Annotated in this window: 52 protein-coding genes, 2 tRNA genes and 1 pseudogene (1 of these 55 running past the window's edge); 16 read left to right on the top strand and 39 right to left on the bottom strand. The window is 66.4% G+C overall.

Annotated elements, in window-relative coordinates; translation table 11 throughout:
- A protein-coding gene (locus AC4ELH_RS23260) for an NAD(+) synthase (RefSeq protein WP_498886951.1) crosses the window boundary here: on the bottom strand, positions 1-687 show its 5' portion. The gene continues 1,365 nt to the left of window position 1, outside the view; only the first 687 of its 2,052 coding nucleotides appear in the window; the start codon lies at positions 685-687; its stop codon lies beyond the left edge, outside the window.
- A 57-nt stretch (positions 688-744) separates the two neighbouring features.
- Between AC4ELH_RS23260 and AC4ELH_RS23255 the strand changes: the two genes are divergently transcribed.
- Both AC4ELH_RS23255 and AC4ELH_RS23250 read left to right on the top strand, forming a co-directional pair.
- A complete protein-coding gene (locus AC4ELH_RS23255; protein WP_064882498.1) occupies positions 745-1,284 on the top strand; it encodes a cysteine hydrolase family protein in 540 nt (179 codons plus the stop codon).
- Positions 1,285-1,306: 22 nt separating this feature from the next.
- Complete coding sequence (locus AC4ELH_RS23250; protein WP_448448854.1) at positions 1,307-2,146, top strand: NAD-dependent protein deacetylase; 840 nt, start codon at positions 1,307-1,309, stop codon at positions 2,144-2,146.
- On the opposite strand, the gene AC4ELH_RS23245 is transcribed toward AC4ELH_RS23250, so the two are convergent.
- Positions 2,118-3,401: a cytochrome P450 gene (locus AC4ELH_RS23245; RefSeq protein WP_448448852.1), complete on the bottom strand. Its 1,284-nt coding sequence runs from the start codon at positions 3,399-3,401 to the stop codon at positions 2,118-2,120. The two genes, AC4ELH_RS23250 and AC4ELH_RS23245, sit on opposite strands and share 29 nt — an antisense overlap.
- A gap of 66 nt (positions 3,402-3,467) precedes the next feature.
- On the opposite strand from AC4ELH_RS23245, the gene AC4ELH_RS23240 reads away from it, so the two are divergent.
- Complete coding sequence (locus tag AC4ELH_RS23240) at positions 3,468-4,103, top strand: TetR/AcrR family transcriptional regulator (RefSeq protein WP_064882507.1); 636 nt, start codon at positions 3,468-3,470, stop codon at positions 4,101-4,103.
- 48 nt (positions 4,104-4,151) lie between these two features.
- On the opposite strand, the gene proB is transcribed toward AC4ELH_RS23240, so the two are convergent.
- From proB to AC4ELH_RS23175, 13 genes are all read right to left on the bottom strand, one after another.
- Positions 4,152-5,273 (bottom strand): glutamate 5-kinase, encoded by a 1,122-nt coding sequence (proB, locus tag AC4ELH_RS23235; protein ID WP_064960358.1) that lies wholly within the window; start codon positions 5,271-5,273, stop codon positions 4,152-4,154.
- On the bottom strand, positions 5,270-6,718 hold the full coding sequence (gene obgE / locus AC4ELH_RS23230) for a GTPase ObgE (RefSeq protein ID WP_448448850.1): 1,449 nt from the start codon (positions 6,716-6,718) through the stop codon (positions 5,270-5,272). The genes proB and obgE overlap by 4 nt, the downstream gene beginning before the upstream one ends.
- Positions 6,719-6,808: 90 nt before the next feature.
- On the bottom strand, positions 6,809-7,075 hold the full coding sequence (rpmA, locus tag AC4ELH_RS23225; protein WP_003879727.1) for a 50S ribosomal protein L27: 267 nt from the start codon (positions 7,073-7,075) through the stop codon (positions 6,809-6,811).
- A 15-nt stretch (positions 7,076-7,090) separates the two neighbouring features.
- On the bottom strand, positions 7,091-7,402 hold the full coding sequence (rplU, locus tag AC4ELH_RS23220; protein ID WP_029367319.1) for a 50S ribosomal protein L21: 312 nt from the start codon (positions 7,400-7,402) through the stop codon (positions 7,091-7,093).
- A 164-nt stretch (positions 7,403-7,566) separates the two neighbouring features.
- Positions 7,567-10,629, bottom strand: a complete 3,063-nt coding sequence (gene rne / locus AC4ELH_RS23215; protein WP_448448849.1) for a ribonuclease E — start codon at positions 10,627-10,629, stop codon at positions 7,567-7,569.
- A 289-nt stretch (positions 10,630-10,918) separates the two neighbouring features.
- On the bottom strand, positions 10,919-11,341 hold the full coding sequence (gene ndk, locus AC4ELH_RS23210) for a nucleoside-diphosphate kinase (protein ID WP_055115579.1): 423 nt from the start codon (positions 11,339-11,341) through the stop codon (positions 10,919-10,921).
- 85 nt (positions 11,342-11,426) lie between these two features.
- Positions 11,427-11,861 carry a DUF4233 domain-containing protein gene (locus tag AC4ELH_RS23205; RefSeq protein WP_064882516.1) on the bottom strand — a complete coding sequence of 145 codons (435 nt, stop codon included), beginning with the start codon at positions 11,859-11,861 and terminating at the stop codon, positions 11,427-11,429.
- Positions 11,858-13,264, bottom strand: a complete 1,407-nt coding sequence (folC, locus tag AC4ELH_RS23200; protein ID WP_448448847.1) for a bifunctional tetrahydrofolate synthase/dihydrofolate synthase — start codon at positions 13,262-13,264, stop codon at positions 11,858-11,860. Before folC ends, AC4ELH_RS23205 begins: the two co-directional genes overlap by 4 nt.
- A complete protein-coding gene (locus AC4ELH_RS23195; protein WP_498886944.1) occupies positions 13,261-15,915 on the bottom strand; it encodes a valine--tRNA ligase in 2,655 nt (884 codons plus the stop codon). The genes folC and AC4ELH_RS23195 overlap by 4 nt, the downstream gene beginning before the upstream one ends.
- Positions 15,916-16,013: 98 nt before the next feature.
- On the bottom strand, positions 16,014-16,625 hold the full coding sequence (locus AC4ELH_RS23190) for a DUF937 domain-containing protein (RefSeq protein ID WP_064882522.1): 612 nt from the start codon (positions 16,623-16,625) through the stop codon (positions 16,014-16,016).
- A 115-nt stretch (positions 16,626-16,740) separates the two neighbouring features.
- A complete protein-coding gene (locus tag AC4ELH_RS23185) occupies positions 16,741-17,991 on the bottom strand; it encodes a saccharopine dehydrogenase family protein (RefSeq protein ID WP_498886942.1) in 1,251 nt (416 codons plus the stop codon).
- A gap of 10 nt (positions 17,992-18,001) precedes the next feature.
- Positions 18,002-19,969 carry a S9 family peptidase gene (locus AC4ELH_RS23180; protein WP_498886940.1) on the bottom strand — a complete coding sequence of 656 codons (1,968 nt, stop codon included), beginning with the start codon at positions 19,967-19,969 and terminating at the stop codon, positions 18,002-18,004.
- A 72-nt stretch (positions 19,970-20,041) separates the two neighbouring features.
- The gene (locus tag AC4ELH_RS23175) at positions 20,042-20,653 is read right to left on the bottom strand and encodes a hypothetical protein (protein WP_498886938.1); all 612 of its coding nucleotides are present in this window, start codon (positions 20,651-20,653) and stop codon (positions 20,042-20,044) included.
- A 135-nt stretch (positions 20,654-20,788) separates the two neighbouring features.
- Here AC4ELH_RS23175 and AC4ELH_RS23170 point away from each other — a divergent pair, with 135 nt between their 5' ends.
- Positions 20,789-21,937, top strand: a complete 1,149-nt coding sequence (locus AC4ELH_RS23170) for an FAD-dependent oxidoreductase (RefSeq protein ID WP_498886936.1) — start codon at positions 20,789-20,791, stop codon at positions 21,935-21,937.
- A gap of 2 nt (positions 21,938-21,939) precedes the next feature.
- On the opposite strand, the gene AC4ELH_RS23165 is transcribed toward AC4ELH_RS23170, so the two are convergent.
- The 6 genes and pseudogenes from AC4ELH_RS23165 to AC4ELH_RS23140 form a co-directional block, all read right to left on the bottom strand.
- Positions 21,940-22,422, bottom strand: a complete 483-nt coding sequence (locus AC4ELH_RS23165) for a transglycosylase family protein (protein WP_498886935.1) — start codon at positions 22,420-22,422, stop codon at positions 21,940-21,942.
- Positions 22,423-22,654: 232 nt separating this feature from the next.
- A pseudogene (locus AC4ELH_RS23160) lies at positions 22,655-22,888 on the bottom strand (transglycosylase family protein); the annotation flags it as partial.
- A 1,139-nt stretch (positions 22,889-24,027) separates the two neighbouring features.
- Positions 24,028-24,597 (bottom strand): molybdenum cofactor guanylyltransferase, encoded by a 570-nt coding sequence (gene mobA / locus AC4ELH_RS23155; protein ID WP_498887058.1) that lies wholly within the window; start codon positions 24,595-24,597, stop codon positions 24,028-24,030.
- Positions 24,598-24,634: 37 nt separating this feature from the next.
- On the bottom strand, positions 24,635-25,714 hold the full coding sequence (locus AC4ELH_RS23150; RefSeq protein ID WP_055115600.1) for a 2-oxoacid:ferredoxin oxidoreductase subunit beta: 1,080 nt from the start codon (positions 25,712-25,714) through the stop codon (positions 24,635-24,637).
- Positions 25,711-27,663 (bottom strand): 2-oxoacid:acceptor oxidoreductase subunit alpha, encoded by a 1,953-nt coding sequence (locus AC4ELH_RS23145; RefSeq protein WP_064957411.1) that lies wholly within the window; start codon positions 27,661-27,663, stop codon positions 25,711-25,713. Before AC4ELH_RS23145 ends, AC4ELH_RS23150 begins: the two co-directional genes overlap by 4 nt.
- A gap of 340 nt (positions 27,664-28,003) precedes the next feature.
- Entirely contained in the window at positions 28,004-28,819 is an 816-nt protein-coding gene (locus AC4ELH_RS23140; RefSeq protein WP_498887056.1) for a PfkB family carbohydrate kinase, read from the bottom strand.
- Between the two features lie 256 nt (positions 28,820-29,075).
- Here AC4ELH_RS23140 and AC4ELH_RS23135 point away from each other — a divergent pair, with 256 nt between their 5' ends.
- Positions 29,076-29,261 (top strand): hypothetical protein, encoded by a 186-nt coding sequence (locus AC4ELH_RS23135; RefSeq protein ID WP_082941903.1) that lies wholly within the window; start codon positions 29,076-29,078, stop codon positions 29,259-29,261.
- A gap of 29 nt (positions 29,262-29,290) precedes the next feature.
- Here the strand turns inward: AC4ELH_RS23135 and AC4ELH_RS23130 are convergent, their stop codons facing one another.
- Positions 29,291-30,244, bottom strand: coding sequence for a LysR family transcriptional regulator (locus tag AC4ELH_RS23130; RefSeq protein ID WP_064957413.1), 954 nt, complete (start codon positions 30,242-30,244; stop codon positions 29,291-29,293).
- A gap of 116 nt (positions 30,245-30,360) precedes the next feature.
- On the opposite strand from AC4ELH_RS23130, the gene AC4ELH_RS23125 reads away from it, so the two are divergent.
- Positions 30,361-32,652 carry an FdhF/YdeP family oxidoreductase gene (locus AC4ELH_RS23125; RefSeq protein WP_498886931.1) on the top strand — a complete coding sequence of 764 codons (2,292 nt, stop codon included), beginning with the start codon at positions 30,361-30,363 and terminating at the stop codon, positions 32,650-32,652.
- Entirely contained in the window at positions 32,652-33,476 is an 825-nt protein-coding gene (fdhD, locus tag AC4ELH_RS23120) for a formate dehydrogenase accessory sulfurtransferase FdhD (protein ID WP_498886929.1), read from the top strand. The genes AC4ELH_RS23125 and fdhD overlap by 1 nt, the downstream gene beginning before the upstream one ends.
- A 50-nt stretch (positions 33,477-33,526) precedes the next feature.
- On the opposite strand, the gene clpX is transcribed toward fdhD, so the two are convergent.
- The 5 genes from clpX to AC4ELH_RS23095 form a co-directional block, all read right to left on the bottom strand.
- The gene (clpX, locus tag AC4ELH_RS23115) at positions 33,527-34,807 is read right to left on the bottom strand and encodes an ATP-dependent Clp protease ATP-binding subunit ClpX (protein ID WP_055115613.1); all 1,281 of its coding nucleotides are present in this window, start codon (positions 34,805-34,807) and stop codon (positions 33,527-33,529) included.
- A 418-nt stretch (positions 34,808-35,225) separates the two neighbouring features.
- Positions 35,226-35,858, bottom strand: a complete 633-nt coding sequence (gene clpP2 / locus AC4ELH_RS23110) for an ATP-dependent CLP protease proteolytic subunit ClpP2 (protein WP_174554207.1) — start codon at positions 35,856-35,858, stop codon at positions 35,226-35,228.
- Between the two features lie 20 nt (positions 35,859-35,878).
- Positions 35,879-36,481, bottom strand: coding sequence for an ATP-dependent Clp protease proteolytic subunit (locus AC4ELH_RS23105; protein ID WP_019345228.1), 603 nt, complete (start codon positions 36,479-36,481; stop codon positions 35,879-35,881).
- A gap of 106 nt (positions 36,482-36,587) precedes the next feature.
- Positions 36,588-37,976 carry a trigger factor gene (gene tig, locus AC4ELH_RS23100; protein ID WP_498886927.1) on the bottom strand — a complete coding sequence of 463 codons (1,389 nt, stop codon included), beginning with the start codon at positions 37,974-37,976 and terminating at the stop codon, positions 36,588-36,590.
- Between the two features lie 41 nt (positions 37,977-38,017).
- Positions 38,018-38,091: transfer RNA gene (locus tag AC4ELH_RS23095), tRNA-Pro, on the bottom strand.
- A gap of 126 nt (positions 38,092-38,217) precedes the next feature.
- Between AC4ELH_RS23095 and AC4ELH_RS23090 the strand changes: the two genes are divergently transcribed.
- A tRNA-Gly gene (locus AC4ELH_RS23090) sits at positions 38,218-38,291 on the top strand.
- Positions 38,292-38,447: 156 nt separating this feature from the next.
- Complete coding sequence (locus AC4ELH_RS23085) at positions 38,448-39,179, top strand: hypothetical protein (RefSeq protein WP_498886925.1); 732 nt, start codon at positions 38,448-38,450, stop codon at positions 39,177-39,179.
- 20 nt (positions 39,180-39,199) lie between these two features.
- Here the strand turns inward: AC4ELH_RS23085 and AC4ELH_RS23080 are convergent, their stop codons facing one another.
- The 4 genes from AC4ELH_RS23080 to AC4ELH_RS23065 all read right to left on the bottom strand — a co-directional run bounded on the left by AC4ELH_RS23080 (position 39,200) and on the right by AC4ELH_RS23065 (position 42,275).
- A complete protein-coding gene (locus tag AC4ELH_RS23080) occupies positions 39,200-40,027 on the bottom strand; it encodes a hypothetical protein (RefSeq protein WP_498886923.1) in 828 nt (275 codons plus the stop codon).
- 602 nt (positions 40,028-40,629) lie between these two features.
- Positions 40,630-40,806 carry a hypothetical protein gene (locus tag AC4ELH_RS23075; RefSeq protein ID WP_498886921.1) on the bottom strand — a complete coding sequence of 59 codons (177 nt, stop codon included), beginning with the start codon at positions 40,804-40,806 and terminating at the stop codon, positions 40,630-40,632.
- 799 nt (positions 40,807-41,605) lie between these two features.
- Complete coding sequence (locus AC4ELH_RS23070) at positions 41,606-42,148, bottom strand: MBOE_33420 family protein (protein WP_498886920.1); 543 nt, start codon at positions 42,146-42,148, stop codon at positions 41,606-41,608.
- On the bottom strand, positions 42,129-42,275 hold the full coding sequence (locus AC4ELH_RS23065; protein ID WP_088304406.1) for a hypothetical protein: 147 nt from the start codon (positions 42,273-42,275) through the stop codon (positions 42,129-42,131). The genes AC4ELH_RS23070 and AC4ELH_RS23065 overlap by 20 nt, the downstream gene beginning before the upstream one ends.
- A gap of 192 nt (positions 42,276-42,467) precedes the next feature.
- Between AC4ELH_RS23065 and AC4ELH_RS23060 the strand changes: the two genes are divergently transcribed.
- The 4 genes from AC4ELH_RS23060 (at position 42,468) to AC4ELH_RS23045 (ending at position 45,873) form a co-directional block, all read left to right on the top strand.
- Positions 42,468-42,749, top strand: coding sequence for a GlsB/YeaQ/YmgE family stress response membrane protein (locus AC4ELH_RS23060; RefSeq protein ID WP_039380771.1), 282 nt, complete (start codon positions 42,468-42,470; stop codon positions 42,747-42,749).
- Between the two features lie 146 nt (positions 42,750-42,895).
- A complete protein-coding gene (locus AC4ELH_RS23055; protein ID WP_498886917.1) occupies positions 42,896-43,513 on the top strand; it encodes a maleylpyruvate isomerase family mycothiol-dependent enzyme in 618 nt (205 codons plus the stop codon).
- A gap of 299 nt (positions 43,514-43,812) precedes the next feature.
- A complete protein-coding gene (locus AC4ELH_RS23050; protein WP_498886915.1) occupies positions 43,813-44,994 on the top strand; it encodes a serine hydrolase domain-containing protein in 1,182 nt (393 codons plus the stop codon).
- A 51-nt stretch (positions 44,995-45,045) separates the two neighbouring features.
- Positions 45,046-45,873 (top strand): hypothetical protein, encoded by an 828-nt coding sequence (locus AC4ELH_RS23045; RefSeq protein ID WP_055115627.1) that lies wholly within the window; start codon positions 45,046-45,048, stop codon positions 45,871-45,873.
- Between the two features lie 24 nt (positions 45,874-45,897).
- Here the strand turns inward: AC4ELH_RS23045 and AC4ELH_RS23040 are convergent, their stop codons facing one another.
- The 4 genes from AC4ELH_RS23040 to AC4ELH_RS23025 are packed head-to-tail and all read right to left on the bottom strand — an operon-like array spanning position 45,898 to position 49,465.
- Entirely contained in the window at positions 45,898-47,574 is a 1,677-nt protein-coding gene (locus AC4ELH_RS23040; RefSeq protein ID WP_498886913.1) for a cation:proton antiporter, read from the bottom strand.
- A 37-nt stretch (positions 47,575-47,611) separates the two neighbouring features.
- Positions 47,612-48,406 (bottom strand): Fpg/Nei family DNA glycosylase, encoded by a 795-nt coding sequence (locus AC4ELH_RS23035; RefSeq protein WP_498886911.1) that lies wholly within the window; start codon positions 48,404-48,406, stop codon positions 47,612-47,614.
- 3 nt (positions 48,407-48,409) lie between these two features.
- On the bottom strand, positions 48,410-48,889 hold the full coding sequence (locus tag AC4ELH_RS23030; protein WP_055115633.1) for a ribose-5-phosphate isomerase: 480 nt from the start codon (positions 48,887-48,889) through the stop codon (positions 48,410-48,412).
- 21 nt (positions 48,890-48,910) lie between these two features.
- On the bottom strand, positions 48,911-49,465 hold the full coding sequence (locus AC4ELH_RS23025) for a TetR/AcrR family transcriptional regulator (RefSeq protein WP_498886909.1): 555 nt from the start codon (positions 49,463-49,465) through the stop codon (positions 48,911-48,913).
- A gap of 84 nt (positions 49,466-49,549) precedes the next feature.
- Here AC4ELH_RS23025 and AC4ELH_RS23020 point away from each other — a divergent pair, with 84 nt between their 5' ends.
- On the top strand, positions 49,550-50,476 hold the full coding sequence (locus AC4ELH_RS23020) for an aldo/keto reductase (RefSeq protein WP_064885547.1): 927 nt from the start codon (positions 49,550-49,552) through the stop codon (positions 50,474-50,476).
- Here AC4ELH_RS23020 and AC4ELH_RS23015 read toward each other — a convergent pair.
- The 4 genes from AC4ELH_RS23015 to AC4ELH_RS23000 form a co-directional block, all read right to left on the bottom strand.
- Positions 50,429-51,388: an isopenicillin N synthase family dioxygenase gene (locus AC4ELH_RS23015; RefSeq protein ID WP_448449050.1), complete on the bottom strand. Its 960-nt coding sequence runs from the start codon at positions 51,386-51,388 to the stop codon at positions 50,429-50,431. The two genes, AC4ELH_RS23020 and AC4ELH_RS23015, sit on opposite strands and share 48 nt — an antisense overlap.
- On the bottom strand, positions 51,385-51,825 hold the full coding sequence (locus tag AC4ELH_RS23010; protein ID WP_448449051.1) for a nucleoside deaminase: 441 nt from the start codon (positions 51,823-51,825) through the stop codon (positions 51,385-51,387). Before AC4ELH_RS23010 ends, AC4ELH_RS23015 begins: the two co-directional genes overlap by 4 nt.
- Positions 51,822-53,219, bottom strand: a complete 1,398-nt coding sequence (locus AC4ELH_RS23005) for a purine-cytosine permease family protein (protein WP_448449052.1) — start codon at positions 53,217-53,219, stop codon at positions 51,822-51,824. The genes AC4ELH_RS23010 and AC4ELH_RS23005 overlap by 4 nt, the downstream gene beginning before the upstream one ends.
- A gap of 67 nt (positions 53,220-53,286) precedes the next feature.
- Positions 53,287-53,916: a mycothiol-dependent nitroreductase Rv2466c family protein gene (locus tag AC4ELH_RS23000; protein ID WP_064885539.1), complete on the bottom strand. Its 630-nt coding sequence runs from the start codon at positions 53,914-53,916 to the stop codon at positions 53,287-53,289.
- 281 nt (positions 53,917-54,197) lie between these two features.
- Here AC4ELH_RS23000 and AC4ELH_RS22995 point away from each other — a divergent pair, with 281 nt between their 5' ends.
- Together AC4ELH_RS22995 and pepN are read left to right on the top strand one after the other, a co-directional pair.
- Positions 54,198-54,602, top strand: a complete 405-nt coding sequence (locus AC4ELH_RS22995) for a DUF732 domain-containing protein (RefSeq protein WP_064885537.1) — start codon at positions 54,198-54,200, stop codon at positions 54,600-54,602.
- A gap of 38 nt (positions 54,603-54,640) precedes the next feature.
- Positions 54,641-57,232, top strand: coding sequence for an aminopeptidase N (pepN, locus tag AC4ELH_RS22990; protein WP_498886905.1), 2,592 nt, complete (start codon positions 54,641-54,643; stop codon positions 57,230-57,232).
- The last annotated feature ends 79 nt before the right edge of the window (positions 57,233-57,311 follow it).

The raw sequence follows: 57,311 nt of genomic DNA, 5'->3' as shown, positions 1-57,311 counted from the left end.
CACATAGGCGGCCAGACACCGCGACGACGCCGAACGCGCCAGCAGCGCACGATCTTCGGCGCGGCCGACGGTGATCGGACTGCCCGAGAGATTCGCCAACACCGTCGCGCCGGCGAGCGCCGCCTGTGCGCTGGGCGGCACTGGGACGAACATGTCCTCACAGATCTCGACGTGCAGGACCAGCCCCGGTACGTCGGAGGCCACGAACAGCAGGTCCGGGCCGAACGGCACCTCGGCGCCGGCCACCCGGATGGTGCCGCGGATATCGGCCCCGGATGCCATCTGCCTGCGCTCGTAGAACTCCCGGTACGTCGGCAGATAGGACTTGGGTGCCACACCGAGCACCGCACCGCGGTGGATGACGACGGCGGTGTTGTAAATCCGGTGCCGGTACCGAAGTGGTGCGCCGACCACCAGCACCGGTGCCAGCACCACCGATGCCGCGACGATTTCGATGAGTGCCTGCTCCACCGACTCCAGCAGGGCATCCTGCATCAGGATGTCGTCGATCGAATAACCCGACAGGGTCAGCTCGGGGAACACCGCGACGGCTACCCCGTCGTCGTGGCAGGCCTGCGCCAACCGGAGCACCGATTCTGCGTTCGCCGGAGGATCCGCCAACGCCGTGTGGTGAGTGCAGGCGGCAACCCGCGCGAAACCGTGGTGATAGGCGCTGTAGAAGTCCATCGGGCCCATTGTCACCCGAAAAGTGTCAAGATCGGGCCACTGGGTACCAAATGACGCATGAGCGATACCGCCGTAGTCGTTGTAGACATGCTCAACAGCTATCAGCACGAGGATGCCGAACTGCTCGCACCCAACGTGGCGCCGATCATCGATCCGCTGGTCGGGCTGATCAAGAGCGCTCGCGACCGCGACGACATCGATCTGATCTACGTCAACGACAACTACGGCGATTTCACCGCCCAGTTCAGTGACATCGTCGAAGCCGCGCTGGCCGGTGAGCACCCGGATCTGGTCCGGCCGATCGTCCCGGCGGACGACTGCCTGGTGCTGACCAAGGTGCGCCACAGCGTGTTCTATGCGACCGCGCTGGACTACCTGTTGGGCCGGTTGGGCACCCGCCGACTGATCCTGGCCGGCCAGGTTACCGAGCAGTGCATCCTCTACAGCGCTCTGGACGCCTATGTGCGACATTTCGACGTGGTGATCCCGTCCGACGCGGTCGCGGGCATCGACGCCGGCCTGGGCGAGGCGGCGCTGCAGATGATGCGGCGCAACATGAGCGCCGAGATCGTCTCCGCCGCCAAATGCCTGGACTGACGGGCGGCCTATCCTGGCGAGGGTGGATGCTCCCGAACTCGTCGCCCTCCTGGAGGGACGCCGCGTCGCGGTGCTGACGGGAGCCGGGATGTCGACCGATTCGGGCATCCCCGACTACCGCGGCCCCGATTCCCCGCCCAGCAACCCGATGACGATCCGACAGTTCACCTCTGATCCGGAGTTCCGTCAGCGGTACTGGGCCCGCAATCATGTCGGCTGGCGCCACATGGACGAGACACTGCCGAATGCCGGGCATCGCGCCTTGGCCGCGCTGGAAGACGCCGGGGTGGTGAGTGGACTGATCACCCAGAACGTCGATCTGCTGCACAGCAAGGCCGGAAGCCGGTCGGTGGTCAACCTGCACGGCACCTATGCACAGGTGATCTGCCTGGACTGCGGCGCGACGATGGGGCGCGACGAGCTGGCCGACGCACTGGAGACGGCCAATCCCGGCTTCATCGAACGCGCCGAGGCGGTCGGCGGCATCGCAGTGGCACCCGACGCCGACGCCGTGGTCAGCGACACCGATTCGTTCACCATCGTGGACTGCCCGGGCTGTGCGGGCATGCTCAAACCCGACATCGTCTACTTCGGCGAGAGTGTCCCGAAAGATCGCGTCGAGCAGGCGTATTCGATGGTCGAGGACGCCGAGGCACTGTTGGTCGCGGGCTCCTCGCTGACGGTGTACTCCGGCTATCGATTCGTCCGGCACGCGGCCGCGCACGACATCCCGGTGGGGATCATCAACCGCGGCCCCACCCGCGGCGACGACCTGGCCACAGTCAAGGTCGAAGCGGGCTGTTCGGAGATGTTGACCCTGTTGGCCGGCGAGCTCAGAACGTGCACGGCATCGACCGGATAGCGTGCACGAAGTTGCCCGCCAGATAGGCCGGCTCACCCGCGGCGATGTCGGGCAGCTGGTGCAGCAGCTCGCCGAAGATCGCCCGCAACTGTGTCCGGGCAACGTGTGCGCCCAGGCAGAAGTGACGGCCGCCGCCCCCGAATCCCAGGTGCGGGTTGGGCTTACGGCTCAGATCGAAGACCTCGGGCCGGTCGAACACTTCGGAATCCTGGTTGCCCGAGGCGTAGAACATCACCACCTTCTCCCCCGCCAGGATCTGCTGCCCACCGAGTTCGATGTCGACGGCCGCGGTGCGGCGGAACGTCATCACCGGGGTCGCCCACCGCACGAACTCCTCGACCGCTCCGCCGATCCGGTCGTCGAAATCGGCCATGAGCCAGGCCCGTTGGTCGGGATGGTCGGTCAGCGCCTTGAGCGCGTGGCTGGTGGTCTGGCGGGTGGTGTCGTTGCCAGCCACCGCCAGTAGGACGAAGAACGCCGCAACCTCGGCGTCGGTGAGCCGGTCCCCGTCGACCTCGGCGTGAACCAGTGCGCTGATCAGATCGTTGCCCGGGTTCTCCCGACGTTCCGCGGCAAGTGCGTTCGCCACCTGATGCAGGTACATCTGGTTCTGCATCAGCACCTCGAGCGGGTGGCGCCCGGCCAGGTAGACCGGGTCGGCCCAGGACACCAGCGCGTCGGCGGCATGCGCCACCCGCTGACGCTCGGACTCGGGGATGCCGACCATGTCCGACAACGTGCGGATCGGTAGTTCCTTGGCGCACTGATCGACGAAGTCCACCCCGCTGCCGACTTCTTCGAGCTCGGCCACGATCTGACGGGCGTTGTCCTTGATCGAGTCTTCGATGCGGGCCACCTGCCGTGGCGTGAATGCGGCGTGGACCAGTTTGCGGATCAGCGTGTGCCGTGGCGCGTCCATCGCCAGGAAGGACTGTGACGCCTCGAGCAACTCCTCCGGAACGGACTCGAACAACACCCCTTTGCCCGACAGGAATGTCTCGCTGTCACGGCTCACCGCCACGATGTCCGCGTGCCGGGTGACCGCCCAGAACCCGCGATCGTCGGGATCCGGCATGAGCGCGTCCTCGACGGGCGGATGCCAACTGACCGGGCGGGAGGCACGTAGCTCGGCGAAGGCGACCTCGCGATCAGCGGCCGTGGTGGCCCAGAACACCCGTGAGGACAGGTCGATCGGGTCGTAGGGGCGGGCCGCAGCAGGCCAGGAAGCAGCAGATGTGATGGGCGACACAGTCATGGTGGTGACGATAAGTCTAGACACTATGTCTAGTCAAGGTGTGTCGCGTTCCGATACGCTGGGCCCATGCCATCGGTAACGCGAAAACCGCAGGCCAAAAGGGAGGAACGGCGCGAGCGGATCGAACGCCAACTGCTCGACGCCACCGACCGGCTGATGGCCGACGGCACCAGCTTCACCGAACTCAGCGTGGACAGACTGGCCACCGAGGCCGGGATCTCCCGGGCCAGCTTCTACATCTACTTCGAGGACAAGGGTCATCTGCTGCGCCGGCTGGCCAGCCAGGTGTTCGGCGATCTCACCCGCGCTGCCGAGCGGTGGTGGGGCGTCGCCGGTCGCCGCAACCCCGCCGACGTCCACGCCGCCATGTCCGGCATCGTCGCCAGCTATCGGAGCCATCAGCCGGTGCTGATCGCGCTCAACGAGATGTCGGGTTATGACCCACTGGTCGGGCAGACCTACCGTGAACTGCTGACCGGGATCGCCGACCAGCTCACGAAAGTGATCGAGGACGGGCAGTCCGACGGGACCATCCGGCCGCAACTGCCTGCCGCCGTCACCGCGAGCACGCTGACCTGGATGGTGGAACGGACCTGCCACCAGAATCTGCCGTCACACCCGGCCTCCTACGACGCCGAGCTGGCCGACACGCTCACCGAGATCATCTGGGGCGCCCTGTATCTGGAGTCCCCGCCCCGGTGATTTCGGTGCATCTGGCGCCGGGCGGCTCCGGTGCATGCTCCCAAATCGCTAGAGAGCGACCAGATCGTCGGCGTGCACCGCGGGCCGGCGCAGTTCGGCCGGCAGATCAGGCGTCGAGCGGCCGATGATCGCGGCCAGCTCCGACGCCTCGTAGGCGACCACGCCACGCGCGACCGTCTTGCCGTCCAACGCCCGGAGATCCACCACATCGCCGCCGTGGAAGTGACCGGAGACCTCGGTGATCCCGGCAGGCAGCAATGAACGCCGCTGCTTGACGACCGCCCGCACCGCACCGTCGTCGAGGGTCAACACTCCGTGCGACTCCGCCGTGTGGCGAACCCAGAACCGCCGCGCCGACATCCGCTCTGGCCGCGGCGCGAACACCGTGCCCACCGAGGCGTCGCTCAGTGCCGCGGCCGCATCCGCGGCGGCGGCAAGCAGCACCGGCACCCCGGCATCGGCCGCCAGCAGGGCCGACGACAGCTTCGATGCCATGCCGCCGGTGCCCAGGTTGCTACCGCCGCCGGCGACCACCCCGTCGAGGTCCCCCTGCGCCCCGACCTCGGGAATGAAGCGCGCGTTCCCTTTTCGGGGATCAGAGTCGTACAGGCCGTCGATGTCAGACAGCAGGATCAGCGCGTCGGCGCCGACCAACTGGGCCACCAGCGCCGAAAGCCGATCATTGTCGCCGAACCTGATCTCGTTGGTGGCCACGGTGTCGTTCTCGTTGACGATCGCGACCGCGTGCAGCGCGCGCAACCGGTCCAGCGTGCGCTGAGCGTTGTTGTGCTGCACCCGCATCGCGATGTCATGGGCGGTCAGCAGTACCTGCCCGACCGTGCGGCTGTAGACGGCGAAGGCCGAACTCCAGGCGTTGACCAGGGCCACCTGTCCGACGCTGGCGGCCGCCTGCTTGGTGGCCAGATCGGTGGGGCGCTTGGACAGCCCGAGCGGCTCGATACCGGCGGCGATGGCACCCGACGACACGATCACCAGGTCGGAACCGGCCCGCATCCGACCCTCGATGGCCTCGACCAGAACCGCGAGGCGGCCCGCATCGAAGACACCGGAGGGGGTGGTCAGCGCAGTGGTGCCGACCTTGACGACGACACTGCGAGCGGTCCGAATCGCTTCCCGGTGTACCGAGGGCGCCGAGCCTGCGCTCGTCACTCGTCTTCACTCCCGGGCTGGCGCCGTTCACGACGCGCGGCCTTGCGCTCGGCGGCGCCGATGCGGTCGGTCTGCTCGAGCCGGATGTCTGTGCCACGTCCGGTGAGCGGCATGTCGACGCCGGCAGGAGTCTGCGGTTCCCAGTCGAAGGTCATATCGCCGATGGTCACGGCGCAGCCGGGCTTGGCGCCCTTCTTCCACAAGGCGTCCTCGACACCCAACCGCGCCAACCGGTCACCGAGGTAACCGACGGCCTCGTCATTGTCGAAGTTGGTCTGGGCGATCCAGCGCTCGGGCCGGGTACCTCGCACGATGAACCCGCCGTACCCGTCGGTCTCGACGGTGAAGCCGCTGTCGTCAACGGCGATCGGGCGGATCACCGGACGCCTCGGCACCACCTCGGGTTGCGCATCGCGATAGGCCTTCACCATCTCCCACAACGCAAAGATCAACGGCCGCAAGCCATCACGGCTGACCGTCGAGATCTCATACACCGGCCAGCCGAACTGCGACTGCACTTCTTCACGCACGAAGTCGGCAAGCTCGCGGGCGTCGGGAACGTCGATCTTGTTGAACACCACCGCACGTGGCCGCGACGCCAGGTCACCCAACGCGGAATCGCCCTGCAGGGTCGGGGTGTACGCCGCGAGTTCCGCCTCCAGCGCCTCGATATCGGAGATCGGGTCACGCCCGGGCTCCATGGTGGCGCAATCCACGACATGCACGAGCACCGCGCAGCGCTCAAGGTGCCGAAGGAATTCCAGGCCCAGACCACGCCCCTCGGACGCACCGGGGATCAAGCCGGGAACGTCGGCGACGGTGAAGGTGTTTTCGCCGGCCGACACCACACCCAGGTTGGGCACCAGTGTGGTGAACGGGTAGTCGGCGATCTTGGGCTTGGCCGCCGAGATGGTCGACACCAGAGAGGATTTACCCGCCGACGGGAAACCGATCAGACCGACATCGGCGACGGTTTTCAGCTCGAGCGTGAGATCCCGGGTCTGGCCCTTCTCACCGAGCAGGGCGAAGCCGGGCGCCTTGCGGGCCCGGGAAGCGAGTGCGGCGTTACCGAGCCCCCCGCGACCACCGGCCGCCGCCTCGAACCGGGTACCGGCACCGACCAGGTCCGCCAGCATGCGGCCGCTCTCGTCCAGCACCACGGTGCCGTCCGGCACGCGCACGATCAGATCGTCGCCGGCCGCGCCGTCACGATTGCTGCCCGCGCCCTGCTTACCCGAGGGCGCGACGACATGCGGATGGAAATGAAAGTCGAGCAGGGTGTGAACCTGCGGATCGACGACGAGCACGATGCTGCCACCGTGACCACCGTTACCGCCGTCAGGGCCACCGAGGGGTTTGAATTTCTCGCGGTGCACCGACGCGCAGCCGTGGCCGCCGTTGCCTGCACTCGCATGGATGACGACGCGGTCGACAAACCGTGGCATCAGACATCCTCTCCGTCGAATGTGAAGCTATCGCGAAAGTCCTATCGAGAACTCGCAGCTGCTTCACATTCGCGGAGAATCCTCTGAGTCTCAGGCCTCCGGGCGCGGCACGGGAACGATGTTCACGTGCTTGCGACCGCGCTTGGAACCGAACTCCACGGAGCCGGGGGCCAGCGCGAACAGCGTGTCATCGCCACCACGACCGACGTTGACGCCGGGGTGGAAGTGAGTGCCGCGCTGACGGACGAGGATCTCGCCTGCCTTGACGACCTGACCACCGAAACGCTTCACGCCGAGCCGCTGTGCTGCGGACTCGCGACCGTTACGAGAGCTGGAAGCGCCCTTTTTGTGTGCCATTAGTTCGCTCCCTCGTTACTTGATGCCGGTGACCTTGAGCACGGTCAACTGCTGACGGTGCCCCTGGCGCTTGTGGTAGCCGGTCTTGTTCTTGAACTTGTGGATACGGATCTTGGGACCCTTGGTGTGCTCGAGCACCTCGCCGGTGACGGCAACCTTGGCCAGGTCATCGGCCTTGCTGGTGACCTTGGCACCGTCGACCACGAGGGCCACGGGCAGCGACACCGACGCGCCGGGCTCGGCGTCGAGCTTCTCAACCTTCACCACGTCACCGGCGGCAACCTTGTACTGCTTGCCACCGGTCTTGACGATTGCGTATGTCGCCATCGTGTCCTCTGCTCTGCTGCTCTCTGCGGGCGCGCGCTACCGGTCGGTGCGTGCGCGGGTCTTGGGTGGCGGGATATCCCGCCGTCACCAGCCTGTGGTCACACAGGCACTGGAGACAACTGGTCAAGGGTACTTGACCAGCGGGTAGAGGGTCAAACCGCCCTCTACTCGTGGGTCGGCGGCCCCGCGGGCCTGGCTGCGGCACGTCGACGAGTGCGGCCGCGGGAAGGCTGCACCTCCGCAATCACCGGAGCCGGCGCCTGGTAGACGTCTTCTTCGGGCTCGTCTTCGTCTTCCTCATCATCCGAGTCGTCATCGTCTTCTTCGTCATCCGAGTCGTCGTCTGAGTCCTCGTCGTCCGAGTCGTCGTCGATGTCGTCCAGGTCGTCATCCTCGTCGTCATCGTCGAGGTCGTCGTCGAGGTCGATCTCGTCCTCGGCGTCATCCTCATCGGAGTCTTCGGAGTCTTCGGACTCGTCGGCCTCGTCGGAGTCGTCGGCCTCGTCCGGTTCGTCGGCGTCCTGCGTATCGAACTCGCCGCCGGTCGATTCATCGGCCTGCTCGGGCGTCGTCTGCTCGTCGCCCTCGGCCTCGTGAACCTCGCCGTCGGTCTGCTCGTGCTCGTCGAAGGCTTCGTGGGCCCCATGACCCTCGTCATCTTCGTCGTGGCGGCCGTTGGCTGCGGCCATGGCCTTGAACATCGGATGTTCGCCGGCGGGATGATCGGGCACCTTGACGACCGGCACCTCTTCGGGCTCCGGGCGGGCATTGCCCCGCTTGCCCCGCTTGCTGCGACGGCTACCGCCGGTGGTTTCGGCCTTGCGTCCGGCGTTCGACGACGAGGCGGTGTCGACCGGGTCACCGTGCAACACGATGCCGCGACCCGCGCAGTGCGTGCAGGTGGTCGAGAAAGCTTCGACGAGACCCGTTCCCAACCGCTTTCGGGTCAGCTGGACGAGGCCCAGTGAGGTCACCTCGGACACCTGATGGCGGGTGCGGTCCCGGCCCAGCGCCTCGGTCAGCCTGCGCAACACCAGATCCCGGTTCGACTCGAGCACCATGTCGATGAAGTCGATCACCACGATGCCGCCGATGTCCCGCAACCGCAGTTGCCGCACGATCTCCTCGGCCGCTTCCAGGTTGTTGCGGGTGACGGTCTGCTCGAGATTGCCGCCCGCGCCGGTGAACTTGCCGGTGTTGACGTCGACGACGGTCATCGCCTCGGTGCGGTCGATCACCAGGGTGCCACCCGAGGGCAGCCACACCTTGCGGTCCAGCGCCTTCGCCAGCTGCTCGTCGATGCGGTGCACGGCGAACACGTCGGGAGCCTCGGCGCCGCCGGCGGGTTCGTACTTCGTGAGCCGGCCCACCAGATCGGGAGCGACGGTGTTCACGTAGGAGTTGATCGTGTCCCAGGCCTCGTCGCCCGAGACGATCAGACCCGAGAAGTCCTCGTTGAACAGGTCGCGGATGACCTTGACCAGCACGTCGGGTTCTTCGTAGAGGGCGACGGCCGCTCCCGCCTTCTTCGCGGTGACCTCGGCGGCCTTGGCCTCGATCTCGGTCCAGCGCTGTTGCAGTCGCTCGACGTCGGAGCGGATGTCCTCTTCTTTGACGCCCTCCGAGGCGGTCCGGATGATCACACCGGCATCGGCGGGCACGACCTCCTTGAGGATCTCCTTGAGCCGCTGACGTTCGGTGTCGGGCAGCTTGCGGCTGATCCCGGTCGACGACGCACCCGGCACGTAGACCAGGTAGCGGCCGGCCAGCGACACCTGCGTGGTGAGCCGGGCACCCTTGTGCCCCACCGGATCCTTGCTGACCTGGACGACGACATAATCACCCGGCTTGAGGGCCTGCTCGATCTTGCGGTTCGACCCGCCGAGGCCGGCGGCCTCCCAGTTCACCTCACCGGCATAGAGCACACCGTTGCGGCCGCGGCCGATATCGACGAAGGCGGCCTCCATCGAGGGCAGCACGTTCTGCACGATGCCGAGGTAGATGTTGCCGACCAGGCTGGCGGACGCCGCGGACGTAACGAAATGCTCGACGACGACGCCGTCTTCCAGCACGGCGATCTGGGTGTAGCGGGCGCCCTCGTGCGGCGGCTCGGTGCGGATCTTGTCGCGCACGATCATGGTGCGTTCGACGGCCTCGCGCCGGGCCAGGAACTCGGCCTCGCTCAGGATCGGGGGCCGACGGCGGCCGGCGTCGCGGCCATCGCGGCGGCGCTGACGCTTGGCCTCCAGACGGGTCGATCCGCTGATCCCCTGGATCTCCGAATCGTCGCTGCTCTTGCCGGACCGCTCGGCGCGGGGCGCGCGCTCGTGCACAACGGTGTTCGGCGGGTCATCCGGAGAGCTCGCGTCATCGTTGTCGCCAGAACCGGACTTGCGCCGGCGGCGGCGACGACGGCGTCGGCTGCTGCCGTCACCACCTGCGGTGTCCTCGTCGTTGTTCTCGTCCGACTCATCGGAGTCGTCTTCGGAATCCTGATCGGACTCGCCTTGATCGTCGGCGGTGTCGGTATCGGAATCCGGGCCCGAGTCGGTGTCGTCTGCCTGCTCACCACGCCCACGCCCACGCCCGCGACGGCCGCGGCGCCGCCGGCGAGCGGCCGGACGATCGGCCTGCTCGTCATCGGTATCGACGTCGGCGTCGGCATCCGTGTCGGTGTCGGCGTCGGTGTCGTCTTCGTCGTCGTCATCCTCTTGGACACGCACCGGGACGAACGCCACGGGCTGCGGGGCGACGAACAGCGGCAGGTAATCGGCCCGCTCGGTGTGAGCTTCGCGAGCCGGGGGGATGTTGGCGGTCTCCAGGATCAGCCGCGACTCGGGCTCGTCACCCACGAGGACGGGGTCGGCCTCGGCGGCTTCGCCCTCGGGAGCATCGACCGCAGCGACCCCCGGCGCGTCGACAGGAGCCGCGACCGACTCGGCCACCATGACACTGACTGCTTCGACCTGGACCGGTTCTGCCTGCTCAACCGGCTCCGGGTCGGTCGACCCGAGGGCCAGCGCGTCACGGACCCGCTCGGCGTCGGCCTTTTCGACCGTGGAGTGCGCACTGCGCTGACGCCCATCGAACTCGGCCAGGGCGTCGAGGACGCGCCGGCTTGTCGTTCCGAGCACCCGCGCCAGGGAGTGGACTCTCAGCCGCTCGGGCAGTCCCTCCTGCTGCGGAGTCTGGGTTGATAGGTCGTCATTCTGGGCATCTTCGGCCACGAATTCTCCTCAAGCCCCCGGGCGCGTCGTAACGACGCGGCCACGCGAGGGCTTCCGCTATTGGCCCGGGACACTTTCCCCGGGCTTGTTGTGGTCTCGCTCCGGGCGGTTCGCTACCGAACCCACCCGGTGCCTGGCTGAATGATGGCTGGACGGCCCGCGCCGCACCGGATTGCGGTGGTCGCGCTCGTCGAAGTCTTCATTCGGGTGTTCAACCTCGGTTGAGGCTGAACACCCGAAGCCAGTATCCCACATCACTGACGCGGTACAGACCAGACTGCGAGAAGGTTTATCCGGCGGAGGCTTCGCCAGGGAACCACAGGGCGATCTCACGGGCCGCCGACTCCGGCGAATCCGATCCGTGCACGAGGTTGTCCTGGGTCACAAGCGCCAGGTCACCGCGGATGGTGCCGGGCACAGCCTTCTCCACCGGGTCGGTGCCACCGGCGATCTGGCGGAACGCCGCGATGGCACGCGGGCCCTCCACGATGGCGGCGACGACGGGCCCGGAGGTGATGAACTCCAGCAGCGAGTCGAAGAACGGCTTGCCGTCATGCTCGGCGTAGTGCTGCTTGGCCAGCTCGACGCTGACGTTCTTCAGTTCCAGCGCGGCGAGGGTCAGGCCCTTGCGCTCGATCCGGGAGAGGATCTCTCCGACCAGGTGGCGCTGCACGCCGTCGGGCTTGATCAGGACAAGGGTCTGCTCAGTCACGAGCAGAGAGCGTACCGGTCGGTAACCGCGCTGCGCCATTTCGGGCCCTCGGCCGAGCCCGGACTGCGGCGCAGCTACGACGCGGCTATTCGCTGGGCGGCTGCTGGCCGGGCAGCAGACCGCGATCCTGTCTGCGTTTGACCTCGCGCCGCAGGTACACGATCAACAGCCAGACCACGGCGAAGATCACGCCGATGAAGCCGATCGCCCCATGGATCAGCGCCCCGGCGATCACCACAAGCTGGATGCCCAGGTTCGCCCAGATGGCCCACGGCCGGCCCTGGATCCCGGACATCAGGATCAACACGACGGCCAGCCCGACCACGAAGCCGCCCGAGGCCCAGGTCAGCCCCGCCGCGCTGGTGCCCACCACCGGCAGTGCCAGCAATACGACGATGGCTTCCAGGATCAGCGTCCCCGCCATCACCCCACGGAAGCTCTTCCAGGGGTCGGGCGGTGCCGGTGTGTCGCCGGGCGTCGGATCGCTCGGGGTCTGATTGCCCTGGGTCTGATCGTTCATTGCGGGTCCCGTCCGAACAGGGTCCGGGCCGCGCCGGCGGTCACCACCGAACCGGTGATCACCATGCCGGCCCCGGACAGGCCTTCGTCTGCACCGGCCTCTTCCACCAGCGCGGTCGCCGTCTCGATGGCGTCCGGCAGCGTCGTGGCGGTGATCACGCGATCCTGGCCGAAGCGCTCCTCGGCCAGCAGCGCCAGCGACTCGACGTCCATCGCCCGCGGGGACCCGTTGTGGGTGACCACGATCTGATCGAAGACGGGCTCCAGCGCGGTCAGGATGCCACCGACGTCCTTGTCTCCCATCACCGACACCACCCCGACCAGGTAGCGGAAGTCGAACTCCTGCTGCAGGGTCTGCGCCAGCGCTGCCGCACCGGCCGGATTGTGCGCCGCGTCAATGAAAACCGTTGGCGCACTTCGCATTCGTTCCATCCGGCCCGGGCTCTGGACCGCCGCGAAACCGGCCCGGATCGCGTCGACGTCGAGCTGACGGTCGGCACCCGCACCGAAGAACGCCTCGACCGCGGCCAATGCCAGGACGGCGTTGTGCGCCTGATGTTCACCGTGCAGCGGCAGGAAGATATCGGAGTACACCCCGCTCAGACCCTGCAGCTCCAGCACCTGTCCGCCGATGGCGATCTGCCGGCTGAGCACAGCGAATTCCGAGTCTTCACGGGCCACGGCCGCGTCGGCGCGCACTGCCTCTTCCAGCAGCACCTCCATGGCCTCTGGAACCTGCTTCGCGATGACGGCCACCGTGTCGGTCGGCACCAGATCGTCGGGCTGCCGGGTGATGATGCCGGCCTTCTCCCCCGCGATCGCGGCGATCGTGTCACCGAGATAGTCGGTGTGGTCGATACCGATCGGCGTGATCACCGCGACGGGGGCATTGACGACGTTGGTGGCGTCCCAGCGCCCACCCATCCCGACCTCGATGACCCCGACATCGATGGGCACGTCGGCGAAGGCGGCGAACGCCATCGCGGTCAGAACCTCGAACTTGCTCATCTTGGGGCCGCCCGCCGCTTCGGACTGCTGGTCCACCAGCTGCACGAACGGTTCGACCTCTCGATAGGTCTCGACGTAACGGGCCGGGGTGATGGGCTTTCCGTCGATCGAGATGCGCTCTACGGCGGACTGCAGGTGCGGACTGGTGGTGCGCCCGGTACGCCGGTGCAGCGCGGTCAGCAGCGCGTCGATGATGCGGGCCACCGACGTCTTGCCGTTGGTCCCTGCGACGTGAATCGACGGGTAGGCACGCTGCGGTGAGCCCAGGAGCTCCAGCAGCGCCGCGATCCGGGCCGTGCTGGGGTCGAGTTTGGTCTCGGGCCACCGCTGGTCGAGGAGGTGCTCGACCTGCAGCAGCGCGGCGACCTCGTCCGGCGAAGGGACCGGATCGGTCATTGGGACAGCCCGGCCAGGCGTGCCGTGATCCGCTCGACCTCTTCGGAGGCCAGCTGCTGGCGGCCGCGGATCTTGTCGACGACGTTCTCGGGAGCCTTGCCGAGGAAGGCCTCGTTGCCGAGTTTGGCCGTGGTTGTCGCGAGTTCCTTCTGGGCGGCGGCCAGGTCCTTCTCCAACCGGCGCCGCTCGGCCGCCACATCGACGGTGCCCGAGGTGTCCACCTCGACGAGCACCGTGGCCTGCGCCAGACGCACCTCGACCGAAGCCGACGGGGTGAACCCGTCACCGGCGTCGGTCAGCCACGCCAGCGCGGTGACTGCGGGCAGCTGCTCGGTCAAGCCGGCCTCGGTGATCGCCGAGAGCCGGGCCGGAACCCGCTGCCGGTCGGCCAGACCCTGGTCGCTGCGGAAGCGTCGCACCTCGGTGATCAGCTTCTGCATGTCGGCAATGTGTTGAGCGGCAACCTGATCCAGCGCGATACCGGAGGCCTGCGGCCACTGCGCGATGACGATGGACTCACCATCGGTGAGCGTCTTCCACAACGTCTCGGTGACGAACGGCATCACTGGGTGCAGCAGCTTGAGCAGAGCGTCCAGCACGGCGGCCAGAACCGCCGTTGTATGAGCGACACCCTCCCCGAGTTGCACCTTGGCCAGTTCCACGTACCAGTCGCAGAACTCGTCCCAGGCGAAGTGGTACAGCGACTCGCAGGCGCGGTTGAACTCGTAGCTGTCGAGTGCGGCATCCACCTCGGCGCGAACCTCTTCGAGGCGGCCGAGGATCCAGCGGTCGGCGTCGGTCAGGTCGGCGAGCGCCGGCAGTTCAGCGGGCGCCGCCCCGTTCATCAGCGCGAACCGGGTCGCGTTGAACAGCTTGGTGGCGAAGTTGCGGGAGGCCCTGGCGTGGTCCTCACCGATGGACAGGTCGCCGCCGGGGCTGGCGCCGCGGGCCAGGGTGAACCGCAGGGCGTCGGCACCGAATTTCTCCACCCAGTCCAGCGGGTCGATGCCGTTGCCACGCGACTTGCTCATCTTGCGCCCGAACTCGTCACGGATGAGGCCGTGCAGGAAGACGTTTTCGAACGGCACCTGCGGACCGCGGGCGCCATCGAACGTGATGGCCGGATCGTCGCCGACGAACGTGCCGAACATCATCATCCGCGCCACCCAGAAGAACAGGATGTCGTAGCCGGTGACCAGCACCGAGGTCGGATAGAACTTGGCCAGATCCGGAGTGTGCTCGGGCCAGCCCATCGTGGAGAACGGCCACAGCGCCGAGGAGAACCACGTGTCGAGCACGTCGCGGTCCTGCTCCCAGCCCTCCGGCGGGGTCTCGTCGGGGCCGACGCACACCGTCTCGCCGTTGGGTCCGTGCCAGATCGGGATCCGGTGGCCCCACCACAACTGCCGCGAGATGCACCAGTCGTGCATGTTGTCCACCCAGGCGAACCACCGCGGCTCCAGGCTCGGCGGGTGAATCACGGTGTCGCCGTTGCGCACCGCATCGCCGGCCGCCTTGGCCAGGCCGTCCACCTTGACCCACCACTGCAGGGACAGCCGCGGCTCGATGGGCTCACCGCTGCGCTCGGAGTGCCCGACGCTGTGCAGGTAGGGCCGCTTCTCGGCGACGATCCGGCCCTGCTCGGCCAGCGCCTCGCGGATCTTGACCCGGGCCTCGAACCGGTCCATGCCGTCGAATTGCGTTCCGGTGTCGGCGATCCGGCCCTTGGCGTCCATGATGGTCGGCATCGGAAGCTGATGACGCAGCCCGATCTCGAAGTCGTTCGGGTCGTGCGCGGGAGTGACTTTGACTGCGCCGGTACCGAATTCGGGGTCGACGTGGGTGTCGGCCACGATGTTCATCTCGTGGTCGACGAACGGGTGCGGCAGAGTCTTGCCGACCAGATGGCGGTAACGCTCGTCATCGGGATGCACCGCGATCGCGGTGTCACCGAGCATGGTCTCCACACGGGTGGTGGCGACGATGATGTGGGGCTCGTCGTCGTTCATCGAGCCGTAGCGGAACGAGACCAACTCGCCCTCGACGTCCTCGTATTTGACCTCGAGGTCGCTGATCGCGGTCTCCAGCACCGGTGACCAGTTGACCAAGCGCTCAGCTTGGTAGATCAGCCCGGCATCGAAGAGCCGCTTGAAGATGGTCCGCACCGCGCGCGACAGGCCCTCGTCCATGGTGAAGCGGTCGCGGCTCCAGTCCACGCCGTCACCGAGGCGACGCATCTGCCCGCCGATGGTGCCGCCCGACTCACGCTTCCAGTCCCAGACCTTCTCGACGAACAGCTCGCGGCCGAAGTCTTCCTTGGTCTTGCCGTCGACAGCGAGCTGCTTCTCCACCACGGTCTGGGTGGCGATGCCGGCATGGTCCATGCCGGGCAGCCACAGCACCTCGAAGCCCTGCATCCGCTTGCGGCGCGTGAGCGCGTCCATCAGCGTGTGGTCGAGCGCGTGGCCCATGTGCAGGCTGCCGGTCACGTTGGGCGGCGGCAGCACGATCGAGTACGGCGGCTTTTCGCTGGCCGGATCGGCGGTGAAGTATCCGGCGTCCACCCAGCCCTGGTACAGGTCGGCTTCTACCGCAGCCGGATCCCAGGATTTGGGGAGGGCATCGGCACGGTTGTCAGGGGTGGGAGTCACCGAGCCATTCTAAGAAGGACGTGCACCGAAACGCGAAAGCCCCCGATGCCCGGTGCGTTCGCTGGGCGTCGGAGGCTCTCGAGCTGGTGCGGGTGGGCCTACTTCTTGCCGCCGAGCAGGCCGCCGAGGATCTCGCCGATGGCGTTGTTCTGGCCGCCACCGCCGCCCAGAACACTGCCCAGGATGCTGCCGAGCGGGTTGTTGTTGCCGCCGCCGGTCGCGCCACCGAGGATGCTGCCGAGGATGTCCCCGAGCCCGCCGCCGGAAGCCTGCGGCTGGGGCGCGGACTGCGCGGGCGCGTTCTGCTGCGAGAACTGCTTGCCGATGTAGGCCAGCACGATGGGCGCCAGGATCGGCAGCAGCTTCTTGATCAGATCACCGCCGCCGGCGCCGGTACCCGCGAGCGCCGAGGCGACCTGGTTGCTGTCGTTGCCGCCGAAGATCTTCGACACGATCTGGTTGCCCTCGTTGGCGTCGACTTGATCGACGCTCACTCCGCCGTCGAGCAGGCCACTGGCACCCTGCGCCGTGACCGCAGACTCGAGGTCGCTCGAATCGATGTTGTCAGCCTGCACGTTCTCGGCCACACCACCGACGAGCGCGGGCACCAGCGTCTTGATGGCGGCGTTCACCTCGCCTTCATCTGCGCCGAGCTTGCTTGCGATATCCGCCACGGGGATCTGCGCGAACAGATCGTCGAGACCGGCCATTTTTCTATCCCACCTTCGTTGCTGGCGTACTGGAAGTCCTCGCAACCGACACTAGTCGAATCTGATCTTGCCCCACAGGTGTTCGACGCAGGCCGATCCGTTGTGTTGTGACGGCTCAGCCCAGCTTGGTGGTCTCCAGCGACACTCCGGCCGCTGGTAGCCGGGTCAGCAGCACATCCCCCATCGCTGCCACCGGTGTCAGCACACCCCGGCGTTCCGACAGTGCGTCCCGGTCGGTAGCCAGGGCCAGTCCGCATTCGCCGAGCAGCACCGCCGTCGACTTGTATCCGGGATCGCCTTGCTGGGTCATGCTCGTCATGTACCGGGCACCCGACGTCGTCGTCGTATACGTCTCGACGCGGTAGTGACCCTGCTCGCGCGCCCGCTCGCTCGGGCCGGTTCCCGGCTTCGGTGTGAGCCGCGCGACCAGTCCGCTGGGCAGCCGGTTGAAATAGCGGCCTCCCACACCGAGGGTGAAGGCATTGGCTCCGGTGACCGCGGCGGCGGCCACCGGCGCGGCGAGCGAACGCCCAAGGCTCATCTGCTCGGCGTACTCGAACCGGCGCCCGTAGGCATAGTCCAGCAATGCGTTGCTACGCCGCACGATTCGCGTGTTCGGTGCCGCCATGGCAAAAGCGCCCGTCCAATAGCCGGCGAGCTCGGGAGCAATCTCACCGCCGCGGCGCCACCGCACGTCGGGCTGAGCTCCGAGTTCGGGCTCCGCACCGCGGTCGGGGCTCAGCGTGTACGGATCGTTCATCAGCGCCCTGGCCTCCGGATCCGACGACAGTGTGTCGAGCAGTTCCAGCATCGAGGCCACAGTGCCGCCCGACACGCCGCCGGCGAAACTGCGCACCACCAGGTTCGTGTCGCCGAGATCGCCCGCACCGTCCGCCGATGCCCGCTGATACAGCGCGTACACCGTGAGATCCGATGGCACCGAATCGAATCCGCACGAATGGACGATCCGCGCACCGGTGTCGACGGCCTGCTTGTGGTGCAGGTCGATGCTGTCTCGGATGAATGTCGTCTCACCGGTCAGGTCGGCGTAGTCGGTGCCGGCCGCCGCGCACGCCGCGACCAACGGCATGCCGTAGCGCGCGTAGGGACCCACCGTCGTCACCACCACCTGGGTGCGCGCGGCCATCGCATCGAGCGAGGCCTGTGAGGTGGCGTCGGCAGTGACCAACGGCCACGATTGCGCGCCCGGCCCCAGACCGTCACGGACCGCGCGCAACCGTTCCTCGGAACGGCCGGCCAAGGCGATCCGGGCCGATCCCCCGGCCCGGGCCAGGTACTCGGCGGTCAGTTTTCCGGCGAACCCTGTGGCGCCGTACAGCACCAGATCAAACTCACGCTGCGTCACGCTCCCGACGCTACCCGAGCAGTTCGGGCAACTGCACCGGTTGACCGCGTAGGTGATCACCGAGGAATGCGGTCACCACCTGGTACCAGATCTTGGCGTGCTGGGGCGACAGCACCCAGTGGTTCTCACTCGGGTAGTACAGGAACCGGTGGGGGCTTTCGCCATTCTCGTCGGCGGGCAACCCCGACTGGGTGAGCAACTCGTACCACAGCCGCAACGCCTCGCCGATCGGCACGCGATAGTCCTTGTCGCCGTGGATGACCAGCATCGGGGTGGTGATGTCGCCGACGAACCGGTGCGGTGAATTGCGCTGGGCCATCTCGGGTGTCATCTCACGAGCCCACCAGTAGGCGCCGTCGGTGGTGGGCCCGAACTGGTCCAGCGCCCACAGGCTGGCATGCGTGACGATCGCGTCGAACCGATCGGTGTGGCCGGCGATCCAGTTGGCCATATAGCCGCCGAACGATCCCCCCATCGCCGCCGTGCGCGTGGCGTCGACGCGCGGGTGTGCGCACGCGGCATCCGTCGCGGCCATCAGGTCCGTGTACGGGTCGGCACCCCAGGCGCCCCACCCGCGTGCGATGAAGTCCTGTCCGTAGCCGGTGGACAGCCCCGGATCGGGCATCAGCACGGCGTATCCCAGGGCGGTGAGCAGCCACGGGTTCCACCGCCAGTGCCAGCTGCTCCAGCTGCCCAACGGTCCGCCGTGGATCCACAACACCAGCGGGGCCGGTTGGTCGCCTGCGGGCAGTGTGAGCCAGGAGCGGATCGGCGTGCCGTCGGCGGCGGTCGCGGTCACCTCGGTCAGAGTGCCGGGCAGTTCGGGTGCGTCGAGGCACGGGATTTCGGTGACGGTGCCGTCCGGATCGATGCGGACCGGATGTGCCGGCACGGCATAGGAGCTGCGCAACGCATAGATCACGCCGCCGAGCGCGGGACGAACATCGGAGTAGGTGAAATCGTCGTGGGTCAACCGGGTGACCGCACCGGAGATGGGGTCGACGGAGAAGATCGGGCCACGGCCGCCGTCGTCGGCCGTCACGATGAGCGACGACGAGTCCGGTGTCCAGGCCACCGAGGACGGCCAGCGGTCCCAGTCGCCGGTCAACTCCACCGGATGTTCACCGAACCGCATGCAACACAACGTGATCCGCGGTGGCGTGGTGGGAGTGGAATGGGTTTCCCTGGTGAAGGCCACCGCGCTGCCATCCGGCGCGATCGCGGGGCGTTCCAGGTCGGCACCGGGTTCCTCGGCGATGGTGGTGCGTTCTCCGGTGACCCGGTCGATGCGCACCAGGGCCACGCGCAGGGCGGTGCCAGGGCCCGGCGTCTGCCACGACGTCACCACGAATCCGCCGTCGGCACTCAGGTCGAATGTAGTCTCACGCAACGCCGCGCCCGGCTCGGAGGTCAGATCCCGTGGCCCCTCGGCATCGAGAAGGTGCGGTTGGTCCGGACCCAGATCATGGTCCCAGTGCCGGACGGGGTAGCCGGTGTGCAGGATCGCTGAGACCTTGGTGTCCTTGCGCGCCTCGCGCTTTGCCTTGTCGTCGTCGACTCCGGCCGACGACGGCAGCAGCGGCGCGGTCACCACGGTGGAGTCGGCGGCCCGGGCACTCAACGCGCCGACGACACCGCCGGGCACCGTCAGCACCTCGATTGCCTCACCGCCGGCCGCGGGCAGGCGCCACAGGGCTGCGGGCGGCTTGTCGTCATCCTCACCCGCGCGCACTGCGAGGAACAGTAGGTCTCCGTCGGCGGTGAACACCGGCGTGGACTCCCCCTTTGCCCCGTGGGTCAACCGACGCGCCGGTTGAGTTCCGCTCGGGTCCAATTCCCATATAGCGCTGAGGAATTCGGTTTTCTTCTCGTTGAGGGTACTGACCGTCGTGACCAGCCGCGAGCCGTCAGGCGACACCGCCAGACCTGATACCCGGGGAAGCGCGAAGTAGTCGTCGAGATCGTCGAACGCCGTCATGCTCCCCACCGTAATGGTGCGGCCCGCACCGGAGTCCGGTACGGGCCGCAGGGCAAGGTTGTTTCCGGTGGGTCAGACCACTTCGGTGATCTTGCCGGTGACGTCGGCTCGCACCTGCTTGCTGCTGCGCTCGCCCTGGACGTTGATGAACATGACCACGTTCTCGTCGAACGGGATGTTGCGCTTGATACTCACCGTCTGGACCTTGCCGTCGGCAATCCCGCTCGCCGCCACGGCGCCGTCGATCGCCGCGGCGATCGCACTGCTCGGCACGTCGGAGGTGACGAACAGATTCTGCTGCAACGCCTCGGTGTCGTCGTCGTAGTCGATGGGACGCGACGGCGCGACCGCGCCGGACGTGTAACTCCACTCATTGAGCTCGGTCGGGGCCTTGGGATCGACTGCCTCGACCTTGATGACGCCCGGCGTGATCACGACATCGACCACCTGCATCGGGTTCGCGCCGACCTTTTCGCCGATCGCCGCCAAGGCGTTGTCGATACCCTCGGCGGTGAACAGATTGCCCGAGACCGCTTCGGTGATCTTCTCGGTGCCCGACGAGACAACCTTCTCGGCTGCGCCGGCGGCCGCATCCCGGAGCTCGGTCGCCTTCGAGCAACCGCTCAATGCGGATGCGGCAATCAGGGTGGCGCCAAGCGCGATACCGAAGCGGGTGAGTTTCATCGGGTCCTCTCACTGTGTTCTGGCCCGGCACTTCGGGCGCGAAAACCTGTACAAATACTGTGCAGACGCTGGAAGGCTACCGATCCCGACTCCGGCCACGGCGAGCCACCTCATACCACCCGTTAGATTCGACCGATGGCACAGTCCGTCCTGGTCGTCGGTGCCGGTATCACCGGCCTGGCCACCGCCGTCGCATTGCAGCAGCAGGGATTCGACGTATCAGTGGCAGAGGCCCGCCGGGACGTCACCCCCGGCGCGGGAATCAGCCTGTGGCCCAACGCGCTGGCCGCACTCGATGAGATCGGTCTCGGCGATCAGGTGCGCGGCGCAGGGGGCCGAGTGACCACGGGAGCGCTGCGGCGGGCGGGCGGCGCCTGGTTGCGCCGCCCGCACGCGCAGCGGTTCACCCGGGCGCTGGGCGAACCGCTGGTGGTGATCAGGCGCGCCACCCTGACCGAAATTCTCACAGGCGCACTCGCGCCTGGCACGGTCCAGTACGGGCTCACCGCCGACAAAGTGGAGATCGGCGCCTCGAACGTGCGGGTCACCTTCACCGACGGCACGGTGCGCGAGGCGGCCGGCCTGGTCGGCGCCGACGGCGTCGACTCGGTGGTGGCCCGCCATCTGAACGGACCGCTGCCCCGCCGCTACACCGGCTACACCGCGTGGCGCGCCGTGGCCGCCTGCCCACTGGATCCCGATCTGTCGGGCGAGACTCTGGGTGCCGGCTCACAGGTCGGACACGTGCCGCTCGGCGACGACCACACATATTGGTTCGCCACCCAGCGCGCGCCGCGCGGCCAGACCACAGCCGATGGCGAGCTGGCCCACCTGAAGCGACACTTCGCGGCGTGGTCGGAGCCAATTCCGACCCTGCTGGCCGCGACCGATCCGAATGATGTGCTCCGGAACGACCTCTACGACCGTGCCCCCGCGCGCATCTGGTCCCGCGGCCGCGCGGTGATCGCCGGGGATGCGGCCCATCCAATGCGGCCACATCTGGGCCAGGGCGGCTGCCAGGGGCTGGAGGATGCGGCCACCCTCGCCGGCCTCGCTGCCGGCGAGGCCGATCTGGGCAGCGCGTTCTCCCGGTTCGCGACGATGCGGCGTAGGCGGGTGATGACGATCGTGCGGGAGGCCGAGCTGGTCGGGCGGTTGGTGAACTTGCGCCCGCCGCTGCTCAGCGCCGCGGCCACCCGGGCGTCGGTACTGGTGCCGGAATTCGTGTTGACCCGGCATCTGGCCTCGATCGCCGGCCGCACGGCGTTCACCCCGGTGCGTTGAGCTCAGTGCGGCACTCCGAACGCCCCGAGCGGGTCGAGAAAGGTGGTGCAGAACCGGCGTAGGTCGAAAATGCCCAGCACTGCGCCGGGACGCACGGTCTGGCAGCCGGTCGGCGCGGTGGGTGCGGTGGGCGTCGCCCAACCGACGGGCGCTCCGCCACGGGGCCCGCACTTGGGCCAGGCGCCGATCCCTTGGGTGGCCAGGACGTTCTCGGCGACCCGGATCTGCTCCTCCCGGGAGGCTGAGGCAGGTGAACCGGTGCCGCCGTGCGCGGCCCAGGTGGTGGGTTTGAACTGCAATCCGCCGTAGGCGCCGTTACCTGTGTCGATGGACCACTTGCCGCCCGACTCACATTCGGCGATGGCGTCCCAGTTCACCGTGTCCGCATCGGCGGTCGCAGTGCCTGCGAACAGAGGCATCAGCATGGCGCCCGCCAACGCTGCCGTAATCCAGAAAGTCCTGGTCAACGCACTTCGTATGGTCATCTCACGGCCCTTCCCCGACCTTTGACACCAGGACCGCTGCAGATGCTGATCACGTTCGTGCAACTGTGCGGTCACCAATGGGTTCGTGTGACCAAGGTCACGCGTTACAGGGGTGGCTCAAGTTTTTTCAGAGGTTGTCGATACTGGAGTAACCGGAGGGCTTTCTGATGAAACAGAAGCGGTGCCGGGCTACTGCCCGGCACCGCTCCTTATCAAGTTGTCGTAGCGCGTACTAGCCGCGCTTGCCGCACACCGGCCACGCACCGATGCCCTGGCTGCGCAGCACGTTCTCGGCCACCCGGATCTGCTCCGAGCGCGAAGCCTGGTGCGGCGAACCGGAACCACCGTTGGCGCGCCAGGTGCCCATGTTGAACTGCAGGCCGCCGTAGTAGCCGTTACCGGTGTTGATCGCCCAGTTGCCACCCGACTCGCAGGCGGCGACGGCGTCCCAGTTGACGCTGTCCGCATTGGCGGTACCGGCACCCAGTGCCATGGGAGCGACAGCGAGCGCTCCGGCGATGATGCCCAGCCCAAACGTCTTGCGGATGTTCTTCACTTCATTCCTCTCGCCAAGCGCGCACCATCAACACCCGCGCCAGGCGGGTGCGGCAGCCTGAATCCAGGCCGGAAGGGTTGGTTCGCGCCGTCTCGGTCAGGCACGAAAGGGAGGGCCACAGTGCCCGGCCCGGGATCAGACCCAGGCCCCCGCGTCGGGCGTAATCGCCACCGCGGCCCCACTCACACGCAGGTTCTTGGTGTTGAAATTATTTGCTCCGTGTCGGAGACGCTTTGGACCGTACAAAGGTCTCGAAGAGAAGTCATCTCGATGTAGACACGATCGCGGAATTATCACGGACAGATAACGAGACGCTGAACGAATCGTTTGTGCAGGTCAGCGAGGGATGGCCGCCGTTACCGTTTCGTGATTGAAGCCAACGAAAGGTGAGGCAGATCACGCATTTTTTGTGAACTGGCCCACTTGATTCGGGTGCGACACCGCGAGCAAACAACGCCTGAGACAACAAATGCGCTGGTAGATGCCATCGACGAGTGTCACTCAGTGCCGGACCAACCGATTCTGTTCGCTGCGCAGACACAACTCTCGCGGTCCGGTCGGTGATCCGATCACGTTGGTACACAAGGGATATCGCGCCGGAAAGTCAGCGCGGCCGGACTGAACCACAACGCGACCGGCGCCCACCCAGCAGGTAACTGACTGGTCAAAACTCTTGAACTACAGCCACTTTCGTCGGTATCAGCACAATCGTCAGTCCGTCCGGCCAACTACGCGGAACGACCCAGGGACGCCCAGCTCCGACAAACAGAGCGGTCAGGGGCGTTTTGGCACAAACTTAGACAGACTGAACACAGTCCGGAGCGAATAACTGGATAAGTTCCCGCGCCAAGTAGAAAGATGAGTTCCATTGAACACCAGTAACTTTGACGCAGGCTCGACGTTCGCCCGATGATGACGTTTCCTGAATTGATCCAGCTTCCGAGCGCTCGAATACGGTGAAATTACCGGACAATTATCTCGAATCGGTAAATTACGTCGAGTTACGGCGCGAATTCACAATTTGCTGAGCCGTAACCGACCCATTAGTTTCAGGCTCCGGCCAGATCGGCCGCGGTGTTGACGTTGGTGAGTGCTCGCTGCGGGGGCATCACGATCCGCTGCGTGTCGACGGACTCAGCCAGCGCCCGCATGCTGCGCCGGCCGTCGCGCACCAGGGCGGCGATCTGCGAGGTGAGCGCGCTGCGGTAAACCCCCGCCAGGTAGTGGGCCCTGCCGTCCCAGGGCAGCACGATGTCGGCGGGCACCCGCTCGGCGGAGGCCGCCAGGACGTCGATCAGGTCGGACGTCAGATACGGCATGTCCACCGCGCAGACGAACGCGCGGTCCAAACCGGCCTCGGCGACGGCCCGCAACCCGCGACCCGTCGCCACCAGCGGCCCGACGCCGCGCACCTCGTCACGCAACACCTCGGCGCTCAATTCGGGCAGCGGCTGACCGGGCGCGGCGATGACAAACACCGGTGAGCACCGTTTACTCACGGCGGCGACCACGTGCTCGACCATCGTCGAGCCGTCGAACGGCACCGTCGCCTTGTCGCGCCCCATACGGCGCGAAGCCCCGCCCGCCAGAACTACCGCGGCGAGCGGGGCTGTGCTCAGTTCGTTTCGGTCGACGAGGTCAGTGCGATCAGCGCGTTCAGTCCACGGTCCAGGTGTCTTTGCCACGCAGCAAGGATTGCAGAGCTGCGGTGTCATGGGGCTTGGATTCGATGGCCGTGTTGACCTGCTGACGCGCGGCGTCGTCGTAGGTGGGTCGGCTGACCTTCCGGAAGATGCCCATCACCATGTGATCGAGGTTCTGCTCACTCAAGCGCGACAGCGCGAAAGCGTAGGCGGGATCGTCGATCTCGGCGTTGTGGACCACGATGTCCTCGGCTGCGACCTCGGCCGTCTTGGCGACCTCCAGGCCGTACCCGGACTTGACCACGCAGTACTCGCCATCGGTACCGAACTTGATCGGCTCACCGTGGCTGACGTTGATCAGCCGCTCCTCGGCGCCTTCCTTGCGCAGCGCGTCGAAGGATCCGTCGTTGAAGATCGGGCAGTCCTGCATGATCTCCACCAGCGCGGCACCACGGTGCTCGGCCGCGCCACGCAGCACCTCGGACAGGCCCTTGCGGTCGGAGTCAAGGGCGCGGCCGACGAACGTGGCCTCGGCGCCGAGTGCCAGCGACACCGGGTTGAACGGGTAGTCCAGGGAGCCCATCGGAGTGGACTTGGTGACCTTGCCGACCTCGGAGGTCGGCGAGTACTGGCCCTTGGTCAGGCCGTAGATCCGGTTGTTGAACAGCAGGATCGTGATGTTGATGTTGCGACGCAACGCGTGGATCAGATGGTTACCACCGATCGACAGCGAGTCACCGTCGCCGGTGACGACCCACACCGACAGGTCCGGGCGAGCCAGCGCCAGGCCGGTCGCGATGGTCGGGGCGCGCCCGTGGATCGAGTGGAAGCCGTAGGTCTCCAGGTAATACGGGAATCGGCTGGAGCAGCCGATGCCACTGATGAACGCGATGTTCTCGCGCTTGAGGCCCAACTCCGGCAGGAAGTTGCGGATGGTGTTGAGGATGACGTAGTCACCGCACCCGGGGCACCAGCGGACCTCCTGGTCACTGGTGAAGTCCTTGCCCTTCTGCGGCTGGTCGGTGGTGGGCACCAGGGCATTCTTGGTCAGAGCATCTGTCAGCCCCAGGTCTGCGCCGATCAGGTCAGTCATGCGTTCGCTCCCACAGCATTCGACTCAGTTGGTTCCTCGATGGTGGCTGCCGCCAGCCTCGCGAACTTGGCCTTGTCCGCTTCCTTCTCACCGAGCGTGCCGTCCAGCGCCGCATCGATGATGCCCTCGACCTCGTCGGCGAGGAAGGCCATGCCCTCCACCTTGGTCACCGACTGGACGTCGACCAGGTACTTGCCGCGCAGCAGTAGCGCCAGCTGACCGAGGTTCATCTCCGGCACCACCACCTTCGGGTAGCGGCGCAGCACCTCCCCGAGGTTGGCCGGGAAGGGATTGAGGTGGCGCAGATGGGCCTGGGCCACCTTGATGCCCTTGCGCCGGGCACGCCGGCACGCCTCGCCGACGGGGCCGTAGCTGCTCCCCCAGCCCAGCATCAGCAGTTCTGCGTCGCCGGTGGGGTCGTCGACCTCCAGATCGGGCACCGTGATGCCGGCGATCTTCTCCTGGCGCAACCGCACCATGAGGTCGTGGTTCTTGGGCTCGTAGGAGATGTTGCCCGAACCGTTGGCGGCCTCAAGGCCACCGATCCGGTGCTCCAGACCCGGGGTACCGGGCACCGCGAACTGGCGGGCCAGGGTCTCGGGGTCGCGGGCGTAGGGCGCGAACGGCTCGCCGGACTTGGCGAAGTTGTGCTCGATCGCCGGGTAGGTGCTGATGTCCGGGATCTGCCAGGGCTCAGAGCCGTTGGCGATCGCACCGTCGGACAGGATGATGACCGGGGTGTGGTAGTCGATCGCGATCCGCGAGGCCTCCACGGCGATGTCGAAGCAGTCCGACGGCGACTTCGGCGCCAGGACCGCGACCGGCGACTCGCCGTTGCGGCCGAACAGCGCCTGCAGCAGGTCAGCCTGCTCGGTCTTGGTCGGCAGTCCCGTCGACGGGCCACCGCGCTGCACGTCCACGATGAGCAACGGCAGTTCGGTCATCACGGCCAGGCCGATCGCCTCGGACTTGAGCGAGACGCCCGGGCCCGAGGTGCTGGTGACACCCAATGCGCCGCCGTAGGAGGCGCCGATGGCGGCGCCGATACCGGCGATCTCGTCCTCCGCTTGGAAGGTCAAGACGTTGAAGTTCTTGTGCTTGGACAGCTCATGGAGGATGTCCGACGCCGGGGTGATCGGGTAGGTGCCCAGCACCACCTGGATCTGGGCCAGGTGTCCGGCGGCCACGATGCCGTAGGCCAGCGCGGTGTTGCCCGAGATCTGGCGGTATTCACCGGACTTGAGCTTCGCCGGCGACACCTCGTAGGTGGTGGCGAACGCTTCGGTGGTCTCGCCGTAGTTCCAGCCGGCCTTCAGCGCCAGGACGTTGGCCTCGGCCACGTCGGGCTTGCGGGAGAACTTCTCGCGGATGAACCCCTCGCTGTGCTCGAGCTCGCGACCGTACATCCACGACAGCAGACCGAGGGCGAACATGTTCTTGGCGCGCTGGCCGTCCTTCTTGGTGGCGCCGATCGCCTCGACCGCACCCAGGGTCAGCGTCGTCATCGCGACGGACGTCACCACGTAGTCCGACAACGTGTCATCCTCTAGCGGATTGCTGTCGTACCCGACCTTGGCGAGGTTGCGCTTGGTGAATTCATCGGAGTTGGCGATGATCAGGCCGCCGCGGGGCAGATCCGAGACGTTGGCCTTGAGCGCGGCGGGGTTCATCGCCACGAGCACGTCCGGGCGGTCACCGGCGGTGAGGATGTCGTAGTCGGCGATCTGGATCTGGAACGACGACACACCGGGCAGGGTGCCCTGTGGCGCGCGGATCTCGGCCGGGTAATTCGGCTGGGTCGCCAAGTCGTTGCCGAACAGTGCAGCTTCAGAAGTGAAGCGGTCACCGGTCAGCTGCATACCGTCGCCGGAATCGCCGGCGAAGCGGATGACGACCTTCTCGAGCTTCTGCCGCGGCGCGGCGCCATTGCCGTTGCCGTTCTCACCCACGGCTACCGCCTTTCACACTGCTTTGACCACGTCTTTCCGGGCCGCTGTCTCGTAACCTGCCGCCGGATCGAACGTCCACCGAATTTTGATGTCACTACCAGTACCGATTATTGCACTGCTCTTAGGCTGCGCTTCACCCCGTCGCGCCCCGACACGCGGGCGAGATCCCAACGAAGATGCTGTTCACTGACGTGAACAAGCCCCATTTGAGACAAAACTGTGGTTTTCGTCACGTTTAGGAGAATGTCATTCTCTAAGGAAAAGGCTACTGGCCGGTAGCTCTCCGCTAGCACCGGCAAGCACGAACTTGACACCTGTCGAGTCTAACCCCTGCGGACACCTACCCACGATCGGCGTGCACCCGCTTGTCCAACTCCCCGGCCACGAGCGCGCTCGCCGCCTCCGCGGCACGACCCGGGTCGTGCCCCACCGCGCGGTGCGCGACATAACAGGCGGTGAACATGTCCCCCGCCCCCGTGGTCTGGACGTCCAGCACCCGCCAGGCTGCCGGCACCCTTTGCACCGCACCGTCCATATAGATGTCACACCCCTCGGAGCCGTAGGTCACCAGGATCTCCGCGACACCGAGTCGTTGTGCGGCCGACTCGTCGAACACCCCGTCGGCAACGATCACCGCCTCGTCCTCGGCGAGTTTGAGGATGTCGACGTTCACGAGCAGGTCTGCGGCAAAGTGACGATCCTCGACCAGCGGCCCCAATCGGTCGGCCCGCACCAGACCCTGCCCGTCATAGGCGATGCGATGGCCGCGTGCCGCCAGGGCAGCGAGCGTCTCGGCTGGGAAATCGGTGCGCAGCAAGGGAGCCAGGTGCACCCACGTCGTCGCCGGATCCGCCAGGTCGATGTCCGCGGCTGTCCACACCGGTCCGATCGACTGCACGCCCATGCGCCGGTGGTCGGTGTCGTCGTAGTCGAGGCTGAACGAACTCGTCTCCGCGGAAGGCAGGATCTGCACCAGCGACCCGAACCGCGCGCGAAGCCCGTCGAACAGGACGTGGTCACGTTCCGCGCCCATCGCGATGATCCGGCCGGGTCCGCCCGCGGCCTGCAGGGCCACTCCGGCGAACGAGGCACATCCTCCGGGGCTGGGCGGCGCCCCGTTGATGATGTCGATCGCGAGGTTGCCGAGCACGGTCACCCCGGGGGCTAGCTCTCGTGGCATGGATGAAGTCTCCCGGTCAGAGCAGTCGCCCCGCTCTTCGGGCCCGCCCGATCCCTGACCCGAGATCGAAATGTGACCCAGGTCTCACCCACTGAAATGGAATGCCCCGCGGCGGATACGCATTGGAGAACACATAGGCAACCGATGTGACGATGAAGGGTATTGCGAGATGCGCGTGGATTCGAGAACCAAACTTCTCCTCTGTACCGCCGGATTTGCAGCAGTAGCAGCCATGGCCGTAGTCGGCCTCGAAACGGCCCAGATCGACACCGCACCCGAAATGTCCGTGCCCGCAGCCGAACCGACCATGCACTTCGGCGAGACCGTCACCCAATCCGTGGCGCCATCCGCACCCGACACACCTGCCGCCACGCCGCCGGTCAAGGCTCAACCGGCCCCCACCGCCGAGCCCGGCTGAGCCGGTAGGGGCACCCGCGTAACCGCCGTCTACCCAGGCCCGGCGCTTGTCTGCCCCGTCTCGTCCCACCAGCGGTCGATGCGGGCACCGAGATCGAGAACGGCAGCGACCTCGACGAGCGCGGCAGCCACGATCGACGCGGGCGCACGGTCGAGCACCACGAGTCCGATCGCTGGGCGCGGACCGTGCTGCACCATCGGCCGCGCCGCAAAACCCGGCGGCACTCCCAACTGCGGCAACCATGCGGTGGAGGCGATGGTCGCGCGCGGCGAGTTCGTCAGGTGCGCATACAGCGCATCGACCGAATCCGCCTCCACCACAGGCCGATACCGCACCCCCTCGGCGGCCATGTTGGCATCGAGGATGCGGCGGTTGCGCATCGTGGTGGTCAGTACGCAGAGCTGCAGACCAGCCGCGTCCGCCCACGCGATCTCCGGCCGACTCATCAACGCATGATCGGCCGGCGCCACCAGGACATAGCGCTCCCGGTACATCTCCACCGACCGCGTACCGGGCGGGGCTTCGTCGTCGAGATAGGTCAGGCCGGCGTCGATCTCGAAATCGGCCAGCCGCCGGGCGATCTCGCGGGATGACAGGGCCTCGATGCGCACCGACGCCGCCGGGTTGCGGCGCAGAAACTCCGTGGTGATGAACGGACCCGTCGGCACCGCCGTCGGTATCGCACCGATCCGGGCCGTGACGGTCAACCGTCCGCGCATCCGGTCGATGTCGGCGAGCATGTCATCGCGTTCCGCGACGATCCGCTGGGCCCACGTCACGACCCGCTGCCCCTCTTCGGTGAACCCTTCGAACCGCTGCCCCCGCTGCACGATGACGATGCCCAGCTCGCGCTCGAGTCGCTGGATCGCCACCGACAGCGTCGGTTGACTCACGTGGCACCGGGCGGCCGCCCGGCCGAAGTGCCGCTCGGTCGCGAGCGCCAGCAGGTAGTCGAGCTGCTGTAGCAGCACATCGCTCGCCATGACTCCCCGCCTTCGTCGCAGTTCGATAGAAAGCATCTATCACTGCATGTGAAATATCGAATATGGACGGCCGCCAAGCGGCGGGTCCAGTGCTTTTCGGGGACTAGATTGGGTTCATGACCAGCGCCAGAGACATCGATGCCGACTATGACGAGCACAACGTCATCAGCACCGGCGCCAAAGACGAGGCCGCCGGCGTCAAGGCAGTCCTGGTCAGCATGCAACGCGGGTTCGAGCAGATGGGCCCGCTGCGCACGGCCGCCGCGTTGACCAAGCTCAATCAGCGCCACGGGTTCGACTGCCCTGGCTGTGCATGGCCCGAGGAGCACGGTGGCCGCAAGCTGGCCGAGTTCTGCGAGAACGGCGCGAAGGCAGTCGCCGAGGAAGCCACCAAGCGTGTGGTGACGCCGGAGTTCTTCGCCCGGCACACCATCGCCGAACTCGAGACCAAACCCGAGTACTGGCTGTCCCAGCAGGGCCGCCTGGCCCAGCCGATGGTCCTCGCACCCGGCGAGTCGCACTACCGGCCCATCGAGTGGGACGACGCCTACCGGTTGATCGCCGAACACCTCAATGCGCTGGCCTCTCCGGACGAGGCGCTGTTCTACACGTCCGGGCGCACCAGTAACGAAGCGGCGTTCCTCTATCAGCTGATGGTCCGCAGCTTCGGCACCAACAACCTGCCGGACTGCTCGAACATGTGTCACGAATCCTCGGGCACCGCACTGACCGAGTCGATCGGCATCGGCAAGGGCTCGGTCACGGTCGAGGACGTCACCGAGGCCGACCTGATCCTGATCGCCGGGCAGAATCCCGGCACCAACCACCCCCGCATGCTGTCGGTGTTGGAGAAGGCAAAAGCCAACGGCGCCAAGATCGTTGCGATCAATCCTCTGCCCGAGGCCGGTCTGATCCGGTTCAAGGACCCGCAGAAGGTGCACGGTGTGGTCGGGCACGGAATCCCGATCGCCGACGAGTTCGTCCAGATCCGCCTCGGTGGGGACATGGCCCTGTTCGCCGGACTGGGCAGGCTGCTGCTGGAAGCCGAGGAGGCCGCCCCGGGCACGGTGTTGGACCGGGACTTCATCGAGGCGCATTGCGCAGGCTTCGACGACTATGCCCGCCAGACCCGCGCGGTCGACCTCGCCACCGTGACCGAAGCCAGCGGTATCGACGAGACGCAACTGCGCCGCGTCGCCGACATGCTGATCGGCTCCCAGCGCACGGTGATCTGCTGGGCGATGGGCCTGACCCAGCACCGCCACGCCGTCGCCACCATCGGCGAGGCCACCAACCTGCTGTTCATGCGGGGCATGATCGGCAAACCAGGTGCCGGAGTGTGCCCGGTGCGAGGGCACTCCAACGTGCAGGGCGACCGCACCATGGGTATCTGGGAGAAGATGCCCGAGAAGTTTCTGGTCGCGCTCGACAACAGGTTCGGCATCGCCAGTCCCCGCAAGCACGGTTATGACACCGTCGATGCGATCCGCGCGATGCGCGACGGCCGCGCCAAGGTGTTCATCGGGATGGGTGGCAACTTCGTCTCGGCCACGCCCGACACCGAAGTCACCGAGGCCGGCCTCCGCAGTTGCGCTCTGACCGTTCAGATTTCGACAAAGCTGAACCGCAGTCACCTGGTCCACGGTCGCACCGCGCTCATCCTGCCCACGCTGGGCCGCACCGACAAGGACTTCCAGGCCGGCGGCAAACAGATGGTGTCCGTCGAGGATTCGATGTCGATGGTGCACCTGTCCCGCGGCAGCCTGACCCCGCCGGGCGAGCACTTGCGCAGCGAGGTCGCGATCGTCTGTCAGCTGGCTCGCGAACTGCTGGGTCCGGAGCATCCGGTGCCGTGGGAGCAGTTCAACGGCGACTACGACCGCATCCGTGACGCCATCGCCGATGTGGTGCCCGGCTGCGCAGACTACAACCGCAAGGTCCGTCAGCCCGACGGATTCCAGTTGCCCCACCCGCCCCGCGACTCCCGCGAATTCCGCACCACCACAGGTAAAGCCAACTTCTCGGTGCAGCCTCTGGAATGGGTGAGGGTACCGAAGGGCCGCCTGGTCCTGCAGACGCTGCGCAGTCACGACCAGTACAACACCACCATCTACGGCCTGGACGACCGTTACCGCGGAGTGAAGGGCGGCCGCCGGGTGGTGTTCGTCAACCCCGCCGACCTCCAGACCATGGGCTTGGCCGCCGGCGACCGGGTCGATCTCGTCTCGGAATTCGACGGGCAGGAGCGTCGCGCGAAGGACTTCCTGATCGTCGAGTACTCCACCCCGCAGGGCAACGCCGCCGCCTACTACCCGGAGACCAATCCACTGGTCCCCCTTGATCACACGGCCGAGAAATCGAACACGCCGGTGTCGAAGGCCGTCGTCATCCGGTTGGAGAAGGTCTAGTGGGACGGGTGACCGCCCGGCGCCGCGCCCACCACGTCACCGGCGCGACTGCCGAAGCCCGCCCGGAAACGCTTGTGGTCGAGGAACCGCTGGAGATCCGCGTCGACGGCACTCCCATCACCGTGACGATGCGGACGCCCGGGGCCGATGTCGAATTGGCCCAAGGGTTTCTGCTGACCGAGGGGTTGATCCGACAGCGCGAGGATCTGGTGTCGGTGCGCTACTGCCGGGGAGCCGATGAGGACGGGGTCAACACCTACAACGTGTTGGACGCGACCCTGGCCCCGGATGTGCCCAAGCCCGAGGTCGACGTGACCCGCAACTTCTACACCACCTCGTCATGCGGGGTGTGCGGCAAGGCCTCGCTGGAGGCCGTGCGGCTGAGCAGTAGGCACTGCCCCGGTGATGACCCGTCCACAGTCCCTGCTCCGGCGCTCTCGGCGATGCCGGCGAAACTGCGCGAGGCCCAGAAGGTGTTCGCCAGCACCGGCGGCCTGCACGCGGCGGCGCTGTTCACCGTCGACGGCACCATGCTCGTCGTCCGTGAGGACATCGGCAGACACAACGCCGTCGACAAGGTCGTCGGTTGGGCACTGGAGCACAACCGCGTTCCGTCAAGCGGCACAGTGCTTCTGGTGAGCGGCCGCGCCTCGTTCGAGCTCACCCAGAAGGCGGTGATGGCGGGCATCCCGATCCTGGCCGCCGTCTCGGCGCCGTCCTCGCTCGCTGTCGATCTGGCCAGCCAATCGGGTCTGACCCTGGTGGCTTTCCTGCGGGGCGATTCGATGAACGTCTACACCCGCCCCGATCGCGTCACCCGCTGACCTGCCGAATGCAAAAAGCCCCGCCGTAGCGGGGCTTTTGCTCGTGCAGGTCAGGCGGTCTTGTCGCGCCGCTCCGAACGCGAGGGCTTACGCGGCACGATGGTCGGCAGCACGTTGTCCTGCACGGTCTCCTTCGTGACGACCACCTTGGCGACGTCGTCGCGGCTCGGGATGTCGTACATCACCGGCAGCAGGACTTCCTCCATGATGGCGCGCAGGCCGCGGGCACCGGTGCCGCGGTGGATGGCCTGATCGGCGATGGCCTCCAACGCCTCGTCGGTGAACTCCAGCTCCACACCGTCCATCTCGAACAAGCGGACGTACTGCTTGACCAGCGCGTTCTTGGGCTCCGAGAGGATCTTGACCAGGGATTCCTTGTCCAGGTTGGTCACCGAGGCGACGACCGGCAGACGGCCGATGAACTCGGGGATCAGACCGAACTTGATCAGGTCCTCCGGCATGACCTCGGCGAAGTGGTCCTGGGTGTCGATCTCGGCCTTGGACCGCACCTCGGCACCGAAGCCCAGGCCGCGCTTGCCGACGCGGTCGGACACGATCTTCTCCAGGCCGGCGAACGCCCCCGCAACGATGAACAGCACGTTGGTGGTGTCGATCTGGATGAATTCCTGGTGCGGATGCTTGCGCCCACCCTGCGGCGGAACCGAGGCCTGGGTGCCCTCCAGGATCTTCAGCAGGGCCTGCTGCACGCCTTCCCCGGAGACATCGCGGGTGATCGACGGGTTCTCGCTCTTACGGGCGATCTTGTCGACCTCGTCGATGTAGATGATGCCGGTCTCGGCGCGCTTGACGTCGTAGTCGGCGGCCTGAATCAGCTTGAGCAGAATGTTCTCGACGTCCTCGCCCACATATCCGGCTTCGGTCAGCGCGGTGGCGTCGGCGATGGCGAACGGCACGTTGAGCATCTTGGCCAGGGTCTGGGCAAGGTAGGTCTTACCGCAGCCGGTGGGGCCCAGCATCAGGATGTTGGACTTGGTCAGCTCGACGGGCTCGGAGCGGGAATCGCGGGACTTCTCCTGCGCCTGGATCCGCTTGTAGTGGTTGTAGACGGCCACGGCCAGCGTGCGCTTCGCCGTGTCCTGACCGATGACGTAGCCCTCGAGGAAATCCCGGATCTCAGCCGGTTTGGGCAGCTCGTCGAGCTTGACGTCGTCAGCGTCGGCGAGTTCCTCCTCGATGATCTCGTTGCACAGGTCTATGCACTCGTCGCAGATGTACACGCCAGGACCAGCAATGAGCTTTTTGACTTGCTTTTGGCTCTTGCCGCAGAACGAGCACTTCAGCAGGTCACCGCCGTCTCCGATGCGCGCCATATGGGGAGGTCCTACTTCCTGTTCGCAGGTCGGTCGTTACGCCACTTGCTCGGTTACCTCGGGCGTTAACCCGACGCTACCCGTTCGTTCTGTCACGGTGCGACCGATAAGGCCGAATCGCTCCAGTGGTATTTGTTCGTGTGCAGGAGAACATATCTCTCCCGGCGGCTCGTCACCCGTCGGCGCGCTGACCGTGTCCCTGGCGTGTCGTCGGGGAACGCTGACGAATAGCCGCGCGCCGCGGCCCTGGCCCGGCATTTATCGTGGTCGACGATACCGCGCGCCTCTCGGGCACCGGGGTAACCACAGGTCAGCACAGTTCCCACCGCCGCCCTGACGACGCACGCCCCGCACCGGAGTGACCGGGCAGGGCGTGTGTCATCGGGCTGGAAGTTGCCACCGAAAGTGCGGGTGGCGCTTAGGCCTGCGCGGACAGCTTGCGGTACTCCAGGACCGTGTCGATGATCCCGTATTCCTTGGCATCGGCCGCGGTGAGGATCTTGTCTCGGTCGGTGTCCTTGCGGATGACCTCGGGGTCCTTGCCGGTGTGGCGGGCCAGCGTGGTCTCCATGAGGGTGCGCATCCGCTCGATCTCGGCGGCCTGGATCTCCAGGTCCGAGAACTGACCCTGGATCACTCCGGACAGCGAAGGCTGGTGGATCAGCACCCGGGCGTTGGGCAGGGCCAGACGCTTACCCGGGGTACCGGCGGCCAGCAGCACCGCGGCGGCCGAGGCGGCCTGACCGAGGCACACCGTCTGGATGTCGGCGCGCACGTACTGCATGGTGTCGTAGATCGCCATCAGCGACGTGAACGAGCCACCGGGCGAGTTGATGTACATGGTGATGTCACGGTCGGGATCCAGCGACTCCAGCACTAGCAGCTGGGCCATGATGTCGTTGGCCGACGCGTCGTCCACCTGCACGCCGAGGAAGATGATGCGCTCCTCGAACAGCTTGTTGTACGGGTTCGATTCCTTGACGCCGAAGCTGCTGTGCTCGATGAACGACGGCAGGATGTAGCGAGCCTGGGGCTGCACGCGGGGGTCCAATGACGGATGAATGCGATCGGTCACTTGTCCAGTCCTGCCGTCGGGCCCGAACCATTGAGGTTGGCGCTGGTGATGATGTGGTCGACGAAGCCGTACTCCAGAGCCTCTTGCGCGGTGAACCAGCGGTCGCGGTCGGAGTCGGCCTCGATCTGCTCGACCGACTTGCCGGTGAACTCCGCGTTGAGCCGGAACATTTCCTTCTTGATGACGTGGAACTGCTCGGCCTGGATGGCGATGTCCGCGGCACTACCGGTGACGCCACCGAGCGGCTGGTGCATCAGGACCCGGGCGTGCGGCAAAGCATGACGCTTGCCCTTGGTGCCCGCGGCGAGCAGGAATTCACCCATCGAGGCGGCCATGCCCATCGCGTAGGTGGCGACATCGCAGGGCGCCAGCACCATCGTGTCGTAGATGGCCATACCGGCGCTGATCGAGCCGCCCGGCGAGTTGATGTAGAGGTGGATGTCCTTGGTCGGATCCTCCGCCGACAGCAACAGGATCTGCGCGCACAGCTTGTTGGCGATGTCGTCATCCACTTGGGAGCCCAGGAAGATGATGCGCTCGGCAAGCAAGCGCTCATAGACGGAGTCGACGAGGCTGAACCCGCTCCCGTTCGAACGCATGTCAGTCACGACTGGATACCTGCTTTCTCTCACGCGTTGGTACTGACGACACTAACGAAACTGGGGCGTGACGCACTCCCGTACGGGGGCGCGTTCGCTCACAGCGTCATTCAGCGGCGTCAGCATCCTTGTCGGCGGCCTCGTCGTCCTGCTCGCCCTCGGCCTCGGCAGCCTCGGCCGGGCCGAAGAACTCGGTGGTGTCGATCACGGTGCCGTCGGTGTCGGTCACGGTGGCGGCGTGCACCACAGCGGCGATGGTCAGGCCGCGACGCACGTCGGCGAACATGGCCGGCAGCTGGTTGTTCTGCTGCAGGATCTGGATCAGCTGCTGGGGCTCGATGCCGTACTGACGCGACATCAGCACCAGACGCTCGGTGAGGTCGTTCTGGCCGACCTGGATGTCGAGTTTGTCGGCGACGGCGTCCATCAAAAGCTGTGTCTTGACGGCCTTTTCGGCGTTCGTCTTGTTCTCGGCGTCGAATTCCTCACGGCTGCTGCCCTGTTCGGTCAGCTGCTCGGCGAACTTGTCCTCGTCGTGGTCGAGACCGTGGATCGCGTTGTGCAGCGCGTCGTCGATCTGGGCCTGAACGATCTTCTCCGGCAACGGAACCTCGGTCTGCTCCAGCAGTGCCTCGATCGCCTTGTCGCGGATCTGCTCGGCCTGCTGCACGCTCTTGACCCGCTTGACCTGGTCGGTGAGGCTCTCCTTGAGCTCGCCGATGGTGTCGAATTCGCTTGCCAGCTGGGCGAAGTCGTCGTCGGCCTCGGGCAGCTCACGCTCCTTGACCGACTTCACGGTCACCGTCACGTCGGCGTCCTGGCCGGCGTACTCACCGGCGGCCAGCTTGGTGGTGAAGACCTTGGACTCGCCGACCTTCAGACCGGTGATCGCATCGTCGAGGCCCTCGATCAGCTGACCGGAACCGACCTCGTGCGACAGGCCCTCGGTGGCGGCCTCGGGCACCTCGGTGCCGTCGACGGTCGCCGACAGGTCGATCGAGACGAAGTCGCCTTCCTGCGCACCGCGCTCGACGCCGGTCAGCGTGCCGAAACGGGCCCGCAGCGACTGCAGCTCGGCGTCGACCTCGTCGTCCTCGACCTTGATCGGGTCGACGGTGATCTTGAGTGCGTCGAACTCGGGCAGGGTGATCTCGGGACGCACGTCGACCTCGGCGGTGAACGCCAGTTCCTGGCCGTCCTCCAGCTTGGTCACCTCGATCTCGGGCTGACCCAGCGGCTTGACGTCGGAGGCCGTGACGGCCTCGCTGTAGCGACTCGGCAGCGCGTCGTTGACGACCTGCTCCAGCACCGCGCCGCGGCCGACACGGGCCTCCAGCAACTTGCGCGGAGCCTTGCCCGGACGGAATCCGGGCAGGCGGACCTGCTGGGCCAGCGCCTTGAACGCGCGATCGAAATCGGGCTCAAGCTCGGTGAAGGGCACCTCCACATTGATGCGCACCCGGGTGGGGCTCAACTGCTCGACCGTGCTCTTCACTGTTCCTGCTCCTAAATAGTTCTTTCGTACTGGCGGGTGAGTCGGGGTGACAGGATTTGAACCTGCGGCCTTCCGCTCCCAAAGCGGATGCGCTACCAAGCTGCGCTACACCCCGTGGTGGTGGTCCACCCGCCGCGGCAAAACCCACGAACGGACCACGCGAGATACTACGTGCTCACGGCACAGAGCATTCAATTGGCTTTGATCGGGGGCACCCCGGTACAGTGCTGATGCTGCACATGCGGGCGTAGCTCAATGGTAGAGCCCTAGTCTTCCAAACTAGCTACGCGGGTTCGATTCCCGTCGCCCGCTCCACGCTTTACCAGCACGAAGGCCGTCGAACAGGGTTTCGACGGCCTTTCTTGTATCGCGCCTGTACCGCGCATGACAGCCATTCCGACGTGGCGTGCGTGTCTGTCGCAGCGCAGTGCAATACTCCACGCGGGCTACGAGTCGGAGGGTTCTGCGGGGATGTTGGAGTGGCTAAAGGATGGCCTGACCATCGCCGATTCGGGCTTCGCCGTGCTGGGCGGCCTGATCGTTGCTGCGGGGTACAGCATTAAGCCTCTCCGACGACGGTGGCAACGTAGACCCTCGCAGCTCCAGAAACAGCAGGCCGAAAAACTCGACCAGCTTGGCCTTGGTCGGCCGCTAGAAACGATTGAAGCTGTGCTTGGGTCACCCCACCTGCTAAACCGCTGGGGGACGCCAGGCGATGAGAGCGAAGAACGGATCTACCGGCTACCAGGCGCGTGGGTGGCCCTACAGGCCCCCGGGGGCGCAGTGGCGGCTTACTCAATCACCATCACCGACGAAGAGCTGTTCTACGACACCGGGAAAATCACGCGTGGGATCGTTCCTGTCTGTTTGGGGCGCAGCGTGTTCGCTGATGCACGAGCAGAAGGTGCCTCTGATGCTCTTGAGGTCTACGCGCGCTTCATCACGTTCCATCGGTACTACGACTACGGATCGACTGCGGCTGGCGGGCAATTCATCTGGCTGGGCTTCAACCCGGGTGGCGCCGGAGACTTCGACGGAGCATCCGTCGGGGACTGGCAGCAGTACACGACTTCCAAAGACAGAGCTGTGACCTGTGACCTGTCACGAATCACGGTGAACACAATCGCAATCTGCGGCTGGGATCTGCACGCCAGGATGCTAGACCAGGGGTTTTATGGCCCGCACCCCGACTTCATGCGCTGAAAACTCAGTATGTCCACTCATCATCGCCGCTGAACCACCCAGCCCTCGCGGTGCCACTGCACGATCGTCGCCGCGAGCGTGACGACTGCCCGCGCCTCCTGCTGGGTGGGCGGACGATTCTTCGCGTTGCCTTGGTGTCTGTCGATGTTGGGCCAGATGCCATCGAGCATGCCAACGAGTGGCGCCACAGCATTGTCGTCATCCTTGCCAGGCAAGACAATCTTCCATACGTGGCCTTGGTTACGGAGCTCGCCGATGACGCCACCGAGATTCGCCTTGTCCTTCTTCGGTATGACGAGCGGGATGAACAGCGCCTCCATTGCCTTGATCGCATGATCCCAGGCATCGGATGGGTTGCCGTTGCGGCCAAAAGCGTTTCCCCACGCCTCTTTCAATTCAGCCGTGGCTTCATCAGTGACTGGAGTGGCGGAGTCGAACGTCGCTTGGGCTTCGGCACTCACGACCGAAGTCAGAGAAACGTGGTCATCAGCCACCTTCCATACCGATGCGCCAGCACTCAGGTAGTTATCGAGTTCCTTCCACCGGTTCGAAGCTTCGCCCCAAACATCGAGGGCGTCGTCTACCAAATCCAAGGCGAAGTCTTGGTTGCTGGCAGCCAGGCCAACTAGGCGGTCCATAATCGTCTCGCCGTACGTTCCACCGGTAGTCACCCGCAGCCGTGTCCGAAGTTCGTGCAGTTTTCCATACGCGAAGCCACCAGGACTGCGATAGCCTGCCAGCCCCTGAAACCAGTAGACGACGCTGTTGAAGAGGTGTTCCGGCATGCCTTCGTACGGCCCGTCGGGGTCTGACTTGCCGATGCGTTGCGACAATCTAGGTCGAGTCACGTCACAAGACTATGAACGCACACCGACAAAACGCCGCTTAGCCGTGCAGCGGCACAACGTTTTCCCCCGCAAGTCGGAGCAGATGCCATCGCGTCCAGACCACCCGTTGCCTCGGCATGGTCGTCGGTGTTGAACGGGTGCGCATAGACCGCCAGAGTCGTGGTGACCTTGGCGTGCCCCATGAATCAGGCGATCTCCAGCGGTGGCCGCCCAGCCGCGATGCACACGCGTGGGCACGCCGCCGCGCGTGCCATGACACCCCAGCCGGCAATACTGCAGTCGAGTCCTGCGTAGCGGCTGCAGTTCGATTCGCCCGCAGCACCGCAGGCCGATACATCGCCTTGTAAAAGGTCGCGTGTCGAACCGGCGCCGCCCAATCCAGTCGGAGCCGCGCGGCGGCCTCCCCCACCGTCACGTCCGCCAGGGCGGAAGCCTGTCGGTGAGACTTCCGGCTCGAGGACTCAGCAGTGGGGTTGGACTCCTCCGCCTGCAGGGTGCCGGGTTCAATTCCCGGCGATTGGCCCTGGACCCGCTGATTAAAAAGTCCGCAGGTCTGGGGGCTCTACGCTCTGCGGAGCCACCACGTGGGCCACCTGGCCAATTCAGCACTCACGTTTTTGGGGGCGTTCGCCCTCTTCTATTGGGTTGCCGCCGTCGACTGTCCCATTCAAAAACGCACGAAAGGTCCCCAGCCGCTCGTCCAGCAGCGCGTCGATCGGCGCGGTGGAGGGCGTTGCTCCCGTGCAGCTCAACTGGGCATCTTGCTCGTCTCCTTGCATTTTGCGCACCTAAACCGGATGGCGCCCGGGGCGACTAGCAGTTCCGCATTGCAAAGCGGACAACGGATTTTGCGCTTCTTGACCGAGGGCCCCGATGTTGACGGCGCTGACGCAGTCGTTGAGGGGTTTGCCTTGAAAGGAGCTGGCTTGATTGGGGACAGGTCAACGGGCTCTGGGTTCGCAGGCGTTGACGCGGAGTCCTCGATTGCTCTCATCACGAGCGCTGTAGCGACGCCCAACGGGCCCATGAACAAGAACGTGAGTACTAGTAGCCGGCCCGAATATCTACTCGGCCCAACGGCACTGGCCGCAATCGCGCAAAACACAAGAAGGACGATGAGCGGAACCAAAATGTCTTCGGGTTTCATCACCGCATAGTGTCAGCGATTGCAGACACATTGGGTCGTTTTCCCGCGCCAGTGCAGCGCGCTCGTCAAGCAGCGAGTCAGGCGGGGCGTGAACGGCAATGCGCCTTTGCTGGGCGATCCCCACACACTGTGCGAATGGGTGCGGTTCGGCGGTTACTCTCCGTGACACGCGCCGCGAGCCTTCCGCTCGCTAATCATTTGCCGGACGGGCTTGGCCGAGATCCGCCTCGAACTCTGGCTCTGGAACTAAGAGCCGCTGACCGTCGTATGCGAGGTTGGCCGGAATTTTGAAACCCATCACCTCAAGGCGAGCGATCGCCTTGTCGGGACCCTCGAGGCGCACCCCCGCACCTGTCGTCGGCATCTTCGTGAGGGAACTGGTACATGCCTCGTTGAGGTGCACGTAACCCACCAAATCGCCGTTGAAACGATCATCGCGCCGGACCAGGCGGCGGGTCGATCGGTGTCAGCGCTATCGGCACCGTATGGGTGCCTGGTCCCTCAGCTGGGCAACCGGACCCCTCGGTGATGAGGGTGCGTTCTCCGAAGAAACTGCCATCCGGGTTCGGGATCCAGTAATCCGAGCGCCGGGCCTGCACTGCGCTGCTCGGGTCACTGCGATCGCAGAAGTAGGGATACTCGCCGCTGGTCTCCCAACGATTGCTGTTCCAGCGGTAGTCATATGCCACGGGGGCACCTGGGTTGCGGGCGTGATCGTCCGAATTATCCATGCGCGCAACGCATCCGTTCGCGTCGCAATTGGTGGTGAATTCGACCGGCACGGTTATCGGGTTCATCGGTGTCGGCATACCGTTGAACGTCTGCTTCGAGAAGTCGATGAACAGGTTGTAGTGCCCGTACAGCGGCGGCGGTTCGACTCGATCCGCATGAGCAACCGGAAACCCAATCGATACGGCCCCAGCGAACACGCCGACGAGGGCGAACCTCCCGGCGCTAGTCGTCTTTGTCGTCATCACGGTGCGCAGCCTCGATCACTTCGGGTGGCACGGGCTTGGCGAGCCAGGCACGAATCCGCAGCAACCCACCGGCGACGGCCCCGATGGCGAACACCGCGGCAAGTACCCAGAGCGCAACGGACACGAAGCCGATTATTGCGCGGTCATAGCGGTCTACGTGCGGTTTCGAGCCCGACGGGGCCGAGCGGTTTACCGACGAGTAGGCGGCTGCTGGGTATCGACTGCATCTCGGCACGGGCGGCCAGCCCAAATTCGGAGGACAGTGGTGTACATCACACCGACGAAAAGCAAGTCGGCTTGAACGAAAGGCAGCGAGATGATCGGAGCAATTATCAGCGCAATCGTCGTCGGCGCGATTATCGGCGTTCTTGCGCGACTCATCATGCCCGGTAGGCAGAACTTGAGCACACTCATGACCGTTTTGCTCGGGATCGCCGGAGCCCTGCTCGGCTCCTGGATCACTTCGGCCTTCGGATACAGCAACGCGAACGGCGGGTTCCAGATCATCCCGTTCGTCGTTGGCGTCGTGGTGGCGATCGTGCTGATCGCGGTCTACACCGGCCTTTCGGGCCGACGTGGCACACCCGTCGGTCACTGAAGCAGGGAACCTGGGCTCCGCCGATCGTGTCCCTCGGTCGGCGGAGCCGCCTTTTGCGTCAAGGGCACCTGGCGCGAGACTAGTTCACCCCGGCACCTGTTTAGATCTTGTTGACTCACTCGGGTTTACGAGCGACGGGGACGCGAATGAACTACCGGGCGCTGGCCTGTCGGGAACGTGAGGCATTCGCCGATCTGCTCAGAGGTTTGGCCCCGCACGAATGGAAAGCTCCGACGTTGTGCGCAGGCTGGACTGTCCGCGATGTCGCCGCCCACACCATCGCCTACCTCGGGCAGACCCGACTGGGACTCACCGCCGCGATGCTGGCCGCGCGAGGTCAGGTGGACCGGATCAACGATCGCGCGCTGCGGGCCGGGGCGGGGCTCGGCCCTGACGAACTCTGCACCCTGATGCGGGCCGGCGTGGATCCTTCTGGCGCGGGCGCACTTTACGGCTGCCGGGTGGCGCTCATCGAGTGCCTGGTCCACCAGCAGGACATCCGGCGCCCGCTCGGACGGCCGCGCACCATCCCAGCCGACGTGCTGCTGGCATCCCTGACGTTTGCCCGTCACAGCCCGGTCATCGGCGGGGCCCGGCGCACCCGCGGTCTGCGGCTGATCGCCACCGACGTCGACTGGTCGGCCGGCCGCGGGACCGAGATCCACGGACCAGGCGAGGCCCTGCTGCTTTCCATGACGGGCAGGATCGGTGCGGTCGCTGCCGAGTTACAAGGTCCGGGCCTGGTGCACCTGCGCGCACGGTGACACACACTCAGATGACACCCAGCCAGCACTTCCCGTCGTCGATTTCCACCTGAGGGTCGTCACCAGCACAATCTGCGACCCTGAGGTAGAAATCGGCGCGCAGCGGTCGGCAAGCGGCGAGAACCATCACGGCCCCGTCTCGAACGGCTTGCGATCTGTGCCACGGGGGTGCTTTGCGGTTGCCATCCACCTACCGTGAGTAACAGGTGCGGACCGTCGACCGATCTTGAAGATGGCAGCGCAAGCAGACAACTACGCGCACCGCTGCCGTAAAGCCACCGCACTTGTGCAGGAGACGAATGCCCGCTACGACCCTGATCGCAGGCACCTGCGCACCGGAATTCGCCCGGGTGCGCGATGCCTTCGCGGACAACTTCGCCCACCACAATGAGGTCGGCGCGGCTGTCGCGGTCTGGGTTGAGGGCGATCTGGTGGTCAACCTGTGGGGCGGATCGGCCGATGCTGTAGGCAGCCGACCCTGGCAGCAGGACACCCTGGTCAGTGTGTACTCGGGATCCAAGGGGTTGTTGAGCACCTGCATCCACCTGTTGGCCGACCGCGGTGAGATCGATCTGGATGCACCGGTCGCCCGGTACTGGCCCGAGTTCGGCCAGGCCGGAAAGCAGAACATCACCGTCGCGATGGTGCTCGGCCATCGCTCGGGTGTGATCGGTCCGCGCGAACCGATGGACTGGCGGCAGGTGACCGACTGGGACGCGGTGTGCGCCCGGATCGCAGCCGCGACTCCGTGGTGGCCGCCGGGCAGCGCGCAGGGCTATCAGGTGGTGACGTTCGGGTTCATCCTCGGCGAGGTGGTGCGCCGGGTCACCGGCCGCACCATCGGTCAATACCTGCGCACCGAGGTCGCCGAACCGTTGGGCGCCGATATCCACATCGGACTGCCGGCCTGGCAGCATCACCGGTGCGCAGAGATGGTGAACAAGCCGTCGGTACGAAGCCTGCTGGCCGACAACCACGTCGACGGACCGCCGGAATCGCTTGCCGACCATCCGATGGCCGGCTGGGCGGTGTCGATGGACTTTGTGCCTGATGACGAACTGGGCGTGCAGGCCCTGGACGCCTGGCGCGCCGCGGAGTTCCCGAGCACCAACGCACACGTCTCTGCTCTGGGCATGGCGACCGTCTACAACGCACTGGCCCAGGAGAAGCTGCTCACCCGGGAGCACATGGAGCGCTGCCGCGTCTCGCAAGGCGGTTTCGACGCCGACGTGGTGTTGGGTGCGCGGGTCGCCGACCATGGCTGGGGTCTGGGCTACATGCTCAACCAGCGCGGGGTGGCCGGACCCAACACCGGCATCTTCGGGCACGGTGGGTCGGGGGGTTCGTTCGCCTTCGTCGACCTGGAGCACCGGATCGGATACGCGTACGTGATGAACTATTTCGACGCCACCAAGTGCAATGCCGACCCTCGTACGGTCGCCCTGTCGAACGAGGTTTACTCCGCTCTCGGCGTAATTTGAGTTCCCTTCGAGAACCCGGAAGCACTGGTTCACGTCGGTACGCTGGACGCCATGAACAGCGTTTTGCTGGTACTCATCGTCCTGGTCATCGCTGCGATCGCGTTCGCTGTCTACAGCTCGTCGCAGGCCAACGGTCGCCGCTCCGCGGAGTCACTGGCCGACGCCAAGGCTGACGCCCGCCGGCTGATCGAGCGTCTCGGCGGGCAGGTGCTCAACCTGACCGGCTCCGACGACGCGTCCAAGCAGGCGCTGGCCGACGCCTCCGAGCGCTACACCGCGGCGTCCTCCCAGATCGATCAGGCCACCACTGCCAAACAGGCCGCGCTGGCCAAGGAGAGCGCCATCGAGGGGCTCTACTACGTGCGCGCGGCTCGCACCGCGATGGGCATGGATCCGGGTCCGGAGCTGGAGTCGTTGACCGGGCAGCGCGCGGCCGGCGAGGTCACCGAGGACCGCCGGGTCAACTTCGAGGGTCGTGAGATCGAGGCCTCCCCCACCCCGTCGCAGCGCACCCCGAACTACTACCCGGGCGGCCGGGTGGCCGGACGCCCGGTGCCCGCCGGCTGGTACTCCGAGCCGTGGTGGAAGCCGGCGCTGGTGGCCGGCGCCTGGGGCCTGGGCTCGGTCCTGCTGTTCGACGCGATGTTCTCGGGTATGCACGGAGTCGGCTACGGCGCCCAGGGATTCGAAAATGGTTACGGTGACGGCTATTCCGATGGTTTCGCGGCCGGCCAGGACGGTGGCGGCTTCGACGGTGGCGACACCGGCGGAGCCGACGGCGGCGGTGACTGGGGCGGCACCGATGCCAGCGGCTGGGACAGCGGCGGTTTCGACGGTGGCGGCTTCGGCGACTTCGGTGGAGACTTCGGGGGCTTCTGACCCGTCCGCCGAGCAGAATCTCTTTTAGAGACGGCTCTCCAGACGTGCCGACACACCGGCCTCCTGCAGATCCAGACGCTCCAGCATGGCCCGCACCGCTTCGTCTTCGATCCGGCCCTCGTCGCGCTCGGTGATGAGCGCCCCGCGTTGCGCCGCAAGCACATCCCGGTAGAGGCCCGAGAACACCGCGGCCCGTTTGGTGAGCGCCTCGGGGTCCGGCATCTCGTCGGCGTCTTGTGAATGCCGGGCGATCACCGCGCGAATCTCGGTCACCAGATGGGGATCCAATCCATCCGGCGGGTCTGCCTCGAAAGCGTCGAGCACCTCGTCGGCCGCATCGTGCACCACCCGTTCGGCCTTGATTTCCTCTTCCCGGTCGGCGGCATGGTCGTCACAGAACCGGGACAGGTTCAGCCGGCGGATCAACAGTGGCAGGGTCCAGCCCTGGATCAGCAGGGTGCCCACACTCACCACGAATGCGATCGCCTGGATGGTGGCGCGTTCCGGAAACGGTTCGCCGCTGGCGGTGGTGGCCGGGATCGCCGCAGCCGCAGCCAATGTGACCACGCCGCGCATCCCGGTCCAGGACACCACGAGGTTCTCCCGCCAACTCAGCGAGCGGCGGTCGATCATCCTGCGCCAGCGCGCCTTGGGCTTTCGTCTGCGCAGACCAACGGAGCCGTCGGGAACGGCCGTGCTGAACTTGCTTTCGACGTGCCGGGACAGCTTGTTGCGGCCGAACATCAGGAAGACCGACAGCGGCCGGATGAACAGCACGATCACCAACACGATGATCGAGGCGATCGCCACCTCGGCCAGCGACTCGTGGGCCTCGTTCAGGTGTTCCAGGACGAACCGCAGATGCAGCCCGATGTAGGCGAACACGAACGCCTCGAGCAGCACGTCCAACGAGTTCCAGACGTACCGCTCCTGCAGCCGGGTCTGGTACCCCGCGCCCATCGCACCGTTGCCGACGACGAAGCCGGCGACCACCACCGCCAGCACCCCGGAGGCGTGCAGTTCCTCGGCGGTGATGAACGCCGCGAACGGGACCACCAGGCCCTGCACGGTTTCCAGGCCCGGATTGTCCAGATGCTTGCGGATCCACAGCGTCAGATATCCGAGCAGGGCCCCGACCAGCGGACCGATGGTGGCGCTGTAACCGAACAGCAGGAACGGGTTCTCGATGAAGGTGTGGCTGCCTGCCACCTGGGCCACTGCGATGGAGAACAGGGTCAGCGCGGCCGCGTCGTTGATCAGGCTCTCACCGGTGAGGATCGCCATCACCCGTTTGGGCAGACCGAGCTTGCGCCCGACCGCGACGGCGGTCACCGCGTCGGGCGGCGCGACGATCGCACCGAGCACCAACGCGAGCCCGAAGGTCAACGGCACCAACACCAGCCAGGACGACACCGCTGCGACGGCGAAGGCCGTCACCACGACGAGCCCGACACCGAGGCCAAGGATCGGGCGGATGTTGCGGAAGAACGTCGGGAACGAGAAGTCCAATGCCGCTGAATACAGCAGCGGTGGCAACACCACCGTCAGCAGAATGTGGGAATCGAGTTCGGGAGGTTCGAAGCCGGGAAGGAACGAGACCAGGCTGCCGATGACAACGATGATCAGGGCGGGTTCCTGGCCACGCCGATGCGCGGCTGCGGTGACGAGAATGGCTCCGACGACGACGAGGATCAATTCCACCCGGAGATTGTCCCGTGCCGGTGACGCCGGCGCGCACTCACACCTGGCAGTCGGGGCACCAGAACAGGTTGCGGGCCTCCAGTTCTGCGGTGCGCACCGCTCCGCCACACACCCGGCACGCCTCCCCTGCCCGGCGATACACATAGGTGCGGGGCCGGCCAGGACCGTAGGACGGTGCCCCGTGATCGTGCTCGGGGCGGACGACGACGATCTTGCCCCGCCGTACACCGACCTTCATCAGCTCGACGAGATCGGTCCACATGTCGATGAATTCGGTCTGGCCCAGGTGCGTACCCGGCCGGTACGGGTCGATGTGATGACGGAACAGCAGCTCGCTGCGGTATACGTTTCCGACGCCGGCGATCACGGACTGGTCCATCAACAACGCACCAATTGACCTGCGCGACTTGCTGATCCGGGTCCAGGCCAACGAAGGGTCGGCGTCTTTGCGCAGCGGGTCGGGACCGAGCCGCGCGACCACGTCGGCGATCTCGGGCTCGGCGATCACCTCACACACCGTGGGGCCACGCAGATCGGTGCCGTACTCGGTGCCGACGATCCGCATCCGGACCTGGCCGACCGGCAGTCCCAGCGGAATCGGTGCCTCGGTGAAGGTCCCGTACAGACCGAGATGGATGTGCACGACGTGTCCGCCGGCGTAGTGGTGGAACAGGTGCTTGCCCCAGGCGTCGGCCTGTTTGAACACCTGGCCGTTGACCGCGGCCGCACCGTCGGTGAAGCGGCCCTGCGGGCTGGACACCACCACCGGCGCCCGGCCGAACCGCTTCTGGTGCAGCCGGGCCAACCGGTGCAGGGTGTGCCCTTCGGGCATGGGTCAGGCAGGCGCGCCGGGAACCGGCGGGGCCACGTGGTCCTTCTCGTACTCGGCCAGGATGTCGATGCGGCGCTGGTGGCGCTCGGCTTCCGACCACGGCGTCGACAGGAACGCGTCGACGATGGCCAACGCCTCCTCCTCGCTGTGCATGCGGCCGCCCAGGCCCATCAGCTGGGCGTTGTTGTGCTCGCGGGCCAGCTTGGCGGTCTCGACGCTCCAGGCCAGGGCACAGCGGGCACCGGGCACCTTGTTCGCGGCGATCTGCTCGCCGTTGCCCGAGCCGCCGAGCACGATGCCCAGGCTGCCCGGATCGGCGACTGTCTTGACCGCGGCGTCAATGCAGAACGCCGGGTAGTCGTCGTCGGCGTCGTAGGTGTAGGCACCGCAGTCGATCGGCTCGTGGCCGGTCTTCTTGAGGTGCTCGATAATGGTCTGCTTGAACTCGAATCCGGCATGGTCGGCACCGATGTAGACGCGCATGTCGGTAACCCTAACTGGTCATCACCCCTTCACAGCACCAGCTCGGATACCTGCCAGGAGCAGATCGAGCATTCGCTGCGCCTGCTCGGCCGAGCCGCCGGCCAGGAAGATTCCGAGCAGGCTGGCCACTACGTCCTCGGCCCGCACATCAGCGTTCAGGCTGCCATCGGCGACACCGGCATCGAGCAGGGTCTGGACGGCACCGGTCACGCTCGCCTTGGTGTCGCGGTGGTCGACCGCGCCGGATTCGAAGATGGTGCGTAGCGATTCGGCCATGCCCTTCTTGGCGGCCACGAACGTCGCGTAGCGGTCCATCCACCGGCGCAGCGCCACCGGCGGTGGGTACCGGCTGGGCAGGTCCGCCGCGGACGCGGAGACCTCGGCCAGTTCGGCGCGGTAGACGGCCTCGATGAGGGCCTCGCGGCTGGGGAAGTGACGGTAGAGCGTCCCGATGCCGACACCGGCCTCCCGGGCGATGGCCTCCAGCGAGACAGGACCGTCCGACGTGGCGAACGCTGCCGCGGCGGCCGCAAGCAGGCGTTCCCTGTTGCGTCGCGCGTCGGCCCGTTCAGCCATAGCGGAGGACCCTCCGTTTTGTTAGCGTGGTGAAACGGAGGTCCCTCCGCATCGCTTTCGAGTATGACATCCCAGGAGCGCACCATGACCACATCGCATCCCGGCGGCACCGGCACCATCGGCGGACACAGCGTGGCTCGGATCGGCTACGGCGCCATGGGTCTCGGACGCGAGCTCCCCCACGACGACGCGACTGCCGTGTTGCACCGCGCCGTCGAGCTCGGCGTCAACCACATCGACACCGCATCGTTCTACGACGACGGCGTGGTGAACCGGCGCATCCGGGACGCGCTCGCCCCGTACCGGGACGATCTGCTCATCGTCAGCAAGGTCGGGGCCCGGCCCGCCACCGGACCGATACCTCTCGCACTGGCCCAGCACCCCGCGGACCTGCGCCGCGCCGTCGAACTGGACCTGGCCGGCCTCGGGCTGGATCAGATTCCGGTCGTGAACCTGCGGCGCGCCGACATCGGCCCCGGGTTGGTCGCCGAGGGCGAGCAGATCGTCGATCTGGACGATCAGTTGGCCGAGATGATCGCGCTGCGCGACGAAGGCAAGATCGGGGCGATCGGGATCAGCAACGTCGGCCTGGAGACCCTGCGCCGTGCGCTGCCCGCCGGGATCGTGTGCGTGCAGAATGCCTACAGCCTGCTCAACCGCAGCCATGAGGACGAACTGGCACTGTGCAATGAACAGGGCATCGCCTGGGTGCCGTTCTTTCCCCTCGGCTCGGCGTTCCCGGGCTTTCCGAAGGTCGCCGAAAACGCTGTGGTGCAACGGATCGCCGCGGACCTCGGCGTCAGCGGCGCACAGATCGGGCTGGCCTGGTTACTCGCGCACGCGCCCAACACCCTGCTCATCGCCGGGACCACGTCGGTCGCCCACCTCGAGGAGAACCTGGCGGCAGGCGACCTCGTGCTCAACGAGCAACAACTCGCCGATCTCGATGCCGCCCACACAGAGCTACCCCAGGGTGATGGCGTCCAGGCGTTCCTTGATGAAGGACGCTGACGTCACCGGCTCCAGACCCGAGACCGTGCCGATCGGCGGCTCCAGCGGAGTGACGAGCGCGTCGTGGTTGGCCTCGTAGAAGTAGATCAGCGAGACCAGGTCCTCCTCGGGGGCGTGCGGCTGGGGCGGCAACACGCGGTGCCGGCCCGACGGCCACCGGCGCCCGCTCCAATACTCCAGCAGGTCACCGATGTTGACCGTGAGCGATCCCGGCTCCCACGGAGCGTCCTCCCACCCCTCCTGCTCGGAGTACACCTGCAGCCCGCCGGCACCGGGCTCGCGGTCCAGGATCGTGACGGTGCCGAAGTCGGTGTGCGGCCCGATCCGGAACTGTCCGGGCTCGGGCTCTCCCACCACGCTGACCGGCGGATAGTGGTTGATGTTCATCGTCCACGTCGGCCGGTCCGCAAGTGCGACAAAGGGATTGACCGTCAGTCCGAGGGCGTGGGCGAACAACGCCAACAGTTCGTCGGAGACCTTGCGCATCGCAGCGGTGTACTCGTCGACCAATGCCTGCAACGCGGGCACCTCGGCCGGCCACACGTTGGGGGCGAACCAGATCCGGTCCACCTCGGGGTCCCCGGTCGCGGTCTCGGCACCCAGGCTGTAACTCTCCTTGAGATCGGGCGGGGTCTCGGTGCCCTCGGCGTAGCCGTTGGCCTCGGCCCCGGGTCCGATCCAGCCGTGCCCGCCGACCGGTACCGAGTAGCGCTGTTTGACCCCGTCGGGCAAGGCGAAGAACTCGCGGCTGGCCGCACGCACCTTGCTCGCCAGGTCGGTGTCGACGCCGTGTCCGGTGACCACGATGAACCCGGCGCGCTGCAGGCCGGCGTCGACCTCGGCGGCCACCGCGTCGGCCTCGACCCCACCGGCGTACCAGCGAGACATGTCCACAGTTGCGATGGCGCTCATTCGCCGATGTCCTCCGCCCACAGATCCGGCCGCTCGGCGATGAAGTCCTCCATCATCGCCACGCAGCGTTCGTCATCGAGCAGGGTGACAGCGACGCCGTGCTCGGCCAGCCAGTCGTGCCCACCGGTGAAGGTCCGGCTCTCTCCGATCACCAGGGCGCCGATGTTGAACTGACGGACCAGCCCGCTGCAGTACCAGCACGGCGAGAGGGTGGTCACCATGATGGTGGACCGGTAGCCGCGCTGGCGCCCAGCGGCCCGGAAGGCGTCGGTCTCGGCATGGATCGACGGATCGTCGTTCTGCACGCGCCGGTTGTGCCCGGCGCCCAGCAGTGTTCCGTCCGAGCTGAACAGCGCCGCGCCGATCGGAATGCCGCCCTCGGCCAACCCTTTTCGCGCCTCGTCGACAGCGACGTCGAGCATCTGCTCGGGGGTCATGCCGCCACCTTCCGTTCCGCGGTGAGCTGGGATCGGCACAACAGCAGATAACTTGCCCCGGCGATGAGGAAGCCGACGAAGAACGTGATGTCACCCAACTGCGGAACCTCCCGCGCGATGTAGCCGACGAACTTCGTCTGGTTGCAGAACAGCGTCACCGAGACCACCAGGCCGAGCAGGAACGACGCCAGGCCGGGCCAGTTGGTGTAGGACCGGTCGTAGAGGAAGTGCGCCACGGGCTGATCGCCGCGCAGGTACTCGTCGGCGAACATCACGCCCAGCCAAGGTCCGATCCAGTAGGCGATGATCAACAGGAACGCCTCGTAGCTCGCCGCCGCGTCGGCCAGCGCCCACCAGGCGATGAGAAATCCGACGATCCCGAAGAAAGCGGTCGCCAGGGCCCGCGCGATGTGATGCGGCAGCTTGATCCCGATGGTCACGAAAGCCATTGCGCCCGAATAGATGTTGATTGCATTGGCGGCAATCGCCCCGATCGCGATGGCCAGCAGGGTCAGACTGGCCAGCCACGGCGCCAGCTCCGCGGTGAACGCGGAGGTGGGGTTGTCCGAGACGGCGGGACCGATGGTCACCGACGCGGCACCGACCGTCTGCAACAGCATGCAGGATACGAACAGCCCTGCGGCGGCGAAGAATCCGGTGCGTGGGCCGGCCTCGGACCGTGGGAGGTAGCGGGTGTAGTCAGCGGCATACGGCGCCCACCCCGCGACGTAGCCGAACGCGGTGCCCACGGTGAGCAGGAAGCCGCCCGTGCCTCCGACACCGCCCGTGACCGCCGGGGCGCCCAGGTTCGCCTTGCTCAGTATCACCACCGAGGTGATGGCGAAGATGACGGCGAGTACCGGGAACGCCCAGCGTTCGAAGGCCTGCACCAGGTTGTGCCCGAACACCGCCAGCGCGGTCTGCACCACGACGACGAGCACCAGGGCCAGCACCGGTGCGATGCCGAACAACGTGGACAACGCGAATGCCCCACTGACGCTGTTGGTGGCGAACCATCCGATGCCCGCGGTCACCGTCATCAGCAGCGAGGGCACGGCGTTGCCCCGGAAGCCAAACGCCAGCCGGCCCAGCACCATCTGCGGAACACCGTGCAGCGGCCCGCGTTTGGACAGGAAGTAATGCGCAAGCGCGCCGAGTCCGGTGCCGAGCCCCAGGCCGGCCACCGCTTGCCAGAACGTCATGCCGTAGACGGAGACCGCCAGCACACCCAGGAAGATGGTGGCGAACTCCAGGTTCGGCGACGTCCAGGTCCAGAACAACTGGCTGGGTTTTCCGTGCCGGTCGGCGTCGGCGATGTGCTCGTTGCCGCCCGGTTCCACGGCGGCGATTCGGTCCCGGTACGAGCCGTCGGTGCTGGGCTCAGCCGCTGTCATCCGTACACCGTGGCGTGAGCCACGGTGTCACGCAACCGGAATCGCGATTTTGGGTGAAGTTCACCCGTCACTCGAACTGCGGCGCCTCGGTACGCGACCGCTTGAGCTCCCAGAAATGGGGGTATGACGCGAACGTCACCGACGCGTCCCAGAGTTTGCCGGCCTCTTCGCCGCGCGGGATCTTGGACAGCACCGGGCCGAAGAACGCGACGCCGTTGACGTGGATGGTCGGGGTGCCGACGTCCTCACCGACGGCGTCCATGCCGGCGTGGTGGCTCTTGCGCAACGCCTCGTCGTACTTGTCGGTGTCGGCTGCCTCGGCCAGTTCGGCGGGCAGGCCGACTTCCTCGAGTGCCTGCGCGATGACGGTGTCGAGGTCCTTGTTGTCCTGGTTGTGGATCCGGAAGCCCATCGCGGTGTAGAGCGGGCCGAGGATCTCCGGGCCCTTGAGCTGCTCGGCGGCGATGGCGACCCGGACGGGGCCCCACGCCTTCTTCATCAGTTCCTGATAGTTCTCGGGCAGGTCGCGGCCTTCGTTGAGCACCGCGAGGCTCATGACGTGGAATTGCACGTCGATATCGCGGACCTTCTCGACTTCGAGGATCCAGCGCGAGGTGATCCAGCACCACGGGCACAGCGGGTCGAACCAAAACCCGGCGGTGTCTTTCTGGCCTGCGTTCTGATCTTGGGGAGCCATCTAGGTGTTCCTCTCGATGTGGTTCAAGGCACAACTGCGTTCAACACAACTGTGCACCCGTATCGAGATGTTCCCGACGCGAGTAACTATCCGGAGATCGATTACGACAAGCTTGGTGGCACGCATGCCGACATGCATGCTGGAATCACGGCAGCGGCACAGGAAACGCATAGTGCGCGAACCTTTATGGAAACGTGTTGTTCCTGTGACCCTGGTAAACCACTGTTGCCCAAGTGAGCAGAGCGATCTAGGAGTTCTGCGTGATAGCTGAGGAGCTCAATATGGCCGCTCGCGCCCTCCTGACCGCCGTAGGTGTCGTTTCCGTCGCCCTCGCGTTGGCCGTCCCGGCACAGGCCGATCCGGCCCCGGTCCCCGATCCGACGACCGACACCTCGTTCCTGAACGCCCTGAACGACGCCGGGGTGGGCTACGGCGATCCCGGCGCAGCCGTCCAGATGGGGCAGGAGGTCTGTCCGATGCTGGTCGAGCCCGGCAAGGACTTCGCGTCGGTGGCCTCCCAGATGCGCGGCGACGGCGGCATGTCGCCCCAGATGGCGTCGTTCTTCACCGGCATCGCCATCCAGATGTACTGCCCGCAGATGATGTCGTCGATCGGCGACGGCTCGATCCTGAACAACCTCGGCGCGCTCAACGGACTCGCCGGGATCGCCGGCTTCCCCCAGTAGGCCGACTCCAGCCGGCGTCCAGCCACTAGGTTGGACGCGTGGCACTTCCGAATCTCACCCGCGATCAGGCCGTAGAGCGCGCAGCTCTGGTGACCGTCGACAACTACCACGTCGTCCTCGACCTCACCGACGGCAACGGCCAACCCGGCGAACGCACCTTCCGGTCCACCACCACCGTGAAGTTCGATGCCCTCGCCGGCGCCGACACCTTCATCGATCTGGCGGCCGATACCGTCCACAGCGCGACGCTCAACGGCGTCGCGCTCGATGTGTCGGGCTACGACGAATCAACCGGTATCGCGCTCACCGGGCTGGCCGCGCACAACGTCCTGGTGGTCGACGCCGACTGCCTGTACTCCAACACCGGTGAAGGCCTGCACCGGTTCGTCGACCCTGTCGACAACGAGGTCTACCTGTATTCGCAGTTCGAGACCGCCGACGCCAAGCGGATGTTTGCCTGCTTCGACCAGCCCGACCTGAAGGCCACGTTCGACGTTCAGGTCACCGCGCCGTCGCACTGGCAGGTGATCTCCAATGGCGCCACCACCTCCGCCGAGCCCAATGGCTCGGGCTCTGTGCACACCTTCGCCACCACCCCGAAGATGAGCACGTATCTGGCGGCGCTCATCGCCGGGCCGTACGCGGTGTGGCGCGACTCGTACTCCGACGAGCACGGCGAGATCCCGCTGGGCATCTTCTGCCGGGCCTCACTGGCCGAGTTCATGGATGCCGAGCGGCTTTTCACCGAGACCAAGCAGGGCTTCGGTTTCTACCACGCCAACTTCGGCACGCCGTACGCCTTCGGCAAGTACGACCAGCTGTTCGTGCCCGAGTTCAATGCGGGGGCCATGGAGAACGCCGGCGCGGTGACGTTCCTGGAGGACTACGTCTTCCGGTCGAAGGTCACCCGGGCCTCCTACGAGCGGCGCGCCGAGACCGTGCTGCACGAGATGGCACACATGTGGTTCGGCGATCTGGTCACCATGCAGTGGTGGGATGACCTGTGGCTCAACGAGTCCTTTGCGACGTTCGCGTCGGTGCTGTGCCAGGCCGAGGCCACCGAATACGACACCGCCTGGACCACCTTCGCCAACGTCGAGAAGTCGTGGGCCTACCGCCAGGACCAGCTGCCTTCGACCCACCCGGTCGCCGCCGACATCCCTGATCTGGCCGCCGTGGAGGTCAACTTCGACGGCATCACGTACGCCAAGGGCGCCTCGGTGCTCAAGCAGCTGGTGGCCTACGTCGGGCTCGAGCAGTTCCTGGCCGGATTGCGCGACTACTTCCGCGACCACGCCTTCGCCAACGCCACGTTCGGCGACCTGCTGGGCGCTCTCGAGAAGTCCTCGGGCCGTGATCTGTCCGGCTGGGGCCAACAGTGGCTCAAGACAACGGGTTTGAACACGCTGCGGGCGGACTTCGACGTGGACGATTCGGGTGCGTTCACCCGGTTCGCCGTCGCGCAGTCCGGGGCCGCCCCGGGCGCCGGGGAGACCCGCGTGCACCGGCTGGCCGTCGGTATCTATGACGACGACCCGGCCGGCTCAGGCAAGCTCGTGAGGGTACACCGCGAGGAGCTCGACGTCGAAGGACCGATCACGGAAGTTCCTGCCCTGGTAGGCATTTCGCGGGGAAAGCTGATCCTCGTCAACGACGATGACCTGACCTACTGCTCGCTGCGGCTGGATCCGGCGTCACTGTCGACCGTGGTGTCACGGATCGCCGACATCGCCGATCCTCTCCCCCGGACGCTGGCCTGGTCGGCAGCCTGGGAGATGACCCGCGAAGCCGAGATGAAAGCCCGCGACTTCGTCGCGCTGGTGATGAGCGGCATCCACGCCGAAACCGAGGTCGGCGTCGCGCAGCGGCTGCTGATGCAGGCGCAGACCGCGCTGAGTTCCTACGCCGATCCGGGCTGGGCCACCGAAATCGGCTGGCCTGCGTTCGGCGATGCTCTGCTCGACCGGGCGCGCGAGTCCGCTCCCGGTTCTGATCACCAGCTCGCTTTCGTGAACGCGCTGTGCACCTCGGTGCTGTCGCCCAACCACGTCGCCGTGCTGTCGACTCTGCTCGACAACGAACCCGCTGCGGTGAACATGGCCGGCCTGGTGATCGACACCGATCTGCGCTGGCGGATCGTCACGGCGCTGGCCCGCAACGGGCAGATCGACGCCGACGGCCCCGACACGCCGTTCATCGAGGCCGAGGCCGAGGCCGACCCGACCGCGGCCGGCAAGCGGCACGCTGCTGCGGCCTCGGCCGCTCGCCCGCAGGACGAGGTGAAGTCCGCGGCGTGGGAGCAGGTCATCGAGGACGACACGATCGCCAACATCACCACCCGCGCGATCGTCGGCGGCTTCGTGCAGCCCGGCCAGTCCGAGTTGCTGGCGCCGTTCACCACCCGCTACTTCGCCGCGATCTCCGGGGTCTGGGAGCGGCGGTCGAGCGAGGTCGCGCAGACCGTGGTGATCGGTCTGTATCCGTCGTGGGACATCAGCCAGAACGGGCTCGACGCGGCGGACGCGTTCCTGTCCGATCCAGAGGTGCCGCCCGCGCTGCGCCGTCTGGTGATCGAGGGACGCGCCGGTGTGGAGCGCTCACTGCGCGCCCGCGCCTTCGACGTCAGCTAGTTCCCCCAACCTGCACCGCGAGCATTGCTCCTATGTCAAGCGGCGGCGGGTTGGGGGTCGTTGAGGCGTGCTTGTTCGT

Source organism: Mycobacterium shunyiense (genome assembly GCF_058270075.1).
This window is presented reverse-complemented; position numbering and strand designations above follow the sequence as displayed.

Excerpts from the sequence above, each read along its gene's own strand:
- AC4ELH_RS23255 (WP_064882498.1), top strand. The coding sequence starts at position 745 with ATGAGCGATACCGCCGTAGTCGTTGTAGACATGCTCAACAGCTATCAG.
- AC4ELH_RS23245 (WP_448448852.1), bottom strand. The coding sequence starts at position 3,401 with ATGACTGTGTCGCCCATCACATCTGCTGCTTCCTGGCCTGCTGCGGCC.
- AC4ELH_RS23240 (WP_064882507.1), top strand. The coding sequence starts at position 3,468 with ATGCCATCGGTAACGCGAAAACCGCAGGCCAAAAGGGAGGAACGGCGC.
- obgE (WP_448448850.1), bottom strand. The coding sequence starts at position 6,718 with ATGCCACGGTTTGTCGACCGCGTCGTCATCCATGCGAGTGCAGGCAAC.
- rpmA (WP_003879727.1), bottom strand. The coding sequence starts at position 7,075 with ATGGCACACAAAAAGGGCGCTTCCAGCTCTCGTAACGGTCGCGAGTCC.
- rplU (WP_029367319.1), bottom strand. The coding sequence starts at position 7,402 with ATGGCGACATACGCAATCGTCAAGACCGGTGGCAAGCAGTACAAGGTT.
- AC4ELH_RS23205 (WP_064882516.1), bottom strand. The coding sequence starts at position 11,861 with ATGAACGATCAGACCCAGGGCAATCAGACCCCGAGCGATCCGACGCCC.
- folC (WP_448448847.1), bottom strand. The coding sequence starts at position 13,264 with ATGACCGATCCGGTCCCTTCGCCGGACGAGGTCGCCGCGCTGCTGCAG.
- AC4ELH_RS23190 (WP_064882522.1), bottom strand. The coding sequence starts at position 16,625 with ATGGCCGGTCTCGACGATCTGTTCGCGCAGATCCCCGTGGCGGATATC.
- AC4ELH_RS23180 (WP_498886940.1), bottom strand. The coding sequence starts at position 19,969 with ATGACGGCGTTCGACGATCTCGACGACTACTTCGCGCTTCCCCGGGTA.
- AC4ELH_RS23175 (WP_498886938.1), bottom strand. The coding sequence starts at position 20,653 with ATGAAACTCACCCGCTTCGGTATCGCGCTTGGCGCCACCCTGATTGCC.
- AC4ELH_RS23170 (WP_498886936.1), top strand. The coding sequence starts at position 20,789 with ATGGCACAGTCCGTCCTGGTCGTCGGTGCCGGTATCACCGGCCTGGCC.
- AC4ELH_RS23165 (WP_498886935.1), bottom strand. The coding sequence starts at position 22,422 with ATGACCATACGAAGTGCGTTGACCAGGACTTTCTGGATTACGGCAGCG.
- AC4ELH_RS23150 (WP_055115600.1), bottom strand. The coding sequence starts at position 25,714 with ATGACTGACCTGATCGGCGCAGACCTGGGGCTGACAGATGCTCTGACC.
- AC4ELH_RS23135 (WP_082941903.1), top strand. The coding sequence starts at position 29,076 with ATGGCCGTAGTCGGCCTCGAAACGGCCCAGATCGACACCGCACCCGAA.
- AC4ELH_RS23130 (WP_064957413.1), bottom strand. The coding sequence starts at position 30,244 with ATGGCGAGCGATGTGCTGCTACAGCAGCTCGACTACCTGCTGGCGCTC.
- AC4ELH_RS23125 (WP_498886931.1), top strand. The coding sequence starts at position 30,361 with ATGACCAGCGCCAGAGACATCGATGCCGACTATGACGAGCACAACGTC.
- clpX (WP_055115613.1), bottom strand. The coding sequence starts at position 34,807 with ATGGCGCGCATCGGAGACGGCGGTGACCTGCTGAAGTGCTCGTTCTGC.
- AC4ELH_RS23105 (WP_019345228.1), bottom strand. The coding sequence starts at position 36,481 with ATGCGTTCGAACGGGAGCGGGTTCAGCCTCGTCGACTCCGTCTATGAG.
- AC4ELH_RS23085 (WP_498886925.1), top strand. The coding sequence starts at position 38,448 with ATGTTGGAGTGGCTAAAGGATGGCCTGACCATCGCCGATTCGGGCTTC.
- AC4ELH_RS23075 (WP_498886921.1), bottom strand. The coding sequence starts at position 40,806 with ATGCAAGGAGACGAGCAAGATGCCCAGTTGAGCTGCACGGGAGCAACG.
- AC4ELH_RS23070 (WP_498886920.1), bottom strand. The coding sequence starts at position 42,148 with ATGACGACAAAGACGACTAGCGCCGGGAGGTTCGCCCTCGTCGGCGTG.
- AC4ELH_RS23060 (WP_039380771.1), top strand. The coding sequence starts at position 42,468 with ATGATCGGAGCAATTATCAGCGCAATCGTCGTCGGCGCGATTATCGGC.
- AC4ELH_RS23055 (WP_498886917.1), top strand. The coding sequence starts at position 42,896 with ATGAACTACCGGGCGCTGGCCTGTCGGGAACGTGAGGCATTCGCCGAT.
- AC4ELH_RS23050 (WP_498886915.1), top strand. The coding sequence starts at position 43,813 with ATGCCCGCTACGACCCTGATCGCAGGCACCTGCGCACCGGAATTCGCC.
- AC4ELH_RS23045 (WP_055115627.1), top strand. The coding sequence starts at position 45,046 with ATGAACAGCGTTTTGCTGGTACTCATCGTCCTGGTCATCGCTGCGATC.
- AC4ELH_RS23035 (WP_498886911.1), bottom strand. The coding sequence starts at position 48,406 with ATGCCCGAAGGGCACACCCTGCACCGGTTGGCCCGGCTGCACCAGAAG.
- AC4ELH_RS23030 (WP_055115633.1), bottom strand. The coding sequence starts at position 48,889 with ATGCGCGTCTACATCGGTGCCGACCATGCCGGATTCGAGTTCAAGCAG.
- AC4ELH_RS23025 (WP_498886909.1), bottom strand. The coding sequence starts at position 49,465 with ATGGCTGAACGGGCCGACGCGCGACGCAACAGGGAACGCCTGCTTGCG.
- AC4ELH_RS23020 (WP_064885547.1), top strand. The coding sequence starts at position 49,550 with ATGACCACATCGCATCCCGGCGGCACCGGCACCATCGGCGGACACAGC.
- AC4ELH_RS23015 (WP_448449050.1), bottom strand. The coding sequence starts at position 51,388 with ATGAGCGCCATCGCAACTGTGGACATGTCTCGCTGGTACGCCGGTGGG.
- AC4ELH_RS23010 (WP_448449051.1), bottom strand. The coding sequence starts at position 51,825 with ATGACCCCCGAGCAGATGCTCGACGTCGCTGTCGACGAGGCGCGAAAA.
- AC4ELH_RS23005 (WP_448449052.1), bottom strand. The coding sequence starts at position 53,219 with ATGACAGCGGCTGAGCCCAGCACCGACGGCTCGTACCGGGACCGAATC.
- AC4ELH_RS23000 (WP_064885539.1), bottom strand. The coding sequence starts at position 53,916 with ATGGCTCCCCAAGATCAGAACGCAGGCCAGAAAGACACCGCCGGGTTT.
- AC4ELH_RS22995 (WP_064885537.1), top strand. The coding sequence starts at position 54,198 with ATGGCCGCTCGCGCCCTCCTGACCGCCGTAGGTGTCGTTTCCGTCGCC.